Raw genomic sequence first — 55369 nt, forward strand, 5'->3', positions numbered from 1 at the left:
GTGCTCGAGAACGGCGATCCGGCCGGCGGTGAAGGCCTCGTCGGACAGGTGCCCGTACTCGGCGCGCACCGCCGAGGCGTAGGCGGCGTAGGCGTCCGGCGGCCCGGCCAGGACGGCGAGGTCGGCGTCGCAGAGCACCGCGCCGTCGGTGTCGCCGGGGGCGGGGTCGTGCCCGGCGGTCAGCAGCACCAGCCGGACCACCTCCTCCAGGCGCGGGCCGGGCACCAGGCCGCGCAGCCCGGCGCGCGCCCGCTCGGCGCTGACCTGCTCGTTGTCGTCGCGGCGGGGGTCGTAGACGACGTCGTGGTACCAGGCGGCCAGCGCGACGGCGGCCGGGTCGGCGGCGTGGGCGCCCGGCTCGCCCACCAGCCCCAGCACGGCGGCCAGGTGGTGCAGGTCGTGGTAGCGGCGGTGCGGCTCGCTCCAGGCGGCGACGACGGCGGCCCACTCGGTGCGCGCGGTGGGGGAGTCCTCGGTCAGCGCCGCGAACTCCTCGTACCCGATCACGCGACCCCGCAGCGGCGGAGGGTGAGCAGCGCCAGCGCGCGGGCGACGGCGGTCACCTCGGCGACGGGCACCCGCTCGGCCGGGCCGTGGGCCAGGTGCAGGTCACCGGGCCCGAGGTGCAGCGCCGGGACACCCGCGGCGGCGTAGAGGCGCAGGTCGGTGCCGGCGGACACCGCGCGCTCGGGCGGGAGCGGCCCGCCGGCGTCGACGACGGCGTCGCGCACCTGGCCGAGCAGCGCCGAACCGGGCGGCAGCTCGCCGCCGGCGAAGACGCCGCCGGTCCAGGTGACCTGCACCGGGTGCGCGGCCAGCCACGGGTGCCCGGCGCAGAAGGCGGCGACCCGCGCCTCGAACGCCGCTCGGGCGGCCTCGACCGGCTCGCCCAGCCGCACCCCGTAGCGGCCCTCGGCGACCAGCCGGTCGGGCACCGTGGAGGCCCAGTCGCCGGCGCGCACGGTGCCGACCGACAACCCGAACGGGTACCGCTCCCCGGCGAAGCGGGGGTCGGCGTCGCGCTGCCGGTCGGCCTCGAACGCGCGCAGGTCGGCGTGCAGCTCGGCGAACAGCTCCACGGCGCTGACCCCGCGGTCGCGCATCGCGGCGTGCGCGGCGGCACCGGTCACCTCCAGCCGGAAGGTCAGCGCCCCGGCCGCGGCGGTGACGACGGCGCCGTCGGTGGGCTCGGGGATGACGCACGCGTCGCCGCGGTGGCCGCGGGCCAGCGTCGCCCACGCGCCCAGGCCGCCGTCCTCCTCACCGACCACGCTGTGCACGGCGACCGGCCGGCGCAGCCGCACCCCCGCCGCCCGCACCGCCGCGAGGGCGGCCAGGGCCGCGGCGAGCCCGCCCTTCATGTCGCAGGAGCCCCGGCCGTGCACCGCGCCGCCGGCCAGCCGCGGGGTGAACGGGTCACCGGCCCACAGCGCCCGGTCGCCGGTCGGGACGACGTCGGAGTGCCCGCACAGCACCAGCGCCGGGTCGCCGTCCGCGGGGTCCGACGAGTGGCCGGGCAGCGTGCCGACCACGCCCCACGCCTCCTCCCGGTCGACCTCCTGGCCGGGCGCGTCGGGCGCGGTGGCGGCCGCGGCCAGGTCGATCGGCCAGCGGTCGACGTCGCAGCCGAGCAGCTCCAGCTCGCCGGCGACCAGGGACTGCACCTCGCTCTCGGCCGCGGTCCCGCCGACCGAGGGGACGGCCACCAGGCGGCACAGCAGGCCGACGGCCGCCGTCTCGTCGACGGCGTCCAGGACGGCGGCCTCGGCGCGGGTCAGGTCGGCCACGGCGGGAGTCTGGCACCCACGCGGTCCGGGTGTGGGGCGGCCGGGGGCGGGGTACGGTCGGTGTCGTCCGGACCGGGCGACTCTGTGTCCCCGGGTGCCAATTGGATACCGCCTTCACGGACCACCGCCCCGACCTCGGTCGGGGGCCTGGAGCCGCGTCGTGCAACTCGCCGCGAGGCGACCAGAGCCCGGTCCGGACCTCAGCTCCCCAGCGCCCACCCGCACGGGTCGGCCAGCTCCTGCGCCGCCTCGGGCCCCCACGAGCCGGGCGCGTAGGGCCGCACCTCCGGCGGGTCGTCGAGCACCGGCCGCACCGCCCGCCAGGTCTGCGCCAGCCCGGCGCTGGTGGTGAACAGCGACCGGTCGCCCACCAGCACGTCGTGGATCAGCGAGGCGTAGGCCGGCAGCGGCTCGCCGCCGGCCACCTTGCCCAGGTCCAGCGACGCCTTCGCCACCGCCAGCTCCAGGGCGGGGCCGGGCTGCTTGGTGACCAGCCCGAGGTCGAGCTCACCGGCGCCCGACAGCGACAGCGACACGGTGTTGCCCCCGCCGGGGACGGCGCCGACCGGACCGTCGGGCCGGCGCATCACCAGCGTCACCCGCTGCTGGCTCTCGGCCATCCGCTTGCCGGTGCGCAGCAGGAAGGGCACGTCGCGCCACCGGTCGGTGTCCACCCACAGCCGGGCCGCCACGAAGGTGTCGGTGGTGCTGTCGTCGGCGACGTCGTCGAGGTCGCGGTAGCCCTCGAACTGCCCCAGGACGACGTCCTCGCGCGCCAGCGGCCGGAACGCGGCCAGGACCGCCTCCCGGGCCTCCTGCAGGTCGCCCGGCGCCAGCGAGGCCGGCGGCTCCATCGCCACCTCCGCCGCCACCTGGAACAGGTGGGTGACCAGCATGTCGAGCACCGCGCCGGTGGCGTCGTAGAACTCCGCCCGGTCGGCGACGTCGAGGGTCTCGGGGACGTCGACCTGCACCTGCGCCACGTGCTCGCGGTCCCACACCGAGGAGAACAGGCCGTTGGCGAAGCGCAGGACGTGCAGGTCCTGGGTGCCCTCCTTGCCGAGGAAGTGGTCGATGCGGAAGACCTGCTCCTCGTCGAGCACCGAGTGCACCAGCTCGTCGAGCTCGCGGAAGCCGTCGGGGGAGGTGCCGTAGGGCTTCTCGTAGACGACGCGGGCGCCCTCGGTCAGGCCGTGGGTGTGCAGCGCCCGGGTGGTGCCCTCGAAGGCCTCGGGCGGGATGGCGAGGTAGTGCACGAGCGAGACGCCGTCGCCGAGCTCCCCGCGGGCCTGCGCGACGACGTCGACCAGCTGCCCGGGGTCCTCGGGCGTGTGGCCGCCGCCGGCGAAGCGCAGCCGGTCGAGCAGGCCGGGCGACGGCTCGCCGTCCCCGTGCTCGGCGAGCGCGTCGCGGACCAGTTGCCGGAAGTCGTCGTCGGACCGCTCGCCGCGGCCGCTGCCGACCAGCCGCCAGTCCCGGGGCAGCAGCCCGCGCCGGTCGAGCTGGTCGAAGGCCGGCAGCACCATGCGGGCGGCCAGGTCACCGGTGGAACCGAAGAGGACGAAGACGGTCGGGGGCAGGTCGGGCACGGGGGGCTCCTCTCGTCGTCCCCAGCCTCGTCCCCTCCCGGCCGTCGCGCTCACCGCGCCGACCGTGTCCGCGGTCACTAGCCTGCCGTCCATGGCGCAGACGGCTCGGCAGCAGGCGGCGGACGAACGGCACCGGCTGCCGGTGAAGACGCTGGTCTCGGCGAGCATCGGCAACGCCGTCGAGTGGTTCGACTGGACGGTCTACGCGACCTTCCTCGTCTACTTCGCCGGTCAGTTCTTCCCCTCGGAGAACCGGGCGCTGGCGCTGATCGGCACGACGTCGACCTACGCGCTGGCGTTCTTCTTCCGGCCGCTGGGCGGGGTCCTCATCGGCCGCTTCGCCGACCTGCGCGGCCGCAAGGCCGGCATGCTGCTGACCATCCTGCTCATGGCCGGCGGCTCGCTGGTGATCGCGATCCTGCCCACCTACGAGCAGGTCGGGTGGCTGGCGCCGGTGCTGCTGCTGGTGGCCCGCATCGCCCAGGGCCTCAGCCTCGGCGGCGAGGTCTCCGGCGCCTCGGCCTACCTGGCCGAGATCGCCCCGCCCGAGCGCCGCGGCCGGTACTCGGCGTTCTTCTACATCTCCACCGGGTCGGCGCTGCTGCTGGCCTCGCTGCTCGGCGTCCTGCTCACCGGGGTGCTCGACCAGGGGCAGCTGGAGTCCTACGGCTGGCGGATCGCCTTCGCCGTCGGCGGCCTGCTCGGGCTGGTCGGCCTGTGGCTGCGGCGGTCGCTGACCGAGAGCGAGAGCTTCGAGGAGAACGCCGAGAAGGCGCGGGCCACCACCCACCCGCTGCTGCGCACGATCCGCGAGCACCCCCGCTCGGTGCTGCAGCTGTGCGCGATCACCCTGCTCAACACGCTGTCGTACTACACGTTCTTCAGCGCCCTGACGCCGTTCGCGATCAACTTCCGCGACGCCGACGGCAACGACGTGTTCATCGCGCTGTCGATCGGCACCGCGCTGTTCATCGCGCTGTGCTACCCCTACGGCGCGCTGTCGGACCGGGTGGGCCGCAAGCCGGTGCTGCTCACCTGGGCGGCGGCGACGGCGGTGCTCGTCGTCCCGCTGTCCTACCTGGTGCGCGACGACCTGCTCTCGCTGATCGTCGTCTTCTGCGTGGGGCTGGCCCTGTACGCGGCGATGGCCTCCCTGGCGCCGGCGATCATGAGCGAGCTGTTCCCCACGGAGCTGCGGGCCACCGGCATCGGCGCCTGGTACAACCTCACCGTCGCCATCTTCGGCGGCACCGCGCCGCTGGTGATCACCGCCCTGTCCAACCGGGACGTGCCGACGGTCTTCTTCTGGTACGTCGCCGTCGCCGCGGTGATCACCTTCCTGGCCGTCCTCACCCTGCGCGAGACGAAGGGCACCGACCTGCGCTGAGGTGCGCCTGAGGCCCCTCAGACGGGCCGCGGCCTCCGAGGACCGCCCGGTCGCCCGATGTCCCGGGCACCTCCTCAGGCCGACCGTGGTCGCCGTCCACCCCGGGACGACGACACGAGGAGACGGCCGTGCACACCACCTACCCCAACCCCGGACTCGAGGCCGAGCTGGCCTACCGGCGGGACCTCCTGCGGGCGATCGGCCGCGGCACCCGCACCCGCCGCGGCCCGTGGCGGACGCGACGGGCCCGCTGAGCACGCTCACGGCGGTGTCGGCGGCCCGTGCCACGATCGGCGGCGTGCCGCGGTGGGACGAGCGACCCCTGGTGGGCCGGCCCGACGAGCTGGCCACCCTCCTCGCCGCCGTCGACCGTGCGCGGGCCGGCCGCGGCTGCGCCGTCCTGGTGGCCGGGGACGCCGGCGTCGGCAAGTCCCGGTTGCTCGACGAGCTGGCGGCCCGCGCCGCCGACCGCGGGCTGCGGGTGCTCACCGGTCACTGCGTCGACCTCGGGGAGGTCGGCCTGCCCTACCTGCCCTTCGTCGACCTGCTGCGCCCGGTCGCCGCCGACCTCGGCGACGGCGCGGCCGGGCCGTTCGCCGCCCGCGCGGCCGCGGCCGCGGGACCCGACGCCCCCGACCTCGCGAGCCCGGTCGGGGCGCTGCGGCCGCCGGTCGACGACGGCCGGCTGCAGCTGTTCGAGGCGGTCGCCGCCGCACTGGCCGGGCTCGCGGCCGACGCCCCGCTGCTGGTGGTGCTGGAGGACCTGCACTGGGCCGACCGCTCCAGCCGCGACCTGCTGCGCTACCTGCTCGCCCGGCTGGCCGACGAGCCGGTCGCCGTGGTGGCCTCCTACCGCTCCGACGACCTGCACCGCCGCCACCCGCTGCGGCCGCTGCTGGCCGAGCTGGTGCGGCTGCCCGGCGTCGAGCGGCTCGACCTCGGCCCGCTCCCCGACGCCGCCGTCGAGGAGCTGGTGCGCGGCCTGGCCGCCGGCGTGCCCGACCGCACGGTGGACGACGTGGTGGCCCGCGCCGAGGGCAACGCCTTCTACGCCGAGGAGCTGCTGGCCGCCGGCCTGGCGGGGGAGACCCTGCCGCTGGGCCTCACCGACGTGCTGCTGGCCCGGGTCGAGCAGCTCGGACCGGCCGCCCAGCAGGTGCTGCGGGTGGCTGCGGTCGCCGGCCGGCGGGTGCGGCACGAGCTGGTGGCCGCCGTCGGCGGCCTGGCCGCGGCCGAGCTGGAGCGGGCGCTGGCCGAGGCGGTGCACTCCCACCTGCTGGTGGTCTCGCCCGACGGCGCCTACCGCTTCCGGCACGCGCTGCTGCGCGAGGCGGTGCTGGCCGACCTGCTGCCCGGCGAGCGGGTGCGGCTGCACGCCGCCGTCGCCGCCCAGCTGGCCGCCGTCCCGGGCGCCGGCACCGCCGCCGAGCGGGCCCACCACCTGCGGGAGAGCAACGACCTGGCCGGCGCGCTGACCGCCTCGCTGGAGGCCGCCGACGAGGCCCGCCGGGTGGGCGCGCCGGCCGAGCAGCTGCAGCACCTGGAGACGGCGCTGGCGCTGTGGCCGGCCGTGCCCGACGCGGCCGACCGGACCGGCCGCGGGCAGGCCGAGCTGCTGCTCGACACCGCGGCCGCCGCCCGCCGCAGCGGGGAGCTGCACCGGGCGGTCGCACTGCTGCGTGCGGCGCTGGACGTGCTGGGCCCCGACGGCGACCGCGCGCTGCGGGCCCGCGTGCACTACACGCTGGCGCAGGCACTCGCCCGCGTCGAGGACCAGGCCTCCGCGCTGCGGGAGAGCACCGCGGCGATGGCGCTGGTACCCGCGGCGCCGCCGTCGCCGGTGCGCACCTGGGCGGCGGCCAGCCATGCCCGCACCTGCTTCGAGGTGGGCCGCCGTGCGGAGGCGGAGGCGGCGGCCGAGGAGGCGCTGGCCGCCGCCGACGTCCTCGGTCTGGACAGCGCGTGGGCCGACGTCGCGGTCTCGCTGGCCCGCTCGCGCGGCGGCGCGGAGTTGCCGGCCCGGCTGGAGGAGGCGCTGGCCCGCGCCCGCCGCTCGGGCGACACCGACGTCGAGATGCGGGTGCTGTTCAACCTGGCGATCGTCGCCCACGAGGACGGCGCCGCGGAGGAGACGCTGCGCTGGAGCGACACCGGGCTGGCGCGGGCCCACGAGCTCGGCGTCGAGTGGTCGTTCTACGCCGCGGAGCTGCGCCACCTCGGCGTCCTGTCCCGGTACGCCCTCGGCGACTGGGACGGCGCCCTGGCGCTGGCCGACCGGCTGGCCCGGGTGCCGGAGATGGCGGCGCACGTGCGGGCCGCGGGCCTGCTGGTGCGGGTAGGCCGCGGCGACCCGGAGGCCGCGGCGCGGATCGCGTGGGCGCGCGGGCTGGTGCGCCGGCTGGAGGCGCACGCGCTGCTGCTGGTGTCGACCGCCGGCGCGGAGATCGAGCTGGCCGCGTGGACGCCGGACCCGGCCGCCGCGCTGGCCACCGCCCGGGCCGCAGACGTGCGGCTGCGGGAGCTGTGGGGCGCCGAGCGCCTCGCCGTCGTCCGCCTGGCGGTCACCGCGCTCGCGGCCGTCGGCGACGCCGCCGCCGGCGCCCGGCTGACCGGTGACACCGCCGCCGGAGGCCGGTGGACCGCGGCGGGGGAGGAGCTCGTCGGGCTGGCCCGGGCGGCGGTCGCCGACCACCGGCGCGAGGTCGGCGGGTACGGCGTCGAGGCGGCGGCGTGGATCGCACGGCTGGAGGCGGAGGCCGCGCGGCTGGCCGGCCGGGCGGCCCCGGAGCTGTGGGCGGCGGCGGTGGCGGCGTTCGGCTACGGGCACGGGTACGAGCAGGCCCGCAGCCGGTGGCGGCTGGCCGAGGCACTGGTCGCCGCGGGGGACCGCTCGGGGGCGGCCGAGCCGCTGCGGGCGGCCGCCACCACCGCCCGCTCCCTCCGCGCGGCGCCGCTGCTGGCCGCGGTGACCGCGCTGGCCCGCCGGGCGCGCCTGGAGCTCCCCGGCAGCGGCCGCGTCGTCGAGACGGCGGCGGTGTTCACCCCGCGCGAGGCGGAGGTGCTCGCCCTGCTGGCCCGCGGCCGCACCAACCGGCAGATCGGCAGCGAGCTCCACATCAGCGAGAAGACCGCGAGCGTGCACGTGAGCAACATCCTGGCCAAGCTCGGCGCCGGCAGCCGCACCGAGGCCGTCGCCCTCGCCGCCGCCAAGGGCCTGCTGCCCACGGGGTAGGGCCGTCCGGTCCCGCGATCGAGCGACGCAGCGGCCCAGCGCAGGTCGGGGACGGCACGTGGCCGCGGTGCGGCGGTGGGACCGCAGTGTCAGAGCATGGTGCGCAGGCGCTCGCGGCGGGCGCGCAGCACGTCGACCGACGCCGAGGCCGACGGCGGACCGGGCACGGACTTGCGCAGCTCGGTGTGCACCACCCCGTGCGGCCGGGAGGTCTTGGCCGCGACCCGGGCGACCAGCCGGTTGATCTCGCGGCGCAGCTCGGCGGCGTCGCGCCACGAGCGGCCGGCAGCGTCATCGGCGAGGTCCTCGTCGGGGTGGTCCTCGACCAGCGGGAGCTCGCCGGTGTCGTCGTCGAGGTGGGCGCGCTGGGCGATCCGCAGTCGCAGCTCGTCGTCGCGGCGGGCCAGCAGCGACGCCGTCTGCTCGGCGGTGAGCAGGCCGGGGATGCCGAGGAAGTCCTCGTCCTCCGGCGCGACCGCGACCGGGCCGGCGCCCTCGCCGGTGTGCGCCGTCCCGCCGTGCAGCACGTGCGCGAACCGGGCGTCGGCCTCCAGCGCCTCCCACTGCTTGAGCCCGACCGGCTCGCGCTCCTTCGGCGGCAGCGGGTCGAGGTCGAGCGCCTCGGGGTCGGCCGCCTTGGGCGGCGGCATGACGTGGTTGCGCTCCTTCTCCAGGGAGGCGGCCAGCCCCAGCAGCGGCCGGACGGCGGGGAGGAACACCGTCGCCGTCTCGTGCGACGCCCGGGCGCGGACGACGCGGCCGACGGCCTGGGCGAAGAACAGCGGCGTCCGGTAGGAGGTCATCCAGGCGAGGACGGCGGCCCGCGGCACGTCGACCCCCTCGGAGATCATGCGGACGCAGACGGCGATCCGGGCCGACCCGGCGGCGAAGCGCTCGATCTTCTTCGACGCCTTGGGGTCGTCGGAGAGGATCAGCTCGGGCGCCTTGCCGGTCACCCGCCGGACGATCTTGGCGTAGGCGCGGGCGTCGTCCTGGTCGCTGGCGAGGATCAGCCCGGCGGCGTCGGGCATGCCGCCGTCCTCGCGCAGGTGGGTGATCCGGTCGTCCATGGCGGCGATGACGTGCGGCACCCACTGGCCCTTGGGGTCCAGCGCGGTGCGCCAGGCGGCCATCTCCACCGAGCGGGTGCCGGCCTCCGACAGCGAGGCCGCGACCACCTCGCCGGCGGAGTTCCGCCAGCGGGAGGTGCCGGTGTAGGCGGCGAACACGACCGGCCGGACGACGCTGTCGGCCAGCGCCTCCTTGTAGCCGTAGGTGTAGTCGGCGCGGCTGACCAGGCCCATCCCGCCCTCGCCGTCGTCGCCCTCGAAGCCGTCCTCCTCGTAGCGCACGAAGGGGATGCGCTCGTCGGCCTTGGTGCGGAACGGCGTCCCGGTCAGGCACAGCCGGCGCGCGGCGAAGCCGTAGGCCTCCTCGACCGCCTCGCCCCAGGACAGGCCGTCGCCGGCGTGGTGGACCTCGTCGAGGATGACCAGCGTCTTGACGGCGGTGGCGCGGGCGGCGTGCAGCATCGGCTTGCCGGCGACCTGCGCGTAGGTGGTCACGTAGCCCTGGGTGCCGGCGCGCACGGGGCCGACGGCGTTGGTCAGCCCCGGGTCGAGCACGATGCCCAGCCGGTCGGCGGCGTCGGCCCACTGCAGCCGCAGGTGGTCGGTGGGGCAGACGACGATCACGCGGGCGACCTCGCGCCGCTGCAGCAGCCGCGTGGCCAGCGTCAGCGCGAAGGTCGTCTTGCCCGCGCCGGGGGTCGCGGTGACCAGGAAGTCCTTGGGCGCCTGCTCCTCGTACCTGTCCAGAGCGGCCTGCTGCCACGCCCGGAGCGGTCGGCTGGTCGTCTGCGGGGCGACCGCCCCGGCCCGTGCTGCGCTCGCCATCTCGGGACCCATCCTGCCTGCGCCGCCGGAGACACGCCCAACCGGCCGCCTCCCGCGCGCCTCCCCCCGGACGACGTATACGGGCCCTGCAGCACGGCCCTGACCTGCGCGGACGGTCCGCGGGGCGGTCGGGGCGTGGCGTGCCTCACGCGGCGCGCGGACCGGTCCGCCCCGCCGGTCCCACCCGCCCCGCCGGACGGGGGGCCGCGGCCGGCCTCGCCGGACGGGGGCCGCGGCCGGCGGCGGGGTCCCGGGCGTACCGTGCTCGTCGGCTCCTCGACCAGGCAGCCCCCGGCCCGGCCCGCGCGGCACACCTCCCGCGTCCACCGCCCGCCGTCCGCGCCCGTCGAGCCCCGGAGCCGTCATGACCTCCCCCGCCGTCCCGCCGCCCGCGCCCGCCCGGCGGCTGCGCGGGGTGGGCAGCTCCCCGGTCCGCGAGCTGCTCGCGCTGCTCGACCGGCCGCAGGTGGTCTCCTTCGCCGGCGGGCTGCCCGCTCCCGAGCTGTTCGACGTCGAGGGCCTGCGGGCCGCGTTCGACGCCGTCCTCGCCGGCCCGGGCGCCCGCCGCGGCCTGCAGTACGCGCCCACCGAGGGCGACCCCGACCTGCGGGCCCGCGTCGCCGAGCGGATGACCGCCCGCGGGCTGCCCACGGCCGCTCCCGACCTGCTGGTCACCACCGGCTCCCAGCAGGCGCTCACCCTGGTCACCACCGCGCTGCTCGACCCCGGCGCGGTGGTCGCCGTCGAGGACCCCACCTACCTCGCGGCGCTGCAGGCCTTCGGGCTGGCCGGCGCCCGCGTCGTCGGCGTCGCCTCCGACGAGCACGGCATCGACCCCGACGCGCTGGCCGACGTCGTCGCCCGCGAGCGGCCCGCGCTGCTCTACCTGGTGCCCACCTTCGCCAACCCGACCGGCCGCACGCTGCCCGCGGAGCGCCGCGCCGCGGTGGCCGAGCTCGCCGCCCGGGCCGGCTTCTGGATCGTCGAGGACGACCCGTACGGCGAGCTGCGCTACCGCGGCGAGCCGGTCCCGCCGCTGGCCGCGCACCCGGCCGCCGCCGACCGCGTGCTGCACCTGGGCAGCTTCTCCAAGCTGGCCGCGCCCGGGCTGCGGCTGGGCTGGCTGCGCGCGCCGGCGGCCCTGCTGCCCCCGCTCACGGTGGCCAAGCAGGCCGCCGACCTGCACACCTCGACGATCGACCAGGCCGCCGCAGCCGTATGGCTGGCGCGCACCGACCTCGACGCGCACGTGCGGCGGCTGTGCGCGACCTACCGCGAGCGGCGTGACGCGATGGCCGCGGCGCTGCCCGCGACCCTGCCGGAGGGCAGCACGTGGTCGGACCCGGACGGCGGCATGTTCGTGTGGGCCCGCCTGCCCGGCGACGTCGACACCGCGGACCTGCTGCGCCGGGCGCTGGCCGCCGACGTCGCCTTCGTGCCCGGGGCGCCGTTCTCCTGCGCGGCGGCGCCGGACCGCGCCACGCTGCGCCTGTCGTTCACCACCAACACCCCGGCGACGATCACCGAGGGGCTGCGCCGCCTGGCCGGCGTCCTGCGGGGCTGACCCGGACGGGGCCGACCCGGTCGCGGCTCAGCCGTCGCTGGTGACCAGCCGCAGGTGCGGGCCGGTGGGCTCGTCCACCCGCGGGTCGTGCACCTCGGGCAGGTCCGCCGCGCGGCGGACCCGGTTCTCCGGCACGTCGAGCGCGCGGGCCAGGTGCCCGGCCAGCCGGGCACTGATGAAGGCCCGGCCGCCGGTGCGGCCCAGTCGTTCGATCACCTCGGGCGCGATGGCCCCCCGGGCACGCCGGGAGGCCTCGTACACCGTCAGCCGCGCCTCCCAGAGGCGGCGACGGACGAGGTCCTGCAGGTCCTTCACGGGCACTCCAGCACGGTAGATCGACCAGCGGACCGTGGCGACCGGGTGCCGCGCCGGTCAGGGCAGTCCGGGCAGCACGGCGTCCAGGGTGATCGGCAGCTGCCGCACCCGCACCCCGGTCGCGGAGAAGACGGCGTTGGAGACCGCCGCCGCCGTCCCGACGATGCCGATCTCCCCGATGCCCTTGGCGCCCATGGCGTTGACGTACGGGTCGTGCTCGTCGATCCAGTGCGCCCGCACGTCGCCGACGTCGGCGTTGACCGTCACGTGGTACTCGGCGAGGTCGTGGTTGGCGACCTGGCCGACCCGCGGGTCCCAGACGCTGTCCTCGTGCAGCGCCATGGACAGCCCCATGGTCATGCCGCCGATGAACTGCGAGCGGGCGGTGCGCGGGTTGACGATCCGGCCGCAGGCGAACACGCCCAGCAACCGCGGGACACGGACCTCGCCGGTGTCGGCGTGCACCCGCGCCTCGACGAACTGCGCGCCGAAGGCGGCGGCGACGTGCTCGTCGTCGCTCCCGGCCTGGTCCACCGCACCCTGCGCCTCGTCGCCGTCCTCCGGCCGCGGGCCGAACTTGCCGCGGAACTCCCGCGCGGCGACGACGATCGCCGAGCCCCACGTGTTGGTGCCCGACGAGCCGCCGGCCACCGAGGCGATGGGGTAGCGGGTGTCGCCGAGGCGGACCTCGACGTCGTCGACGTCGACCCCGAGGGCGTCGGCGGCGATCTGCGGCAGCACCGTCCACGCGCCGGTGCCGAGGTCGGCGGCGCCGATCTCGACGACGTAGCGGCCGGCCTCGTGGCGGATGGCCGCCGTCGACTGGGCCATCCGGTAGGTCGGGTAGACCGACGCCGCCACGCCGGTGCCCACCAGCCAGCCGTCCTCGAGCCGCGCGCCGGGCCGCGGGTCGCGGCCGGCCCAGCCGAACCGCTCGGCGCCCTCGCGCAGGCACTCGACGAGGTGCCGGCTCGACCACGGCTGGCCGGTCTCCGGGTCGACCTCCGGCTCGTTGCGGACCCGCAGCTCGACCGGGTCGACGTCGAGCGCGTACGCCAGCTCGTCCATGGCGACCTCGGGGCCGAACATGCCGGGGCACTCGCCGGGCGCGCGGAACCACGAGGGCACCGGGACGTCGAGGGCGGCCAGCCGGTGCGTCGTCCGCCGGGCCGCGGCGGTGTACATCATCCGGGCGGGGACGCCGGTCTGCTCCGCGAACTCCTTGATCCGCGAGGTCTGCTCGACGACGTCGAGCGCCAGCGCCCGGATCCGGCCGTCGCGGTCGGCGCCGAGCTGGATGCGCTGGATGGTGGGCGTCCGGTAGCCGGCGAGGGTGAACATCTGCTGGCGGGTGAGGGCCAGCTTGACCGCGCGGCCGGGCAGGGCGCGGGCGGCCATCGTCACCAGGACGACGTTGGCGTGCGGGGTGCCCTTGGAGCCGAAGCCGCCGCCGACGTAGGGGCACACGACCTGCACCTGCTCGAGGTCGAGGCCGAAGACCGTGCAGACGGTCTTGCGGTCGGGGTGCACGCCCTGCGTGGAGTCCCAGAGGGTGAGCTTCCCGCCGCCGGCGGCGTCCCACAGCGCCGTGGAGGCGTGCGGCTCCAGCGGGTTGTTGTGCACCATCGCCGTCGTGTAGGTCTGCTCGACCCGCACCGCGCTGGCGGCGAGCTCGGCGTCGACGTCGCCCTGGACGGTGTCGGTGTCGAAGGAGGGGTTGACCTTCTCCGGGGCGTAGAGGTCGTCGCGGCTCTCCGACAGCTCGGTGTCGTGCGGCTGCTCGTCGTAGCTGACGCGCACCAGGTCGGCGGCCTGCCGGGCGACCTCGGAGGTCTCGGCGACGACGACGCCCACGACCTGCCCGCGGAAGGCGACGTCGGGGGACTGGAGGACCGCGAGCTCGGCGTCGTCGGTCGAGGCCAGCCGCTCGGCGTTCTCGTGGGTGAGGACGGCGAGGACGCCGTCGAGCGCCTCGGCCTGCGTGCTGTCGACGGCGGTGATCGTCCCGCGGACGACGGTCGCGGTGACCGGGTGGCAGAAGGCCGGCGACTCGACCGGCGTCTCGTAGGCGTAGGTGGCCGTCCCGCGGACCTTCTCGACGCCGTCCCGGCGGACGAGGTCGCGGCCGATCGCGCGCGGCTCCAGCAGCTCGGTCACGGGTCAGCCCTCCCGGCCGGTGAGGATCCGCAGGGTCGCGGCGAGCGTGCGGGTGACCAGCGGGAGCTTGAAGGCGTTGCCGCCGTCGATGCCCGGCTGGGGGGTGGCGTCGGCGAGCTCCGCCTCGGCGGCGGCGCGGGCGACGTCGTCGGTGGGTCGCTGCCCGCGGAGCACCTCCTCGGCGCGGGTGGCCCGCCACGGCCGGTGCGCGACGCCGCCGAGGGCGATGCGGGCGTCGCGGACGGTGCCGTCGTCGGCGAGGTCGAGCGCGGCGGCGACGCTCACCAGGGCGAAGGCGTAGGAGGCCCGGTCGCGGACCTTGCGGTAGGTGGAGCGGTGCGCCATCGGCAGCGCGGGCAGCTCGATCGCGGTGATGAGCTCGCCGTGCTCGAGGACGGTGTCGCGGGTCGGGTCGTCGCCGGGCAGCCGGTGCAGCTCGCCGGAGGGGACCGTGCGCCCGCCGTCCGGGCCCTCGACGTGGACGACGGCGTCCAGCGCCGTCAGCGCCACCGCCATGTCGGAGGGGTGGGTGGCGATGCACTGCTCGCTCGCGCCGAGGACCGCGTGGTAGCGGGTGTAGCCGCCGATGGCCGAGCAGCCGCTGCCGGGCTCGCGCTTGTTGCAGGGGGTGGTGACGTCCTGGAAGTAGACGCAGCGGGTGCGCTGCAGCGGGTTGCCGCCGACGGTGGCGAGGTTCCGCAGCTGCCCGGTGGCGCCGGCCAGCAGCGACTGGGCGAGAGCGGGCCAGCGCTCGCGCACCCGCCGGTCGGCGGCCAGCTCGCTGTTGGTGACGGCCGCGCCGACGAGCAGGCCGCCGTCGTCGGTGTCGGTGATCTCGCGGGAGGTGAGCGTCCGGACGTCGACGACCAGGTCGGGGCGGGCGACGCCGAGCTTGAGGTGGTCGACCAGGTTGGTGCCACCGCCGAGGAAGACGGCGTTCGGCTCGGCGGCCACGTCGCGGACCGCCTCGGCGACGCTGCCCGGCCGGGCGAAGGCGAACGGCTTCACCGCGCGGCCCCGGCCTGCTGCACCGCGGGGGTGATGTGCGCGTAGGCGGCGCAGCGGCAGAGGTTGCCGCTCATGCGCTCGCTGACCTCGTCGGCGGTGAGCTGCGGATCGGCGGTGAGGTCGGCGGTGGCGTGACTCGGCCAGCCGCGGTCGACCTCCTGCAGCACGCCGACGGCCGAGCAGACCTGGCCGGGGGTGCAGTAGCCGCACTGGAAGGCGTCGTGGTCGAGGAAGGCCTGCTGCACCGGGTGCAGCTCGCCCTCGGGTGCCAGGCCGTTCGCGGTGGTGATCTCCGCGCCGTCGTGGGCGACGGCCAGCGCGAGGCAGATCAGCGCCCGCTCGCCGTCGAGCAGGACGGTGCACGCGCCGCACTGGCCGTGGTCGCACCCCTTCTTCGGGCTGGTGTTGCCCAGCCGCTCGCGCAGCAGGTCGAGCAGGGTGGTCCGGGTGTCGACGGTGAGCTCGTGCAGCTCGCCGTCCACCCGCAGCCTGATGTCGGCGTCCATGCCGCCGGTCGTGCCCGGAGCGCACGGCGTGGCAAACCGGACACGACCGGACTGCTCCGTTCCGACTGGTCCGGGGTCCGGGTCCGGCCCGCTCGTGGCCGGCCGTGCTGTGCCGGATCAGGGCCGGGCGGTTCGGCCCCCGAGGTCCCGCTCCCCGGTCGAGGCGCGCACGGACCGGGGCCCGTGGATCCCGGGTCCTCGTCCGTGTTCACCCTGCTCAGGCCGCGGTTTCTGTCAGGGGTCGCCCGTAGTGTCGGTGCCGTGGACGACGTGCGGACCCCGGTGCTCGAGCCGCCGGTCGCGTTGTCGTCGGGCCCGCTGGGGGCGGTGCAGGCCGCGGGGCGGGAGATCGGCCGGCAGACCGCGCTGCAGGCCCGGGCGGTGGCCGCGTTCGCCGCCACCCGCCCCGCCTCGGTCGACCGGGCGCCGGGTGAGCGCGGGGCGATGAGCCCGCAGCGGTGGGCGGGGCGGGCCGAGGTGCTGCGGCCGGTGAGCGAGTGGGCGGCCCAGGAGCTGGCGGTGGCGCTGGCGATCAGCGAGCAGGCCGCCGAGGCGCTGCTGCAACGCTCACTGACCCTGGTGCACCGGCTCCCGGCCACCCTGGCCGCGCTGCAGGCCGGGGCGCTGCACCCCGGGCAGCTGGGGCCGCTGCTGGACAAGGTCGCCCCGATCGGCGACGACGGCCTGCGCGCCGCGGTCGAGGCCGACCTGCTGGCCTGGACGGCCGGGCGGGCGGTGACCACGCCGGCGCAGCTGGGCGACAAGGCCCGCCGGCTGGTGCTGGCCCGCGACGCCCGCACCGCGGCCGATGAGCTGGCCCGCGCGGTGCGGCGGCGCGGCATCGACGTCCGCCCCGACCGCACCGACGGGATGAGCGTGGTGACCGCGCTGCTGACCTGCCCGCAGGCGTGCGCGCTGGTGGCGGCGTTGGGCGCCTGCGCCGACGCGCTGCCCACCGATCCCGCCGACGGGCGCTCCCGGGGGCAGAAGATGGCCGACTGCCTGCTGGACCTGGTGCTGCGGCCGGGTGAGTCCGGGCTGCCGCCGGTGCAGGTGGTCCTCACCGTGATCGCCCCGGTGGCCGCGCTGCTCGGCGGGGACGCGGCGTGTGAGATCGACGGGCAGGTGGTGCCCGCCGAGGTGGTCCGCGCCCTGCTGACCGCCCTCACCGGCCAGCCACTCGACACCACCGACGCCACACCCACCGACGCAGCGCCTGATGCGGCGCCTGATGCGGCGGCTCCTGCCGCCACGACGCCCGAGCCTTCTGCAGCCGACGCCACGCCCGCCGACGCCACGTCTGCCGACGCCACCGGAGCCGTGGCTGCGCGCAGCCTGGCGGCCGAGGAGGAGGACTTCCGGCGCTGGTCGGAGGAGTTCGAACGCCGCCTCCTGGCCGGCGAGATCGATCCCGACCCCGACGACGCGGTGCCCGAGGAGGAACTGCTGCGCCGGCTGGCCCGCACCGGCCCACCACCAGACCAGCAGACCCCCGGCGACGCCGCGGACCTCGACCCACCGCCCGACCCGGAGCCTGATCAGCTGCTGCACGCCGACCCCTCCGGTGCCGATCGAGGCGCCTCCGGCGCCGACCCGCCGCCTATCGGTGAGGGCTGGTGGGCGCGCGCCGACCGCGCCGTGGAGCACGCCGGTGCCGCGCTGCTGGCCGCCCAGCAGGCGATCGGGCACGCCCGCCGCCTGGTGCACACCGCCGCCCGCGCCGACGCCGCCGACGAGGCCGCCTGGGCGCGCAGCCCCGCCGGGCGGGTCACCGCCGCCACCGACGCCCTCGGCGCGCTGTCCGCCGCCGGCGACACCCACCGCCACGCACTGGCCGCGCTGCTCGACCGCACCACCGGCGGCGGCCTGGCCGACCGGCCCCGCATCGCCCTGGTCGACGCCCTCACCGGCGCGCTGCTGGCGCTCACCGACCTGCCCGAACTACGCCGCACCGCACACTGCGGCGCGCCCACCTGCCGCCGCCGACCCGGCACCTGCGATCACCAGCTCACCGCCCCCGCCGGCCTGCACGCCCCCGCCCCCACCGACGGCTACCGGCCCGCCGCCGCCCTCGACCGGCACGTCCGCGCCCGCGACCGCCGCTGCCGCTTCCCCGGCTGCCGGAACCGGGTGCCCCGCGGCGGCGAACTCGACCACACCGTCCCCTGGCCGGCCGGTCCGACCTCGGCGGCCAACCTCACCGGCTACTGCACCCGCCACCACCGCGGCAAGCACCAGGCGCCGGGCTGGACCCACCACCAGGCACCCGACGGCACCCTCACCGTCACCACACCCACCGGCCTCACCGCTGTCACGACGCCGCCGCCGTACTGACGGCGAGCCCACGCACCGTGAGGAGGTGCACGGGCCGCAGACGTCCGGGATCAGGCCTCGTCCGGGGTCACGGCCAGCCGCCGCGCCGTGACCCCGGCATCGTGAGGCACCGGGTGGTCAGTGCGTGAGCTTCAGGCCGATGACGCAGCCGACGATGCCCAGCAGCAGCAGGACCCGCACCGCTGACACCGGCTCCTCGCCGGACCACATCGCGTAGCCGGCGGTCAGCGCGGCACCGATGCCCACCCACACGGCGTAGGCCGTCCCGATCGGCAGGCTCCGCATCGCGAAGGCCAGCCCGAGCATGCTGCCGACGATCCCGACCAGGAACACGAGGGTGGGCGCCAGGCGCGTGAACCCCTCCGTGCGGCCGAGGGCGGTGGCCCACACGGCCTCGAGCGCGCCGGAGAGGACGAGGACGAACCAGGACACGAGGACTCCCGTGGTCGCCGTCTTGTCGCTGTCCGGGTACGGCGCCGCTCGTCCGGGGGCCCTCGACCGGGTCCCGTCCCCACCATGGCACACGGGGGACGGCCCGGGCGGTGAGGTCGGCCACCGCCCGGGACCCTCCTCAGTCGGCGGGCTCGTCCACCCAGTCGGGGCCGTTGACCTCACCGGGCCCGGCGATGTCGGCGGCGTCGACGATCGTGTACGCGTAGCCCTGCTCGGCGAGGAAGCGCTGCCGGTGGGCGGCGTACTCGGCGTCGAGGGTGTCGCGGCTGACCACCGTGTAGAAGTGCGCCTGCCGGCCGTCGGCCTTCGGCCGCAGCACCCGGCCCAGCCGCTGGGCCTCCTCCTGCCGCGACCCGAACGTCCCCGACACCTGGACGGCGACGGCGGCCTCGGGCAGGTCGATGGAGAAGTTGGCCACCTTGGACACGACCAGCGTGTCGACCTCGCCGCGCCGGAAGGCGTCGAAGAGCTTCTCCCGCTCCCGGTTGGTCGTCGAGCCCTGGATGACCGGGGCGTCGAGCGCCCGGCCGAGCTCCTCGAGCTGGTCGAGGTAGGCGCCGATCACCAGCTTCTGCTCGCCGGGGTGGCGCTCCAGCACCCGCCGGATCACCGGCAGCTTCGACGTCGCCGTCGCGGCGATGCGGTACCGCTCCTCGGGCTCGGCGACCGCGTAGGTCATCCGCTCCTCGTCGTCGAGGGCCACCCGCACCTCGGTGCACTCGGCCGGCGCGATGTAGCCCTGGGACTCGATGTCCTTCCACGGCGCGTCGTAGCGCTTGGGCCCGATGAGGGAGAAGACGTCGTCCTCGCGCCCGTCCTCGCGCACCAGCGTCGCGGTCAGCCCGAGCCGCCGGCGCGACTGCAGGTCGGCGGTCAGCCGGAAGATCGGCGCGGGCAGCAGGTGCACCTCGTCGTAGACGATCAGGCCCCAGTCCTGCGCGTCGAAGAGGTCCAGGTGCCGGTACTCGCCCTTCCGGCGGGTCGTCATCACCTGGTAGGTCGCGATGGTGACCGGGCGGATCTCCTTGCGCTCCCCGGAGTACTCGCCGATCTCCTCCTCGGTCAGCGACGTCCGCGCGATCAGCTCGCGCTTCCACTGCCGCCCCGAGACGGTGTTGGTCACCAGGATCAGCGTGGTCGCCTTGGCCTCGGCCATCGCCGCGGCACCGACCAGCGTCTTGCCCGCGCCGCACGGCAGGACGACGACGCCCGAGCCGCCGGCCCAGAAGCCCTCGACGGCCTCCTGCTGGTAGTCGCGCAGGTGCCAGCCCTCCTGCGCCAGCTCGATCGGGTGCGCCTGCCCGTCGACGTAGCCGGCGAGGTCCTCGGCCGGCCAGCCGACCTTGAGCAGCGCCTGCTTGAGCCGGCCGCGCTCGGAGGGGTGGACGACGACGGTGTCGGGGTCGATCCGCGCACCGAGCATCGGGGCGACCCGCTTGGCGCGGACGACCTCCTCGAGCACCGCGCGGTCGCTGGTGGTCAGCACCAGCCCGTGCACCGGGTCGTTCTGCAGGGTCAGCCGGCCGAAGCGGTCCATCGTGTCGGCGACGTCGACCAGCAGCGCGTGCGGGACGGGGTAGCGGGAGTAGCGGACCAGCGCGTCGACGACCTGCTCGGCGTCGTGCCCGGCGGCGCGCGCGTTCCACAGCGCCAGCGGGGTCACCCGGTAGGTGTGCACGTGCTCGGGGGAGCGCTCGAGCTCGGCGAACGGCGCGATGGCCGCGCGGCACTCGCGGGCGGCCGGGTGGTCGACCTCGAGCAGCAGCGTCTTGTCCGACTGGACGATGAGGGGTCCGTCGTTCACGGGGACCTTTCGGCAGGCGGGAGGGGACGGCGGCCACGCGGGGCCTCCGACACGGTAACCACGGGGGCCGACAGCCCCTTCCCGCTGAGCGTGTGACCTGGGCTCACCGCCAGTCGCGCAGGCGCAGCGGCGGCTCCTCACCGCCGGGACGCCGGGCCAGGACCTGGTTCACCCCCAGCCGCCCGGTCTCGAACGCCAGGGAGCTGGCCGCCATGTAGAGCCGCCACACCCGCGCCCGCCCCTCGTCGCTGGCGGCCACCGCGGCGTCCCAGTTCTTCTCCAGGCGCTCCAGCCAGGCCCGCAGGGTGAGCGCGTAGTGCCGGCGCAGCGCCTCGACGTCGAGCACCTCCAGACCGCCGGCCTCCAGCGCGGCGACCGTGTCGCCCAGCCGGAGCAGCTCGCCGTCGGGGAAGACGAACCGGGTGATGAAGGTGCGGCGGGAGCGGGGGTCCCCCTCGTTCTGGGCGATGGCGTGGTTGAGCAGCCGGCCGCCGGGGCGGAGCAGGTCGTGCAGGGTGGCGACGTACGCCGGCATCCCGCCCGCGCCGACGTGCTCGGCCATGCCGATCGAGCTGATGGCGTCGAACGGGCCGTCGGGGACGTCGCGGTAGTCCTGGACCCGGATCTCCACCCGGTCGGCGAGCCCGGCGGCGGCGACCCGATCGCGGGCCAGCGCCGCCTGCTCGGTGGAGATGGTCACCCCGACGACGTCGGCTCCGTACCGCTGGGCGGCGTGCAGCGCCAGGCTGCCCCAGCCGCAGCCGACGTCCAGCAGCCGGACGCCCGGGCGCAGGGCGAGCTTGCGGCAGACCAGGTCGAGCTTGGCCTCCTGCGCGGCGTCCAGGCCGGTGCCCGGGGAGTCCCAGACGGCGCACGAGTAGACCAGCGTCGGGCCGAGGACGAGGCGGTAGAAGTCGTTGCCCACGTCGTAGTGGTGGGCGATGGCGGCGGCGTCCCGGGTCCGGGTGTGCCGGCGCGCGGACCGGCGGAGCCGCACCTCCTGCGGCGGCCGCGGAGGAGGCGGCCCCAGGGCCCCGAGCCGGGCGGCGGTGCCGAGGAGGCCGGCGCGCTGCCGCACCGTCGGGGCCTGCGGGCGCTCGCCGGTGGCGGCCCACCCGGCCGTCGTCAGCGCCGCCAGGGTGGCGACGACGTCGTCCTCCACGTCGAGCTCCCCGACGACGTAGGCCCGGCCCAGGCCCACCTGGCCCGGTGACCAGACCAGGCGCCGCAGCGCCCGCGGGTCGCGGACGGTGACCACCGGAGCGCCCGGCGGGCCGGCCACGGAGCCGTCCCAGGCCCGCAGCCGGACGGGCACGTCGTCGATCCCCAGCACCGTTCCCAGCGCCGTGGCCAGCCGCTCGGCGGTGCTCTCGTCAGTCCCCATGCGGCAGCAGCTTCGCGCCGACCGTTGCGGAGTGCAAGCGATTCACGCGCGCGAGACGTCAGGACGACGCGGCCTGCGCCTCGTCGTCCTCGACCAGCGCCACCGAGGTGATCCGGTGCACGGCGAAGGTGCGGTTCTCCCGCCGCCGCTCGTCCCAGCCCTGCAGGAAGCCACCGGCCAGGGACACCGGCTGCACGATGCGCTGGCTGCCGCTGCCCTGCGCGTCGACGTAGCCCAGCCACACCGGCACGCCGTCGCGGATGGCGCGCGACAGCACCTCGAGCGTCCCCGCGGTGGTCACGCCCGGGACCTGCCGCACCGGCGCCGCCGGGCGGGCGGCCAGCGCGGCGTCTCCGGCCCGGATCTCGCGCACGGTGGCGTCGGCCTCGGCCGGCGTGAGCGGGCGCCCGGCCGCCGACGGCGGGGGGCCGGGACGCCGTCCGGCCGCACGGGGCCGGGCCGGCGGCCGGGTGAGGACGGCGCCGCCCGGCGACTCCCCGGCCGGCGCGTACCCCGCCTGCCGCAGCACGGTGAGCACCTCGTCGGCGCCCAGCCCGCTGACCAGCACGCCCGGGGCCAGCCGGCGCAGCTCGGCCGACGCCGTCCGCCGGTCCCTGAGCACCTGCGAGAGCAGCCCGTGGTCGTCGGAGCGGACGTAGCACTCGATGGCGCCCACCCGCAGCCGGCCGTGCTGGCGGGCGACGTCGTCGACCAGGTAGTCCAGCGCCTGCGGCACCGGCGTCCGCGAGGCGCGGCCGAAGAACTCGTGCAGGTCGGTGGCCGACCACCCGGCGTCCAGCGCCCGCCGGACCGAGGACTCCGACACCCGGAACACCGTCGCGCCGCCGGAGGACTCGACGTCGGCCACGACCGAGAGCGTGTCGGCGAGCCCGGCGACCAGCGGACCGGGTGCCACCAGCGTCAGGTCGGGCTGGGCGAGCACGTGGTCGACCGGCTCCGGCAGCAGCCCCTGCACGCCGTCGGCGGCGCCCTCCTCACCGCGGGTGAGCAGCCCGCGGCCGCCCGAGGACAGCACCCCGCCCACCAGGACGCCGATCCGCGCGGCCTCGGCGAGCACGTCGGGCACCGGTGCGAGCCGGTCGGCCCGCCGCGGGGTGCGCCAGCGCAGCAGGGTGACCAGGTCGTCGGGGGCCAGGCCGCGGCCGGGTGGGGGATCGAGCAGCACGGTCAGCGCCGAGCGGCGGACGGCCGGGGCGGTGTGCCGCACCAGGTCGGGGGAGAGGGCGTTCACCGCCTTGCCGGCGACGTCGCGCTGCCCCACCAGCGAGGGCAGCCGGGTGCTCTCCAGCCAGCCGGCCGCCAGGGCCGCCCAGCGGTCGGGCAGCGGCTGCTCCCGCCACAGGTCGTAGCCGCGGGTGGGCAGCCACTCGTCGCGGTGCGGGCCGCCGACGTCGAGCAGGCCGGCGGCGAAGGCCAGCTCCAGCAGCCAGCCGGCGTCGGCCTCCGACACCGACAGCGCCCGGGCCAGCCGCTTGCGGTCGCGGACGGAGACCCCGCCGCTGCGCAGCAGCCCGGCCGGCTCCTCCTCGAGCTCGGCGAGCAGCTCGCCGACCCGCCCGACGACCTCCAGCGCGGCGCCGGCGGCCTGCCGGTCGACGGTGGCCGGGTCCCGCTCGACCACGTCCGGCTCGGGCCGCAGCCGGGGCGGGCCGTAGGGCGCCTCGCCGCGCAGCAGCAGCCCGACCTCGCGGGGCAGCTCGACGTTGAGCGCGTCGATGCGCGCGAGCAGCCCGGCCTGCAGCAGCCGCCGCGCGGGCGAGGCCGCGCCGCCGCCGGTCTCGGGCAGGTGGCCCACCGGACGGTCGCCGGCCAGCCGCTCGAGGACCTCCCGCTCGGGGTGCTCCAGCGCGCCGACGGCCGCGGGCAGGTCGGCGGGCAGGGTCACCCGCAGCTCGGCGGCGCGGCGGCCCAGCCCGGCCGGGTACCGGACGGCGCGGCGCACCTGGTCGGGGGCGTGCAGGACGTCGTCGCCCCACAGCAGCGCCCGGGTGGTCAGCTGCCCGACCGCGGCGGCGACGGCGACCTCCGGCAGGCCGGGCAGCGCCGCGGCGACGTCCCCGCCGTCGATGCCGTCGGTGGGGGCCAGCAGCACGACGTCGAGCACCTGCAGGGTGGCCGCGTCGAGCTCGTCGAGCGCCCGGTCCACCGACACGGGGACGGCCAGCCGGCTGGCCAGCGCGACGACGTCCGAGGGCGCGGGCCGGGCCACGTCGGGCCGGGCGGCGAGCAGCGCCGCGAGCTGGGCGTCGCTGCGGGTGCGCAGCCACGCGGCGAGCGTGGCGGGGCGGTCGGCAGGCATCCGGTCAACGCTACGACGCGGCGGGCCGGGCTGCCGCCGCCGTCCCGGGGGCCTGCCAGCATGGCGGCGTGCAGCCGGCCGCCGACGACCCGCACACCCGGGCCGCGCTGGAGGGCTACCGCGCCGGGGCGCTGCGCTGGCTGGCCGGTGGGGTCATCGCCGTCGTCCTGGCCGTGCTGCTCGGCGCGGTCGCCGTCAGCGTCGCGCAGGACCGCGGCCGCCCCTTGCCGCTCGTCGGCATGGTCGTCGTCGTCCTGGTCGTCGGCGGCTTCGTCGCCGCGGTCGCCGGCCTCGGGGGGCTGCTGCGGGCGCTGCGCTGGCGGCGGGGGCTGTCGGCCGTCCCGTGGCAGCGCGGGCTGCTGCGCATCGCCGGCCCGGCGATCGTGGCCTTCGAGCCCGAGGGCTACGACGAGTGGGACCCCGACGACGAGCCGGTGCGGCTGCGGCTGGTCAGCACCTCGGTGTGGCGCACCCGCCAGGTGCAGGGCCTCGACGGCGGCGAGGTGCGCGCGGCGCCGGTCGGCGGGGGACGGTGGGTGCTCACCGCCGAGGGCCTGCCCACCCTCTACGGCGCCCGCACCGCCGGCCGGTCCCGCCGCGGTCCCCGCGAACGGGGGTGATGCGGGCGCGGCTGGTGCGGGTAGGACACGGGGCACGCGAGAATGGCGTCGACGCGCACCAGGGGTGCGCCCGAGGCACGGAGGCGAGATGGCCAAGCGCAAGGAGAAGCACGCCCACCTGGTGGAACCCACCTGGGGGCAGTCGGAGAACGAGGGGCCGCCGGTGACCGAGCTGGTCAGCGAGCTGGCCGGCGGGCTCTCGCCCTTCGGTGAGGACCACAGCTTCCCGCTGCCGCCCGAGCGGCTGCGCTACGCGCACCCCACCGACAAGCCCAACCGGGCAGGTGTCCAGCTCCCCGAGAACCGCCGGCGATGAGCGCGCCCGCGCTGCCGTCCTACGCGAGCGGCACCTCGACCGTCCCCCTCCTCGGGGACACGATCGGTGCGGACCTGGACCGGACGGCGGCGCGGGTGGGTGACCACGAGGCGCTCGTCGAGTGCGCGACCGGTCGCCGCTGGACCTATCCGGAGCTGGTCGCCGACGTCGACGCCTGCGCCCTCGGCCTGGACGCCCTCGGTGTGCAGAAGGGCGACCGGGTCGGCATCTGGGCGCCCAACTGCGCCGAGTGGGTCTTCGTCCAGTACGGCACCGCGAAGCTCGGCGCCGTCCTGGTCAACATCAACCCCGCCTACCGCACGCACGAGCTGGCCTACGTGCTGCAGCAGGCCGGGATCTCGGTGCTGGTGGCCGCGACGGCCTTCAGGACCAGCGACTACCGGGCGATGGTGGCCGAGGTCCGCGGGCAGTGCCCCGAGCTGCGCGAGGTCGTGTTCCTGGGCGACCCGGAGTGGGAGCGGCTGATGGCGACCGGCCGGGCCGCCGACCGGGGCCTGCTGGCCGAGCGGGCAGGCGAGCTCTCGGCCGACGACCCGATCAACATCCAGTACACGTCGGGCACCACCGGCTTCCCCAAGGGCGCCACGCTCAGCCACCACAACCTGCTCAACAACGGCTTCTTCGTGGGCGAGGGCTGCGGCTACACCGAGGCCGACCGGGTCTGCATCCCGGTGCCCTACTACCACTGCTTCGGCATGGGGATGGGCAACCTCGGCGCCACCAGCCACGGCGCCACGATGGTCATCCCCGCGCCCGCGTTCGACCCCGCCGCCACCCTGCAGGCGGTGCAGGACGAGCGGTGCACCTCCCTCTACGGCGTCCCCACGATGTTCATCGCCGAGCTCGCGCTGCCCGACTTCGGCACCTACGACCTCTCGAGCCTGCGCACCGGGATCATGGCCGGCTCGCCGTGCCCGGTGGAGGTGATGAAGCGGGTGGTCGCCGAGATGGGCATGACCGAGGTGACCATCTGCTACGGCATGACCGAGACCTCCCCGGTCTCCACCCAGACCGGTGCCGACGACGACCTCGACCGCCGCACCTCCACCGTCGGGCGGGTGCACCCGCACCTGGAGGTCAAGGTGGTCGACCCCGAGACCGGCCGCACCGTGCCCCGCGGCACCCCGGGGGAGTTCTGCACCCGCGGCTACTCGGTGATGCTCGGGTACTGGCAGCAGCCGGACAAGACCGCCGAGGTCATCGACGCCGCCCGGTGGATGCACACCGGCGACCTCGCGGTGATGGACGGCGAGGGCTACCTCAACATCGTCGGCCGGATCAAGGACATGGTGATCCGCGGCGGGGAGAACGTGTACCCGCGCGAGGTCGAGGAGTTCCTCTACACCCACCCCGACGTCGTCGACGCGCAGGTCATCGGCGTCCCCGACGAGCGGTTCGGCGAGGAGCTCATGGTCTGGGTGCGGCTGCGCGAGGGCGCCGAGCCGCTCACCGCCGAGGCGCTGCGGGAGTTCTGCGCCGGCAAGCTCGCCCACTACAAGGTCCCGCGCTACGTCAAGATCGTCGACGGGTTCCCGATGACGGTCACCGGCAAGGTGCGCAAGGTCGAGATGCGGGAGGTCTCGATCGAGGAGCTGGGCCTGCAGTCGGCCGCCGCCGTCCGCAACGCCTGAGGGCGGCCTCCCCCTCAGGCAGGGCCGCAGGGCACCACGAGCGCGCGGTGGTCCGACAGCGGCAGCCGGGGCGCCTCGGCCTGCCCGGTCGCCACCAGCCGGCCGCGGGCCAGCACGTGGTCGAGCTGCCGGGTCGGCGCGTGCGCGGGGAAGGTGGCGCCCGCGGCCAGGGGCCGCAGCCCGCTGACCCGGGTGGCCTGCCGCGGCTCCATGTTGAGGTCGCCGAGGAGCACCAGCGGCTCGCGGGTGCCGGTCAGCGCGCGCACCAGCCGGCGCAGCTGGAGGGAGTTCCAGCCGGGGATGAACGACAGGTGGGTGGCCGCGACGGTGAACTGGCCGTGCGGCCCGTCGAGGACGGCGGCCACGGCCACCCGCGGCTCGTCGCCGACCAGCTTGGGCGCCCGGGCGCCGCGGAACCACACCGGCACGCGCCGGTTCAGCGCCGGGAGCCGCACCACCCGCCAGGACACGACCGGGAACCGCGACAGCAGCGCGATGCCGTAGCTGGCCGAGCCCGGCTGCTCGTCACCGGTGGCGGCCATCCAGGTGCCGCCGGGCGTGCCCGCCAGCGCGGCGACGAACTGCGAGTCGACGGCGCCCATCGCCTCGGCGGCCACCGCGGTGAGGTCGGCGTTCATCGAGCGGGGCTGGTCGCGGTCGACCTCCTGCAGCCCCAGGACGTCGGCGTCCAGGGTCTTCACCGCGGCGGCCAGCCGGTCGACGTCGACCCGGTCGTCGACCGTCGAACGCCCGTGCAGGATGTTGAAGGTGGCGATGCGCACGCCGTGCTGCGTGCCCCGGCCGGCCCGTCCCCACGCGTGCGTGGCGCGCCCGGTCGCGGGTAGCAGCCGGAGCGTGATGCCCGACGACCGCGACGAGATCCGCGACCTGCTCAAGCGCACCGCCGTGGCCCTCAAGGAGGGCGGCGTCCCGTTCGCCCTGTGCGGGGGGTACGCCGCGTGGGTGCGCGGCGCCCCCGAGCCCGACCACGACGCCGACTTCCTCGTCCCCTCCGCCGAGGCCGAGCGGGCGGTCAAGGTCCTCCACGACGCCGGCCTGCAGGTCGAGGACCCGGCCGAGGACTGGCTGACCAAGGTCGTCCAGGGCAGCTCGTTCGTCGACGTGCTGTGGCGCACCTGCGGCCACCCGGTGGAGAGCGACCTCATCGAGCGCGCCGAGGTCAAGCCGGTGCTGTCGGTGCACATGCCCGTCCTCGCGGCCACCGACATCCTGACCACCAAGCTCATGGCGCTCGACGAGCACTACTGCGACTTCTCCCGGCTGCTGCCGGTGGCGCGGGCGCTGCGCGAGCAGGTCGACTGGGCCACCGTCCGGCGCGAGGTCACCGACAACGACTTCGCCGTCGTCTTCCTCGACCTGCTCGGCCGCCTCGGCGTCGTCGAGCCGCCGGTCAGCGACTGACCACCACCACCGCCGCGGCGGCCGCGGCGGTGAGCACCACGGCCGCGGTGGCCAGCGCGGCCGCGCGCGGTGCCGCCGCCGGCGCGCAGGTCAGCGCGCGGGTCAGCGCGCGGGCCCGCTGCGGTGCGAGCAGGCCGAGGACGGCCAGCCCGGCCAGCGCCACGACGGCCGCCAGCGCGAGTGGCAGCACCCGGCCCGACAGCGCCGCCCGGTGGGCCAGCAGCGCGGCCACGCCCAGCAGTCCCAGGCCGGTGCGCTGCCAGGACAGCGCGGTGCGCTCCGGCTGGGTCTCGGCCCCGCTCACCGGCCGGCTCCGCTCACCGATCGGCCCCCCTCACCGGCCGGTCACGTCGAGGACGAGCAGCACGGCCACCAGCAGCACGACCACGGTGAGCGCCGCCACCAGCCCGGTCACCGTCCGGGCGGCGGGCAGCGGCCGGTCGGCGGCGATCGCCCGCTCGTTGCGCCGCCACCGGGCGTGACCGGCCAGCGCGGTCCCCAGGCCGGTCGCCACGAGCGCCAGGCCCACCGCGCCGCCGCCCCAGGGGACGCCCAGCCGCGGCACGTAGGAGGCCACCGCCACCCCGCCGGCGACCAGCGCCAGGCCGGTGCGCAGCCAGGCGAGCAGGGTCCGCTCGTTGGCGAGGGTGAACCGGTAGTCCGGGTGCCCGGGCCGGTCGCTCACGGGACCGATCCTCCCCGAAAGCGCTCCACCGGGATCCCGGCGGTGACTAACCTGGGCCCGGACAGCGGCCGAGGCTGCCGCACCCGTCCCCTGGCCCAGCGCCGGGGCCACCCACGGACGACGACTGAGGGATCAACGTGCCCAGCGGCAAGGTCAAGTGGTTCAACCCCGAGAAGGGCTTCGGCTTCCTCTCGCGCGAGGACGGCCCCGACGTCTTCGTGCACAAGGACGCCCTGCCGTCGGGCACCACCGAGCTCAAGCCGGGTCAGCGGGTGGAGTTCGGCATCGTGGCCGGCCGCCGCGGTGACCAGGCGCTGCAGGTGCGCGTCCTGGACCCGCTGCCGTCGGTGGCGGCCAAGGTCGCCGCGCAGCACCGCAAGAAGCCCGACGAGCTGGTCCCCATCATCGAGGACCTCATCCGGCTGCTGGACGACGTCTCGAACACGCTGCACCGGGGCCGGCACCCCGACCGCGCCGAGTCGCGCAAGGTCGCGGCGGTGCTGCGGGCGGTGGCGGCCGACCTCGAGGCCTGAGGGGCTCAGCCGGCCGGGGTGACCGGGGCCGGTGACGGGGCCGGCGTCGGTGTCGGGGTCGGTGTCGGGCCGAGGTCGCCGCCGGCCCGCAGGAAGCCGATCGGCCAGGCGCCGGAGAGCACGCAGTCGTCGTGCTCGTCCTCGACCACCACCAGGTAGAAGGCCGGCGGGACGACGTCGGAGCTGTTGATCCCGTCGAACCGGGCCTGCCCGTCCTCGACGTCGACCTCGCCGAGCCGCTCCTCGAGCCCCTGGTCGTAGACCTGCACGCCCCAGCCGTTGTCGGCGACCTCCTGCGGCACGGTGAGGACGATCGCGGTGTCGGGGGAGACCTCGACCACCGGGGGCTCGACCTCGTAGCGCTGGCCCTCGCCGTCGCCGCAGTACTGGGTGGGCCGGGCGGCGACCTCCTGCGGCCCGGCCGTCACCGTCACCTCCGGCGGCCCGGACGACGCGGCCGACCCGCCGCAGCCGGCCAGCGCCGCCGTCAGCACGCCGGCCAGCAGGGCGCCGGTGCGCCTCGTCCTCACGGCCGGCCCTCCGGGACGGTGGGCGGGTCGGCCACGCGCACGGCGTCGGGCACGGTCGGGGCCGCCGGGTCGACCGGCGCCCAGCGCCGCCGGCGGGGCGTCCAGAGCGCGAGGCCGACGGCGAGCACGAGCAGCGCGGCGGCGACGGTGAAGCCCAGCCAGCCGACCGGCGGCAGCGTGATGCCGAGAGCCCCGCCGACGACCCAGGCCAGCTGCAGCGCCGTCTCGGAGCGGGCGAACGCCGACGCGCGCAGCCCCTCGGGCACCTCGCGCTGGATGATGGCGTCGAGGGCCACCTTGCCCAGCGCGTTGGCGACCGCCGCGACACCGGCGACCGCGGCCGCCGTCGCCAGGCCGAAGAACACCGCCGCCAGCACGGTGACCGCCGCGGCGGCCCCGGCCGACCAGACGACCACCCGGTCGGGATCGGCGGCGTGCAGCCGCGAGCCGATGCCGGTGCCCAGGATGCTGCCGGCCCCCGCCGCCCCGGCGATCGCGCCGAGGGCCAGCGTGGCCTCCCAGCCGTCGGCGACGGTGGCCTGCACGAGGAACGCCGAGAAGATCGTCAGGAACCCGCCGAGCCCGCGCAGGGCCGCGTTGGCCCGCAGCGCCAGGACGACGTGCGGGTCGACCAGGCGGCGCCGGCGGCCCGACCGCGGCAGCGGGACCGTGCCGAGCACGTCGGCCGGCAGCTCGCCGGTGGGGACGTCGACGTGCCGGGGGAGCCGGACGGCCATGACCCCGGTGGCGGCGAAGACGGCGGCGGTGACCCACAGCAGGGGCCCGAACCCGGCCAGCGCGGCCAGCCCGGCGCCGACGCCGCCGGCGACCGCCGCGGTGACCAGCCCGAACACCGACAGGCGGGCGTTGGCGGAGGTCAGCGACATGGCACGCGGCAGCACCCGCGGGACCACCGCGGCGCGCAGCACGGTGTGCGCCTTGGACAGCACGAGGACGCCGAGCGCGGCCGGGTAGAGGACGACGTCGCCGACATGGGCGGCCATCACCAGCGCCAGGGCCGCCCGGCCGAGCGAGGCGGCGGCCAGCGCCCACCGCCGGCCGCGCTGCAGCCGGTCGAGCAGCGGGCCGAGGACCGGCGCCAGCACCGCGAACGGCGCCATCGTGACCAGCAGGTAGAGCGCCACGTTGCCGCGCTGGGCGTCGGTGGTGGCGGTGAAGAACAGGGTGCCGGCCAGGGAGACGGCGATCATCGCGTCCCCGGCCATGTGCAGGGCGTTGACCCACAGCAGGTGGGTCAGGCCGCTCTCCGCGGCCCCGTCGGCCCGGCCGGCCGCCCGCACGCGGGCGACGGCGGCGCCGGTGAGCTCGCGGGTGCGCGCGACGGCGACCCGGGTGACCGTCGTCCTGGGCGCCGGGTGCGCGGGCGGCTCCTGGTGCGGCGGGTGCGGCGGCGGGGCCGGGGGAGCCGCGGCCATCGGCCGGGTGCCGGGCCCCGGCTCGGCGGTGGGCAGCTCCAGCGGGGTGGTGTCCACACGGTCGGGGGAGACGTGGTCGGGGGAGAGGCGGTCCGACGGCGCCGGCGCGGGGCGGCGGCGCAGCACTCCCCGGGAGGGCCCGGGCGGACGCGAGGACGGCACGGGCCCCATGGTGCCGCACCTCCCTGAGCAGGGGCCGGGACCGCGACGGGGGTCACGGAGGCGGTGGGGGACCCCGGGACCTCGGCACGGGAGCGGGCATCGGCGACAATGGCGGCGTGCACCCCGACCCCGCCGACCGCGACGTGCTGACCGCGGCGGTCGACCTGGCCCGCGCAGCGGCCGAGGAGACCGCCGGTGACCCCGCCCTCGTCGGCGAGCACCTGGGCGCCACCCCCGAGCCCCTCGGCGACCCCGCCGAGGGCGTGCCGGCCGGCGCGCTCGGCCAGGTCCTCACCCACTCCTTCGCCAGCCGCCAGCCCGGCTACGTCGGGTGGCACTGGGCGGTCACCCTCGCCCGCGTCCCGGACGCCGACGAGGTCACCGTCGACGAGGTCGTGCTGCTGCCCGGCGACGCCGCGCTGCTGGCCCCGGCCTGGGTGCCCTGGCACGAGCGGCTGCGCCCCGGCGACCTGTCCGTCGGCGACGTCCTGCCCGCCACCGAGGACGACCCCCGCCTGGTGCCGTCCTACACCGCCGCCGACGACGCCGCGGCCGACCCGGAGGTGCAGGCGCTGGCCACCGAGCTCGGGCTGGGCCGCGAGCGGGTGATGTCACGCGAGGGGCGCAGCACCGCGGCCGCGCGCTGGCTGGCCGGTGAGTTCGGCCCGCGCGCGCCGATGGCCCGCCAGGCGCCCGGCCCGTGCGGCGCGTGCGGCTTCTTCCTGCCGCTGGCCGGCTCGCTGCGCGGCCTGCTCGGCGCCTGCGGCAACGAGTACTCCCCGGCGGACGGCCGCGTCGTCGCCGTCGACTACGGCTGCGGCGCGCACAGCCAGGCGACCCTCGCCGTCGGCGAGCCCGCCGAGGTCGTGACGTCGGCCCGCTACGACACCGCGGACTTCGACGTCCTCTAGCGGCCGCCCTCCTTCTGCCAGCGCATCAGGGCCAGTCCCAGCACGGCGAGGACGATCCCGGCCACGCAGGTCCAGGTCCACGTCCGGTCCACCCGGTCCCCGAGCAGCAGCAGGACGACGAGCGCGACGGCCCACAGCCCGGTCCCGACGAGCACGACGCGGACGGTGTCGACGCGCAGCGGTGGAGGGGCCGGCTTGGCGGGGGCGGGCACGGACCGACCCTATGCGCCCGGGCCGGTGACGCGCGCAGGGCCACGACCGGCGTGTGGCACGCTGTCGCCGCTCACCGCCCGGCAGCCGAGGTCAGCAGGAGCCCCCATGCCCGAGAAGTCCCGCCCCTCCGGTGGCGCCGGCGCGGCCGGTGGCGTCCGCGCGGCCGGCCGCACCGGCGACACCCCCGCCGACGTCACGGCCGGGTCGCCGCGTCCCCGTCGCAGCGAGGGCCCGAGGATCAGGCCGCGCAACGGCCTGGACCGGTACTTCTCCATCAGCGCGCGGCGCAGCACCGTCGGCCGCGAGGTGCGCGGCGGGGTGACCACCTTCTTCACGATGGCCTACATCGTGGTGCTCAACCCGATCATCCTGTCCGGCGCGGACATCACCGGGGCGAGCCTGCCCTTCGGCGCCGTCGCCGCGGTCACCGCGCTGGTCGCCGGGGCCCTGACCATCCTCATGGGGGTCGTCGGCCGCTACCCGTTCGCGCTGGCCACGGGCCTGGGCATCAACGCCATCGTCGCCGTCTTCGCCGCGACCCAGCTGGCCTGGCCGGAGGTCATGGGCCTGATCGTGCTCGAGGGCCTGCTGATCACCGTGCTGGTGCTCACCGGGTTCCGGCGGGCGGTGTTCGAGGCCATCCCCCCGCAGCTGAAGACGGCGATCGCGGTCGGCATCGGCTTCTTCCTCACGATCATCGGCCTGGCCGACGCCGGCGTCATCCGCCCCGGGAACCCGCTGATCACCTTCGGCGTGGGTGGCCAGCTGGCCGGGTGGCCGCTGCTGGTCTTCGTCGTCGGGCTGCTGCTGACCGCCGTCCTCGTCGTCCGCCGGGTGCGGGGGGCGCTGCTCATCGGCATCGTCGTCTCGACCGTGCTGGCGATCGTGGTGGAGGCGATCGCCTCGGTCGGGCCGCGCACCGGCGCCGACGGCACCGAGGTCGACCCGCGCGGGTGGGCGCTGCAGGTGCCCGGCCTGCCCGGCGACGTCGTCAGCGCCCCGGACCTCTCGCTGGTCGGGAGGTTCTCGCTCTTCGGCGGGTTCGAGCGGATCGGCGTCGTGGCCGCGCTGCTGATCGTCTTCTCCATCATGATCGCCGACTTCTTCGACACGGTGGGCACGGTCACCGCCGTCGGCGCCGAGGGCGACCTGCTCGACGAGCGCCGCAACCTGCCCGGCTCCCAGCCGGTGCTGCTGGTCGACTCGGTGGCCGCCGCCGCGGGTGGCGCGGCGAGCGTCTCGTCGAGCACGACCTACATCGAGAGCGCGGCCGGCGTGGCCGACGGCGCCCGCACCGGCCTGGCCAGCGTCGTCACCGGTGTGCTGTTCCTGCTGGCGATGTTCTTCACCCCGCTGGTGCAGATCGTGCCCTCGGAGGCGGCGGCGCCGGCGCTGGTGGTGGTCGGCGCGCTGATGATCAGCCAGATCCGCACCCTCGAGTGGGACGACATGTCCCTCGTCATCCCGGCGTTCCTCACCATCGCGCTCATGCCGTTCACCTACTCGATCACCAACGGCATCGGCGCCGGCGTGGTCAGCTACGTCCTGCTGCGGACGGCGGTCGGCCGCCGGCGCGAGGTGCACCCGCTGATGTGGGTGATCGCGGTCGCCTTCGTCGTCTACTTCGCCCTGGACCCGCTCCAGCAGCTGTTCTGAGCCCGGCTAAGGGTCGCGGTAGGGTCGGGGCCGTGACCCGGTCCACGCTGGACTCAGCGGCGCTCGCCCACGACCTGCGCCTGGCCGTCATGCGGTTCAGCCGGAGGCTGCGCAACCAGCGGGTCGACACCACGGTCACCCTCACCCACCTGGCCGCGCTCTCGACGCTGCAGCGGCACGGCGCGATGAGCCCGGGGGAGCTCGCGGCCCACGAACGGGTGCAGCCGCCGTCGATGACCCGCGTCGTCATCGCGCTCGAGCGGATGGGCCTGGTCACGCGCGACCCGCACCCGACCGACGGCCGTCAGGTGGTCATCGCCCTGACGCCGGCCGCGGAGAGCCTGCTCAGAGAGGAGGCGCGGGCCCGCGAGGCCTGGCTGTCGGGGCAGCTGCACCGGCTGCGCCCCGAGCAGCGGGCGACCCTGCGGGAGGCCGCGGCGATCATGGAGGAACTCGTCGGTGGGTGACCCCGACGGCCGCTGAGACCACCCCCGGGACGAGTCCCGGCACGACCGCGCCCGCGCCGTCCGCCGGCCGGGGGTCCTTCCGCTCGCTGCGGGTGCACAACTTCCGGCTCTACGCCTCGGCCAACCTGGTCAGCCTGACCGGCACGTGGATGCAGCGCATCGGCCAGGACTGGCTGGTGCTGCAGCTCTCCGGTGACAGCGGCGTGGCCATCGGCCTGGTCACCGCGCTGCAGTTCGGCCCGACCCTGCTGCTGAGCATGTACGGCGGGGTGCTCGCCGACCGCTACGACAAGCGGCGCGTCCTCGTCGTCACCCAGGTGCTCATGGGCCTGCTCGCCCTGCTCCTCGGCACCCTGGTGGCCACCGGCGCCATCGCGCTGTGGCACGTGTTCGTCCTGGCCGGGGCCCTGGGGTCGGTCACCGCGATCGACGCGCCGGTGCGCCAGGCCTTCGTCTCGGAGATGGTCGGCGGCGACCTGCTCGCCAACGCCGTCGGGCTGAACTCGACGATCTTCAACGGCGCCCGGCTGGTCGGCCCGTCGCTGGCCGGGCTGCTCATCGGCGCCTCCGGCGGCGACACCGCGCCGGCCTTCTTCGTCAACGCGGCGAGCTTCGTCGTCACCATCGGGGCGCTGTCGCTCATGCGGCCGGGGGAGCTGCGGCGCAGCGCGCCGGTGGCGCGCGGCCGCGGCCAGCTGCGGGCGGGACTGGCCTACACCTGGTCGCACCCGGACCTGGTGCTGGCGATGGTGCTGGCCTTCGTCATCGGCACCTTCGGGTTCAACTACCAGGTCACCATCGCGCTCATGGCCCGCGAGCTCTTCCACCTGGGCGCCGAGGCCTTCGGGCTGCTGTCGACGACGTTCGCGGTCGGCTCGCTCACCGGCGCGTTCCTGTCCACCCGGCGCAGCGTCCGGCCGCGGCAGCGCTTCCTCGTCGGGTCCGCCGTCGTCTTCGGGCTGCTGACCGTCGCCTGCGGGCTGGCGCCCGGGTACGCGGCCTTCGCCGTCCTGCTGGTCCCCGCCGGCGCGGCCGCGCTGGTGTTCAGCGTGGCCAACAACAGCTTCGTGCAGCTGGGCGCCGACCCGCAGATGCGCGGGCGGGTGATGGCGCTGTACTTCATGTGCTTCATGGGCGGCACGCCGCTCGGGGCGCCGCTCATCGGCTGGGTGTCCGAGCACCTCGGGGCGCCGTGGGGCCTCATCCTCGGCGGGCTGGTCGTGGTGGTGGCCGGCCTGGGCGCCGGGCTGGTCCTGGCCCGCCGTCGCCGCGCGCCGGTGGCGGCCTGAGCAGGCCACCTGGCGGGCGGCGACCGCCCGACGTACCGTCGCGGCCACCGTCCCCCATGGCTCGACGGAGCGCCATGACCGAGGCCCTGCTGTCCCTCGCCGCCGTCACCGGCATGCTGGTCGGCAGCTTCGCCGCGCTCGGCGCGGCCTTCAAGCTGTTCTCCGGCCAGCTGCGGCTGGACCTGCGCGCCCGCCGCACCGCCCGCCGCCGGGCGCTGGGCCTCGAGCAGCCGCCCGCGCCGGTGCACCGCCCGGTGGAGCGGGTCGCCGCCGACCTGCGCCGGCTGGCCCGCCAGGTCGACCGGGTGCCGGCCGGCTCCCCGGCGCAGCGCCGGCGCGGCTTCCAGGCGGCCTACGACGACGTGCTCACCGAGGCGGCCGGGCAGTTCGACGTCCCGCACGCGCTGGCCACCCTGCCGCCGGGGCTGGCCCGCGACGTCGAACGGCTGCGGCTGGAGACCGCGCTGGCCGAGGCCGGCCTCGTGGTGCGCTGAGCGGGCCCGCGGCACCGCTGCGGCTGTTCGTGTCCGTGGCGCCCCCCGCGCCGGCGCGGGCGCACCTCGCCGCGGCCCTCGCCCCGCTGCGGGACGCCCCGGGCGCGCCGCGCTGGGGCGACCCCGCCCGCTGGCACCTGACCCTGCTGTTCCTCGGTGCCGCCCCGCCGGCCCGGCTGTCCGACCTCACCGCCGCCGTCGGGGCCGCGGTCGCCGGCACGCCCGCGGCGACGCTGCGGCTGGCCGGCGCCGGCCGGTTCGGGCCTCGGCGCCGGCCCGCCGTCTGCTGGGCCGGCCTCGACGGCGACGTCGCCGTCCTGACCGCGCTGGCGGGCCGGCTGGCCGCCGCCGCCCGCGGACTCGGCCTGCCGGTCGAGGACCGCCCGTTCCGCCCGCACCTGACGGTGGGCCGCTGGCTCCCGCGCCGGCCCGCCGACGGCGACCTGCCCGACCGGCTGGCCGGCTACCGCGGGCCGGACTGGCCGCTCACCGGGGTCGCGCTGGTGCGCAGCACCGCCGGCCGGCACGAGACCCTCACGACGTGGTCACTCACGGAGTGAGTCGCACCGAGGAGTGGGGGCCGGAGGCCTCCGCGAGCGAGGGGCGGGGTGGGCTCAGCGCAGGTCGGGAGGGCACCTGGCCGCGGTGTCGCCCGGTAGGGCGACGATGTGGTCGTCACCACGCGTACTCCTCGGGCGCGGTGCGGTAGCCGGGGAAGACCTCGTCGAGGCGGTCGAGCTGGGCCTGCTCGAGCCGCACGTCCAGGGCCCGCAGCGAGCCCTCGAACTGCTCCACGGTGCGCGGGCCGACGATCGGCGCGGTGACGCCCGGCCGGTGCAGCAGCCAGGCGAGGCCCACGTCGGCCGGGGCCAGGCCCCACTCGCGGCAGGCGTCCTCGTAGGCCTGCAGGGCCGGGCGGTGCCGCTCGATGCGCTCCCGGTTGCGCTCGGCGTGCCGCCGGTCGCCCTCCTGGTCGCCCAGGACGCCGGCCAGCAGGCCCTGGGCCAGCGGGCTCCACGGGATGACCCCGATGCCGTAGTGCCGGGCGGCCGGCAGCACCTCGAGCTCCACGTGCCGGGTGAGCAGGTTGTAGTGCGACTGCTCGCTGACCAGCCCGAGGAACCGGCGGCGGGCGGCGGCCTCGTTGGCCGCGGCGAGCTGCCAGGCCGCGTGGTTCGACGACCCGACGTAGAGCACCTTGCCCTGGGCGACGAGCGTCTCGCAGGCCTGCCAGATCTCGTCCCACGGAGTGGCGAGGTCGACGTGGTGGAACTGGTAGAGGTCGATCCAGTCGGTCTGCATCCGGCGCAGCGACGCCTCGGCCGAGCGCACGAGGTTGCGGGCGGACAGGAACGTGTCGTTGGGCCAGTCGGACATGCCGCCGTAGACCTTGGTGGCCAGCACCGTGCGCTCGCGGCGGCCCCCGCCCTGGGCGAACCAGGTGCCGAGCACCTCCTCGGTGCGCCCCCTGCCGGCCTCGAAGCCGTAGACGTTGGCGGTGTCGAAGAAGTTGACGCCCGCGGCGTGCGCCCGGTCCATGACCGCGTGCGCCTCGGGCTCCTCCGTCCGCCACCCGAAGTTCATCGTGCCGAGGCAGAGCCGGGAGACCGACAGGCCGCTGCGTCCGAGGTGCGTGTACTCCACGTCCAGTCACCCTGGCACCCTGTCGGCCGTGCCGCAGACCGACGCCGAGCTCTCCGCCTTCGACCGGGCCACCGCCGTCTCCCGCACCGAGGGCGGCGGGTTCCGCGCCGAGCTGGACCCGGGCTGGGACGTCGGCGGCGCGGTGCTCAACGGGGGCTACCTGCTCGGGGTCGTCGCGCGTGCGGCGCTGCTCGACAGCCCGCACCCGCACCCGGTGGCGCTCTCGGCGAGCTACCTGCGGGCCACGCCCGGCGGGCCGGCCGACCTCACCGTGACCCCCGGGCCGGCCGGGCGCACCCTCGCGCACGCCTCGGTCCTGCTGGCCGGCGCGGCCGGCCCCTCGCTCGCCGTCCAGGTGACGACGGCGACCCTCGGCAGCGCCCCCGCCGACTACTCGGTCAACCCGGTGCCGACGCTGCCCGGGCCCGACGAGTGCGTGGCCACGCGGACCAGCGAGGGCGGCCCCGCGGTCGGGCTGGCCCGGCAGATCGACACCCGGCTGGACCCGGCGACGGCCGGCTGGGTGGTCGGCCGCCCGTCGGACCGGCGGGTGCTGCGGGCCTGGATCCGGCTGGCCGACGGCCGCGAGCCCGACCCGCTGGCGCTGCTGCTGTTCGCCGACGCGCTGCCCCCGACCGCCTTCGCCGTGGGGAAGCCCGGCTGGGCGCCCACCGTGCAGCTGCAGGTGCTCGTGCGCGCGCTGCCGGCGCCGGGCTGGTGCCTGGTCGAGTCGCGCTCGACGGAGGTGACCGGCGGCTGGTCGGACGAGGAGTGCCGGATCTGGGACTCCGCCGGCCGGCTGGTCGCGCAGGCCCGCCAGCTGGCCCGGGTGGCGCGCTAACGGCTCCCGGGCAGGACGACGTCGCCGGTGAGGTAGCGCTGCACGGTGGGCCCGAGCGCCGCGACCAGCTCGGCCGGCGGCGCGGAGGCGATGGGCTCCAGCCGCAGCACGTAGCGGGTCATGACCACGCCGATGAGCTGGGAGGCCACCAGGGCGCCGCGGGCCTGCGCCTCGGCCGGCGGCAGGTCCAGCGTGCCGACCACCCGCCGCAGCACCTGGGAGACGAGGAACTCGCGCAGCAGCCGCGCCGTCCACTCGTTGCCCACCGCCGAGCGGACCAGCGCGAGGCCGGCCGGGCGCACCGGGCCGTCCCACACCCGCAGGAGCAGCCGGACGACGTTCTCCCCGAGCTGCTCCCGGCCGCCGGCCAGCGCCTCCGACAGGAACTCCGCGGGGTCGGCCGGCGCCTCGATCGCGGCGAGGAACAGCTTGTCCTTGGTGCCGAAGTAGTGGTGCACCAGGGCCGGGTCGACACCCGCCGCGGTGGCGATGGCCCGGATGGTGGCCCCGTCGAAGCCGCGCTCGGCGAAGGCGGTGCGGGCCGCGGCCAGCACCGCCTCGCGGGTGTCGGGGTTGCCGGGCCGCCGTCCCGGGCGCCGTGCTGCCGTCAGCTGGTCCTCCTCCGCAGGGTCGCCGCCGCCAGGGCGAGGGCGAGGACGGCCGCGCCGGCCACGATGCCGACGTCGGCCCACATCGTGCCCGTCTCGGCGGCCGACCGCCCGACCTCCCGCAGGGCCTCCACGGCGTAGGTCGGCGGCAGCACGTCGCTGATCGCCTGCAGCCAGCCGGCCATCTGCCCGCGGGGCACCAGCAGCCCGCACAGGAAGAACTGCGGCAGCACGACCACCGGCATGAACTGCACCGCCTGGAACTCGCTGCGGGCGAAGGCGCTGGCCAGCAGCCCGAGCGCCACCCCCAGGACGGCGTCGACGACGGCGATGAGCACGACCAGCCACACCGACCCGGCGATCTGCAGGTCGTAGACCGTCGTCGCCACGGTCACCGTCACGACGGCCTGCACCGCCGCGGCCACCCCGAACGCGGCGCCGTAGCCGAGCAGCAGGTCCAGCCGGGACAGCGGCGTGGTGAGCAGCCGCTCGAGCGTGCCGGAGGTGCGCTCGCGCAGCATCGCGATGCTGGTCACCAGGAACATCACCACGAACGGGAAGACCCCCAGCATCGTCAGCCCGACCCGGTCGAAGACACCGGGCTGCCCGGGCGGGGTCGGCACGTCCTCCCAGACCAGGTACAGCAGGCCCAGCAGCAGGCTGGGCAGCAGCACCATCATCGCGATGGTGCGGCGGTCGTGCCGCAGCTGGCGCAACACCCGCGCGGTGGTCGCCGTGGTCAGCCGGGGGCTCAGGACGGCGGTCGGAGCGCTCATGCCGCCACCTCCTGCTGGGCCCGCACCAGGCGGAGGAAGGACTCCTCGAGGTCGTCGGTGCCCGACTCGGCGCGCAGCCGCGCGGGCGTGGAGTCGGCCAGCAGGCGGCCCTCCCGCAGCAGCAGCAACCGGTCGCAGCGGCCGGCCTCGTCCATCACGTGGCTGGAGACGACCAGGGTGAGCCGGTCGCGGCGAGGGCGTGGAACCGCTCCCACAGCTCGACCCGCAGCACCGGGTCCAGGCCGACGGTGGGCTCGTCGAGGACCAGCAGCTCGGGCTCGCCCACCAGCGCGCAGGCCAGGGACGCCCGGCCGCGCTGGCCGCCGGAGAGGTCGGCGACCAGCTGCCCGGCGGCGTCGGTCAGGCCGACGGCGGCCAGCGCGTCGTCGGCCGCGCGGGCGTCGCGCCCGTACAGCGCGGCGAAGTGCCGGGCGTTCTCCCGCACGGTGAGGTCGGGGTAGACGCTGGGCGCCTGGGTCACGTATCCGACCCGGCTGCGCAGGCCGGGGCTGCCGGCCGGCTCGCCGAGCACGGTGACCGTGCCGGAGCGGATCCGCTGCACGCCGACCAGGGCGCGCAGCAGCGTGGTCTTCCCGCTGCCGCTGGGGCCGAGCAGGCCGGTGACCCGGCCCGCGGGCACGGCGCAGGACAGCCCGGGGAGCACTCGTCGGCGCCCGCGGTCGACGACCAGGTCGGTGACGGTGACGGCGTCGGTCATGACGACCTCCCGGAGACGGAACTCAACGCCTGATGAACTCAACGCTAGATGAGTTCTTGTGGGCAGGTCAACACCCCCGGCCGTGCCGGGAGGAGGTCAGCGCGCGCGGCGGCGGGCGGCGGCGTCGAGGAGCGCGATGAGCAGCGCGGGGACCACGCACCACAGGCCGAGGACGACGAGGGCGCGGGCCACGCCGTCGCCCTCGAAGTAGGTGACCCCGCGCAGCGCCCGGACGGCGACGCCCGGCGGCAGGATCCCGGCCAGCGGCTCCAGCCACCCCGGCAGGTACTCGGCCGGGAGGTTGCCGGTGCTGGTCGCGTTGCCGAGGATCAGCAGCCCCACCGAGGTGACGAAGGTGCCGGCCGCGCCCAGCAGCCGCAGGACCAGCGCCGCCGTCGCGGCCACCGAGAGGGCCAGCAGCGCGACCAGGCCGGCCACGGTCCAGAACCCGGCCGGCACCGATGCGAAGGCGACCTCGCCGAGCAGCGAGGCGCTGATCCCGGAGGCGCCGGCGAACAGCAGCGCGCTGAGCGTCCGTTTGCCCAGTCCGAGCTGCGGCGCGGCCTGGTAGGTGGTGATGCCGAACAGGAAGCCGCCGAGCACCACGCCGAAGGCGGTGTAGAAGATCGCCAGGCCGCGGGTGTCGCCGGCGGCCAGCGGGACCAGGTCGCGCACCTGCAGCTGCCCGCCGGCCTGCTGCGCCACCGGGCCGAACGCCTGGGTGAGCGTCTGGGTCACGCCCTGGCCGTGCGCGCCGGCCACGAGCAGCTGCGGCGCCTGGCCGCCGAGGACGAGCGCGCCGTGGACGTCGGTGCGCCGGACGGCCTCCTCCGCCTCCGCGGCGCCGGCCAGCGGGACGACGGTGAACGCGCCCGGCTGCGCCCGGTCGAGCGCGTCGCGGACCTGCTGCACCTGCGGCCCGGGCGCGGCGACGCCGACGGCCAGCCCGTGCGGCTCGGGCGTGGAGAAGGCGACGAGGAACACCGCGACGAAGGCCGTGCCGACGGCGACGGCGATGAACGCCGGCAGCAGGATGGTGCGCAGCCCGGCCTTCGGCCGCGAGCCGTCGGACCGCTCGGTCTCGGCCGCCTCGTCCGGCGGGCCCGGGGGAGGCGCGAGGCCACCGGGCATCAGCGGCTCCCCGGCCGCGCGCCGAGCCGTGCGGCCAGTGCCGTGCCGAGCAGGTGGCCGGAGGTCCAGGCGCTCTCCACCTTCGACGGCGCCCGCCACCCGTCGCCGCACACCCCGATGCCCCCGGCCAGGGCGAAGGGCTCCTCGCGCGGCTCCGCCGGCCGGGCGTAGGTCCAGCGGTGCACGTGCGTCCAGGCCGGCGGGACGTCGACGCCGAGCACCCGCCGCACCGCCGCGGCCACGACCGGAGCCGCGGTGTCGGGGTCCTGGAGGTGCGCGGCGGCCGTCGCGCCGGTGGTGTGCGCGACGAGGACGGGCGCGCCGTCGCCACGCCGGTCGCCGTCGTCGGCGATCCACTCGACCACCGGGTCGTCGTGCACGAACGCGCCGTGCAGGTCGGCCGGCCACCGGCGCTCGTCCCAGCCGAGGACGACCGCCAGGCTGGGCTGCCACTCCCGCTCGCCGAGCAGCCGCCCGGCGAGGTCGCCGGGCAGCAGGCGGCGCGCCTGCGGGTCGGGGAGGGCCAGGACGGCGGCGGGCACCTCCTCGCCGTCGACGCGGGGACCGGGCTCCACCCGCTCGACGGCGTGCTCCTGCGTCAGGTCCAGGCCGGTGGCGAGGTCGGCGACCAGCGAGCGGAGACCGCCGGGGGCGGCGTAGCGCACCGGCCCGCTGGTGGTGCGCTCGACGCCGTCCGGGCCGGCGACGGCGAAGGTGTCGGTCCAGGGGCGGGCCAGCCCGCGGGCCACCCAGTCCGCCACGACGCCGGCGAACGGCGAGCCGTCGGCGGCGGTCAGGTAGGAGGCGCCGGTGTCGGTGACCCGGCCGGACAGGGTGCGGGAGGCCATCCGGCCCCCGGGACGACGGCCGCGGTCGAGGACGCGCACCGCCACCCCGGCCGCGGCCAGGGTCCGGGCGCAGGCGACGCCGGCGATCCCGGCGCCGACGACAGTCGTGTTGGGCACCACTGGATCCTGCGGGCAGACCGCCGACGGCGCTCGGGGAGGATCGGGGCGTGCCCGCCGTCCCCGTCCCGATCGCCGACCCGGCCGACGAGCGCGTGGCCGACTTCCGCGACCTGCACGCCGGCGACCGGCCGGCCGGCCGGTCGCGGGGGACCGGTCCGGTGGTCGTCGAGGGCGTGCCGGCGGTGCAGCGGCTGCTCGCCTCGCCGTACCGCGTGCGGGCGGTGCTCGGCGTCCCCGGCCGGCTGGCGGAGCTGGACCTGCCCGAGGGCGTGGCCGCCTACGAGATGGACAAGTGGGCGCTGTCGGAGCTCATCGGCTTCCGGCTCACCCGCGGGGTGCTCGCGTCGGCCGACCGCCGCCCGCCGGCCGACGTCGACGCGCTGCTGGCCGGCCCCGACCCGGCCGCCCCCCGGCGGCTGGCGGTCCTCGAGGCGCTCAACGACGCGGAGAACCTCGGCTCGATCGCCCGCTCGGCGGTGGCGCTCGGGGTCGACGGGCTGCTGCTGGACCCGCGCTGCGCCGACCCGCTCTACCGGCGGGCGGTGCGGGTCTCCATGGGGCACGTGCTGGCGCTGCCCTTCGCCGTCCTGCCCGACTGGCCGGGCGGGCTGGTGCGGCTGCACGACGCCGGGTACCTCACGGTGGCGCTCACGCCAGCACCCGACGCCGTCGACCTGGCCGCGGTGGACCCGCGGGTGCACCCGCGGACCGCGGTCCTGCTGGGCGCCGAGGGGCCGGGCCTCACGCCCGAGGCGCAGGCGGCGGCGCGGGTGCGGGCCCGGATCCCCATGCGGGACGGCGTCGACTCCCTCGGGGTGGCCGCCGCCGCGGCCGTCGCCTTCGCCACCATCCGGTGAGCGAACGGCTCCTGTCGCGCTGGACGGCCCCCGTGCAGGGCCCCGCGGCGGGCGTGCGAGCCGTGGGGGCACGGGTGTCCTTCTGCTACTGGGTGCGCAGCGACCAGCGGGCGAGGATGGCGCGGGCCTCCTCGGCGCGGGTGGGGTCGCACATCACGTCGTAGCGGCTCGCGGTGATCTGCGAGGTGCTGGTGAAGTCGCGCTGCCCGCGGGTGGCGGCGTACCCCATCGCCCCGAACAGCGCCCCGAACAGCAGACCGATCAGCAGGCCGGTCAGCACCGAGCTGATCCAGCTGGTGCCGCTCGGAGCGAAGATCCCCAGCAGCAGGCCGACGAACAGACCCCACCAGGCACCGCTGGCGGCGCCCGCGGCGATCGCCCGGCCCCAGGTCAGCCGGCCGAGGACCCGCTCGACCATCTTGAGGTCCGAGCCGATGATCGTCACGTTCTCGACCGGGAACTTCTCGTCGGAGAGGTGGTCCACCGCCGCCTGCGCCTGCTGGTAGCTGTCGTAGGACCCGACCTGGACGCCGCCCAGCGGCATCGACACCGACATCGACATGTCTCGTTCTCCTCTCACGCGTGCTGCTGCCCTGTGCTGGGCGTTCGCGGGGAGGGGTACCCGGGCCGATCGGTCGGACACGTCCGGTCGGTCACACCGGGCGGTCAGTGGTTGCGGCGGACCCCGAAGACGATGTCCTCCCACGCCGGGACGCGGGCGCGCGGGTCCTCGTCCTCGCCGTCGGTCTCACCGGTGCGCAGGACGACGGTGTCGTGCTCGGAGACGTCCTCGTCGTCCGGGGCGTCGGTGCGGCGGTCGGCGGGGCCGCCGCGCGGCGGCTCGGCGGCCGGCGGGGTCCGCTCGGGGGTCCGGTCCTGGGGAGACGCGCTGCGGTGCACCGGCAGGGCCGGCCGCTCGGGCGGGACCCCGGGGACGACGCGCACCAGCCGGGTGCCCTCGGCGAAGTCACGGGTGGCGGCGTCCAGCGGGCTGACCGCGCGGGCCCCGAGGTCGTAGACCCACTGCGTGGTGCCCTCCTTGGCGCCGGCCTGCCACGCGGCGGTGACCACCCAGGTGCCGTCGTCGGAGCGGGCTGCGTCCCAGCGGACGGCGTCGAGGTCGGCGCCCAGCAGCCGCAGCCGCTCGGAGAGGAACTGCTGCAGCGGGATGCTCGGGGCGCCCTCGGAGAGCCGCACCCGCGCCTCCCGGGCCTGGTCGGCGATGCGCTCGCGCTCCTGCAGCACCGGGTGGGCGAAGCGCATGATCCGCTCGACCCGGGTGCCGGAGGCCTGGGCCACCTGCTCGGGCGTCTCGCCGGCGCGGATGCGCTGCTGGATCACCCGCGGCGACAGCGCGCTGTCGACCTCGATCTGGCCGAGCCGCCGGGTGTCGCCGCGGGCGGCGGCGCGGAGCCGGTCGTCGATCCGCAGCTCGAAGCGCTCCTCGTCGCCGTCGGCACCGTCGAGGGCGAGGACGAGGCTGCGGCCGTCCTCGGACAGGGCCACGAGGCGCAACGGGCGCACGGTGACCTCCTCGGACGCAGGGCGGCGGACGGGACGGCCCGGGGGACACCGGACCACGCGTGAGGCTATCCGCGCGCAGGGGGGCCGCGCCGCAGGTTCGCGGCGTGGCGTGCGCGGAGATCGCCGCCGCGGGGCCCGGAGCGGCACCCCCGGCCGGCCGGCGGCCCCGTCCTAGACTCGGCGTCCATGCTGACCGGTCCCCGGGACGACGCCGGCCTCGTCCGCGACGACACCCGCGACGACGTCGAGCCCAACGAGCGCTTCCTGCCCTCCCCGGTCGACGCGGGCCAGAAGCGCCTGCCCATCGACATGGACTACGTGCAGCGTGTGATGGTGGAGCTGCTCACCATCCCGAGCCCCTCGGGCCGCACCGACCACGTCATGCAGCTCATCGGCGGCGAGCTGCGCGACCTCGGCCTGGACTTCGAGGTCACCCGCCGGGGGGCGCTGATCGCCGAGCTGCCCAGCGGCGCGCCGGGCGCCGACCGGACCGTGGTCGTGCACGCCGACACGATCGGCTGCATGGTCAGCCAGCTCAAGGACAACGGCCGGCTGGCGATCGTCCCGGTGGGCACGCACAGCGCCCGCTTCGCCGAGGGCGCCCGGGTGACGGTCTTCAGCGACGACGTCTCCGGCGACTACTGGCACACCGGCACGATCCTGCCCATCAAGGCCAGCGGGCACCGCTTCGGCGACGAGGTCGACGAGCAGGGCGTGGGCTGGGACCACGTCGAGGTGCGCGTCGACGAGGTCGTGCACGACCGCGCCGACCTCGAGCGCCGGGGCATCCAGGTGGGCGACTTCGTCGCGATCGACGCGCAGCCGGTGATCACCGCCAGCGGGTTCGTCAACTCCCGGCACCTCGACGACAAGGCCGGCATCGCGGCCGCGCTGGGGGCGTTCAAGGCGATCGTCGACCACGGCGTCGAGGTGCCGGTGACCGCGCACCTGCTGGTGACCATCGCCGAGGAGGTGGGCCTGGGCGCCAGCCACGGCCTGGACGCCGACGTCGCCGAGCTGGTCTCCATCGACACCTCGGTGGTGGCGCCGGGGCAGGCGTCCTCGGAGCAGTGCGTCAACATCGCGATGCAGGACTCGACCGGGCCGTTCGACTACCACCTGACCCGGCACCTGATCGACCTGTGCCGGGTGCACGAGGTGCCGCACCGCCGCGACGTCTACAAGTACTACCGGTCCGACGCCGCCTCGGCGCTGGAGGCGGGCGCGAACACCCGCGCGGCGCTGGTCGGCTTCGGCATCGACGGCAGCCACGGCAACGAGCGGACCCACCTCGACGGCATCCGCAGCACCGCCGAGCTGATCGCGCTCTACCTGCAGACCGACCTCACGTTCCGCAGCTGGGACCGCCGCCCTACCGGTGACCTGAGCGACTTCCCCAGCCTGGCCGTCCAGCCGGCCGACGGCGAGCAGGCCCGATGAAGGGCCCCGCTGCCCCCCACGCCTCGCCGGCGCTCGCCGCGGGCCCCTGCAGTGGGGCCGTCAAAGGCGCTCGACGACGTGGTCGATGCAGGCGGTCAGCGCGCTGACGTCGTCGGGGTCGACGGCGGGGAACATGCCCACCCGCAGCTGGTTGCGGCCGAGCTTGCGGTAGGGCTCGACGTCGACGACGCCGTTGGCCCGCAACGTCGCCGCCAGCGCCGCGGCGTCGACGGAGGCGTCGAAGTCGACGGTGCCCACCACGAGGCTGCGCTGCGCCGGGTCGGTCACGAACGGCGTCGCGTACGTCGACTTCTCCGCCCACCCGTAGAGCCGGCGGGCGGAGTCGGAGCTGCGCGCCACCGCGCCGGACAGGCCGCCCAGACCGAGCATCCAGCGGACCTGGTCGGCCAGCAAGAACAGCGTCGCGACGGCGGGGGTGTTGTAGGTCTGGTCCTTCGTGGAGTTGTCGATCGCGATGGAGAGGTCGAGGAAGCCGGGGACCCACCGCCCGGAGGCCTTGATCTCGGCCACCCGCTCCAGCGCAGCGGGGCTCATCAGCGCGATCCAGAGGCCGCCGTCGGCGGCGAAGGACTTCTGCGGCGCGAAGTAGTACGCGTCGGCCTGAGCGACGTCGACCGGCAGGCCGCCGGCGCCGCTGGTCGCGTCGATCAGCACCAGCGCGTCGTCGTCGGCGTGCCGGGGGCGGACGACGGGCGCCATGACGCCGGTCGAGGTCTCGTTGTGCGCCCAGGCGTAGGCGTCGACGCCGGCCTGCCCGTGGGGCAGCGCGAGCGACCCCGGCTCGGCCCTGGCGACCACCGGCTCCTCGAGGAAGGGCGCCTCGGCCACGCCGGAGGCGAACTTGGCGGAGAACTCGCCGTAGGTGCCGTGGGCGCTGCGCCGCCGGATGAGGCCGAACGCCGCCGCGTCCCAGAACGCGGTGCTGCCACCGTTGCCGAGCACCACCTCGTAGCCCTCGGGCAGGTCGAAGAGCTGGGCCAGGCCCTCGCGCACCTGCCGGACCAGCCCCTTGACCGGCGCCTGGCGGTGGGACGTCCCCATGATCCCGGCGCCGTCGGAGGCCAGCGCCTGCAGCGCCTCGGGGCGGACCTTCGACGGGCCGCACCCGAACCGGCCGTCGGCGGGCAGGAGGTCGGCGGGGATCTGGATGGTCATGGCGCGGGAGTGCCTTCCGGTGCGGATCGTTCGGGGGAGCCGGCCGACGACGAACGGCCCGGGCCCGCGGCGGTCGCGGTCCCGGGCCGTCGTGCGGCCCCCTTCCAGGGTCCCGCCCCGAGCTGGCGGAGGGTGGGGAGGAAGGGGGTCCTCCGTCAGGCCGGGGCGGGCTCGTTGATGGCCTTGACCTGGATGGTGTCGAAGCCCTCGACCTCGTCGGGCTTGCGCGGGCTGGGGCCGATGTAGCGGGCCGACGGGCGCACGAGGCGGCCGGTCTCCTTCTGCTCCAGGATGTGCGCGCACCACCCGGCGGTGCGGGCGCAGGTGAACATCGACGTGAACATGTGGCTCGGGACCTCGGCGAAGTCGAGCACGATCGCGGCCCAGAACTCGACGTTGGTCTCGATCGGGCGGTCGGGACGCCGCTCGCGCAGCTCCTGGAGCGCGGCCTGCTCCAGCGCCAGCGCGGCCTCGAAGCGCGGCGCGGCCAGCTCCTTGGCGGCCTTGCGCAGCACGCGGGCGCGCGGGTCCTCGGCCCGGTAGACCCGGTGGCCGAAGCCCATCAGCCGGTCGCCGCGGTCGAGCAGGTCCTTGACGTACCGCTCGGCGTCGCCGGACTGCTCGACGCCGTCGAGCATGTGGAGCACGCGGGAGGGGGCGCCGCCGTGCAGCGGGCCGGACATGGCGCCGATCGCGCCGGACAGCGAGGCGGCGACGTCGGCGCCGGTGGAGGCGATGACGCGGGCGGTGAACGTCGAGGCGTTCATGCCGTGCTCGGCGGCCGAGGTCCAGTAGGCGTCGACGGCGGCGACGTGCCGCGGGTCGGGCTCTCCGCGCCAGCGCACCATGAACCGCTCGACGATCGTGGCGGCCTCGTCGATGCGCCGCTGCGGCACGGCCGGGATCCCGATGCCGCGCGCGGACTGCGCCACGTAGGACAGGGCCATGACGGCCGCCCGGGCGAGCTCCTCGCGGGCCTCGGCGGCGTCGATGTCCAGCAGCGGCCGGTAGCCCCAGATGGGGGTCAGCATCGCCAGCGCGGCCTGCACGTCGACGCGGACGTCGCCGGTGTGCACCGGGATGGGGAACGGCTCGGCCGGCGGCAGGCCCGGCCCGAACTTGCCGTCGACCAGCAGCGCCCAGACGTTGCCGAATGTGATCTTGCCGACCAGGTCCTCGATGTCGACCCCGCGGTACCGGAGCGACCCGCCGTCCTTGTCGGGCTCCGCGATCGTGGTCTCGAAGGCGATGACGCCCTCCAGGCCGGGTACGAAGTCGTCGGCCATGTCGCATGCTCCTCTGCGCGCGTTCTCCGTGCGCGCACAGGCCATGGCGCACGACTGCAGGGCGAATCTAGGCCGTCCGCCCGACCTCGGAACAGGCGGGGCCGCCCGGCGCGCGGTGGCCGCCCCGGCCCGCCGCGCGCCGCGGTGTCAGCATGGTCAGGTGCCCGACCTCTCCCGCATGCGCAGGGACTACGACCGCCCGGGCCTGCGCGAGGAGGACCTCGCGGCCTCGTGGCTCGAGCAGTTCGACCGCTGGTTCCGCGACGTCGTCGCCGCCGAGGTGCCTGACCCCAACGCGGTCGTCGTCGCCACCGCCGACGCCGACGGCGCCCCCGACGCGCGGATCGTCCTGCTCAAGGGCTACGACGAGGCCGGGTTCGTCTTCGGCACCAGCTACGCCTCGACCAAGGGCGCGCAGCTGGCGGCCAACCCCCGCGCGGCGCTGGTCTTCCCCTGGCACGCGCTGCAGCGCCAGGTGCGGGTGACCGGCCGGGTCGAGCGGGTCGGCGACGCCGCCTCCGACGACCTGTGGGACCCTCGCCCGCGCGAGGCCCAGCTGGCCGCCGTCGCCTCGCTGCAGTCGACCGTCGTCGACTCGCGGGAGGAACTGGAGTCGCGGGTGCGCCTGCTCGACGAGGAGACGGCGACCGAGAAGGTGCCGCGGCCCCCGACCTGGGGCGGCTACCGGGTGGTGCCCGGGAGCATCGAGTTCTGGCAGGGCGGCCCGGGCCGGCTGCACGACCGGCTGCGCTTCGTCCGGGACGACGAGGAGGGCGGCGGCTGGGTCCTGCAGCGGCTGGCCCCGTGACGGAGGACCCCGCCGCCCCCCACACCCCGCGGGCCCGGCGCGGGCCCCTGCGCCGGGCCCGCACCCGCCGCGGCTGGGCGATCGACACCAGCCCGCTGCGCGACCCCGGGTACCGCCGCCTCTTCTGGGGCGTGACCGCCACGATGATCGGCCAGCAGATGACGCTGGTCGCCGTTCCGTTCCAGGTCTACGCGATCACCCGCGACTCGTTGCTCGTCGGCGTCACCTCGGTCGTGGCGCTGGTGCCCCTGGTCGTCTTCGGCCTGCTCGGCGGGTCGATCGCCGACGCCATGGACCGGCGCCGGCTGATGATCGTGACCGGCCTCGGGTCGGCGGTGACCAGCGCGCTGCTGGCCGCCCAGGCCCTGCTGCCCGGCGGCGGGAACCTGCCGCTGCTGTGGCTGCTGACCGCGGCCGTCTCCGGGTTCACCGCCGTCAACCAGCCCGCCCGCAGCGCCGTCATCCCCGCGCTGGTCGGTCCGGAGGAGGTGCCGGCGGCCAACGCGCTGGCGATGACCGTCCGGCAGGCCGGCGTGATCGTCGGGCCGCTGCTGGCCGGCGTCCTCATCGGCGCCGGCGACCTGTTCCTCGCCTACGCCGTCGACGCCGTCACCCTCGCCTTCGCCGTCCTGATGGTGCGCGGCCTGCCGCCGCTGCCGCCCGGCGGGCACACCGGGCCGCTGCGGCTGGGCGCGGCGCTGCGCGGGGTGGGGGAGGGCTTCGGCTTCCTGCGCACCCAGCCGGTGCTGCTGATGACCTTCGTCGTCGACGTGATCGCGATGCTCTTCGCCTGGCCGCAGGCGGTCTTCCCCGAGCTCGCCGAGGGCCGCTACGCCGGCTCGCCCAACAGCCTGGGGTGGCTCTACGCCGGCATCTCCATCGGCTCGCTGCTCATGGGCCTGACCTCGGGCTGGGTGTCGCGGGTCGACCGGCAGGGCGCCGTGGTGCTGGCCGCCATCGTCGTGTGGGGGGTGGCGATCATCGGCTTCGGGCTGGCGCCGAGCCTGTGGCTGGCCGTGGCCTGCCTGGCCGTGGCCGGCGCCGGCGACATGGTCAGCGCCGTCCTGCGCTCGTCGATGCTGCAGACGGCGGCGCCCGACGAGATGCGCGGGCGGATGCAGGGCGTCTTCCTCGTCGTGGTCGCCGGCGGGCCGCGGCTGGGCGACCTGCGCGCCGGCGCGGTCGCCAGCGCCGCCGGAGTCGGCGCCGCGATGGTCTCCGGCGGCGTCGTCATCGTGGTGGCGATGGTGGCGGTCGCGCTGCTGGTGCCCTCGTTCCGCGACTTCCGGGCCTCGCGCGTCGTCAGCTGACCGGGGCCACGTGCAGGCCGACCCGCACGTTGCCCGCCGTCGCGCGCGAGTAGGGGCAGACGGTGTGCGTGCGCTCCATCAGCGCCCGCACCTGCTCCTCGTCGAGCTGCGGCAGGTGGCCGGTGAGGTCGACGGCGAGGCCGAAGTCGCCGGGCTCGCCGCGCAGGAAGTGCACCTGCGCGGTGACCGAGGACCCCTCCAGCGCCTTCGGGGACAGGCCCAGCGGCGTGAGCGAGAAGCGCATCGCGCTGTGGAAGCAGGCCGCGAACCCGGCGGCGAACAGCTGCTCGGGGTTGGTGCCCGGCCCGCCGTCGCCGCCCATCTCCGCGGGGCGCGACAGCTGCAGGTCCAGCCGGCCGTCGGAGGAGGCGACCTGCCCGGTGCGCGCTCCGGTCGCGGTGGCCTCGGCGGTGTAGATCGCGTCCACGGTTCTCTCCTCAGGCCAGCGCGCCGGCGACGACGCGCAGGTCGGCGACCAGGGCGTCGTAGGCCTTGGGTCGGTCCTCGTCGGGCACCCGCAGCACCGCCGAGGGGTGCGCGGTGGCCAGCATCCAGGTCTGGGCGGGGGCGTCCTCGTCCGGCTCGTCGTCGCCGTCCTCCGCGCGGGCGACGCCCGGCGGCGTCCAGGGCATGAGCTTGCCGCGCTCCTTGGTGATCCGGAACGACGGTGAGATGAGCGCCTTGGCCGCCGTCGCCCCCAGGCAGACGACGACCTCGGGCTTGAGCACCTCGAACTCCGCCTCCAGCCACGGCCGGCAGGCGCGGATGTGCTCGGCGCCGGGTGACTGGTGCAGCCGCCGCTTGGGCGTCGGGGTGAAGCGGAAGTGCTTGACGGCGTTGGTGACGTAGGCGTCGCGGCGTTCGATGCCCGCCTCCTCGAGGGCCCGGTCGAGCAGCCGGCCGGCCGGCCCGACGAACGGCTCGCCCCTGCGGTCCTCCTGGTCGCCGGGCTGCTCGCCGACGAACACGATCCGCGCCGTCTCCGGGCCCTCGCCGAACACCGTCTGGGTGGCCGGCTCCCACAGCTCGCAGGCCCGGCAGCCGGCCGCGGCGGCGCGCAGCCCGTCGAGCCCGACGCCCGAGGGCGGGCTGGCGGGGGAGTTCTCCTGGCTCATGGACCGATGACACCCCAGGTCGGCCCCGGGCGCGAGGCGGGGGAGCAGGTCGGCGCTCGGCGAGGGCCGGTAGCCGCGGCCCCCGACGGATTACGGATCCGGCGCGGCTCGGTTCGCACCGGACCGTCGTCCCGGTCGCTAGCGTCGGCCGCGCACGGGGACCAGCGGACGGAGGGGCAGTGCTCGAGTTCGACGGGCTCCACAAGAGCTACGGCGACCACCACGTGCTGGAGGGCGTCGGCTTCACCGTCGCTCCCGGCTCGATGTTCGGCTTCTGCGGCGCGAACGGCGCCGGGAAGACGACGACCATGCGCATCGCGATGGGCCTGGCCCGCGCCGACGCCGGCGAGGTCCGGTGGCGCGGCCGGCCGCTGGACGAGGAGGCGCGGCGCCGGGTCGGCTACATGCCGGAGGAGCGCGGGCTGTACCCGAAGATGCGGGTCGGCGAGCAGCTGACGTACTTCGCCCGGCTGCACGGCCTCGACGCCGCGGCGGCCGCGCGCGCCGCCGAGGAGTGGGCCGGCCGGCTGGGCCTGGGCGAGCGCCGGCGCTCCCGCGTCGAGGAGCTGTCGCTCGGCAACCAGCAGCGGGTCCAGCTCGCCGCCGCGCTGGTCAGCCGGCCCGAGGTGCTCATCCTCGACGAGCCGTTCTCCGGCCTGGACCCGGTCGGGGTCGACTCGCTGGCCGAGGCGCTGCTCGAGCAGTGCCGTGCCGGGGTGCCGGTCGTGTTCTCCAGCCATCAGCTCGACCTGGTCGAGCGGCTGTGCGACGCCGTCGGCATCCTCGCCCGCGGCCGCATCGTGGCCAGCGGCACCGTCGAGGAGCTGCGCCGCCGCGAGTCCGGCCGGGTGCTGCGCGTCGTCGCCCCCGACGCCGCCCCGGGCTGGGCCGGTGCCGTCCCCGGCGTCCGGGTGGTCTCCGAGCGGGCCGGCGACACGGTGCTCGAGCTCGCCGAGGGCGCCGACGACCAGGCCGTCCTGGCCGCCGCGCTGCGCACCGGCCGGGTGACGCACTTCGCCTGGCGGGAGGCCACCCTGGTCGAGCTGTTCCGCGAGGCGGTCGCCGACCCCGCGGTGCAGCCGGCCCCACGGGCGGAGGTGGCCGCGTGAGCGCGCTCGGCCGCCCGCTCGGCAGCGGCGCCCTGATCCGGCTGGTGGCCAGGCGCGAGATCTCCACGCGGCTGCGCGACAAGACCTTCCTCGTCGGCTCGGCCGTGATGCTGCTGATCATCCTCGGCGTCCTGGTGTTCCAGGTCGTCGTCAACTCCGGCAGCGACGAGAGCCGCATCGGCGTGGTCGGCGACGCGGGGCGGCTGGGTCCGGCGCTGCAGGCCCAGGGGCAGGCGCTGGACCTCGACGTCACCGTCGTCGAGTTCGGGGACGACGCCGCCGCGCGCACCGCGGTCGAGGACGAGGACGTCGACGCCGCCGTGCTCGGCGGGACCGGTGCCGACCCCGAGCTGGTGGTGCGCGAGTCCGACTCGACCCTCGAGGCGCTGGTCTCCGGCGCCGTCGGCGCGGTGGCGCTGGACGGGGTGCTGGCCGACGCCGGCATCGACCCCGGCGACCTGCCGCAGGTGTCGGTCACGGCGCTGGACGAGACGTCCCCGGCCGCCGGGCAGCGCACCGTCGTGGCGATCGTCGGCGTGGTGCTGCTCTACAGCCTGATCATCCTGTTCGGCCAGTTCGTGGCCCAGGGCGTCGTGGAGGAGAAGTCCAGCCGGGTCGTGGAGCTGCTGCTGGCCACCATGCGTCCCTGGCACCTGCTCGCGGGCAAGATCCTCGGCCTCGGCGCGCTCGGGCTGGCGCAGATCGCCCTCATCGCGGTCATCGGCGTGGGCGGGGCGCTGGTGTTCGACGTCGTCGACGTGCCCGGCGACCTCTTCGGCACGGTCGGCTGGGTGCTGTTCTGGTACCTCCTCGGCTACGCGCTGTTCGCGTCGCTGTTCGCCGTCGCCGCGTCGCTGGTCAGCCGGCAGGAGGACCTGGGCAGCGTGCTCGCGCCGGCGTCGCTGGTGCTCTTCGTCGGCTTCATCGTGGCGATCCAGGCGGCCGGCGACCCCGGCGGGACCCTGGCCACGGTCACGTCGTTCGTCCCCGGGGTCTCCCCGATGGTCATGCCGGTGCGGCAGGCGGCCGGTGAGGTGGCCGCGTGGGAGGTCGTCGTCGCCGTCGTCCTCATGCTCGTGGCCATCGCGCTGGTGGTCCGGCTGGGCGGGCGGGTCTACTCCGGGGCGCTGCTGCGCACCAGCGGGAAGACCAAGCTCAGGGAGGCGCTGCGGGCCGGTCGGGCCTGAGCCCGCGCGGGGGACACCCGCGCGGAGCAGCACCGGACACGTTGGGGTGACCTCACCCCGACGGAGGGCGTGCGTGCAGGTCAGGGCCGACATCATCGGCGTCATGACCGAGGACCTGGACGCGCGCCTCTGGCGGCTGCAGGCCTCCGAGGACGCCGACGAGCTGCATCGAGCTGGGCTGCGACCTGGCCGACGCCGACCGGCACACCGACGCCGAATGGTGCTTCCGCCGGGCGGCCGCGCTCGGCGACGCCACCGGGTACTACGACCTGGGCAACAGCCTCGCCGCGCAGCAGCGCTGGTCGGAGGCCGTGGACGCCTACACGGTCGCGCTGGCCGGCGGCGAGCCCGACGCCTGGCGCAACCTCGGGCTGGCGCTCGAGCAGCTCGGCGACCTCGCGGGGGCCATGGCCGCCTACCGGGGCGCCGCCGACGCCGGCGACACCGAGGGCGGGCTGCAGCTGGCGTTCCTGCTGCGGGAGCAGGGGGAGCGCGAGGAGGCCCTGCGCGTCGCGCAGGAACTCGCCGCCGCCGGGGACGACGAGGCCGACGCCGTCGCCGCCTGCTGGGAGTGGTGCGCCACCCTCGACCCGGCGCTGGAGCCGCGGCTGCGGGCCGGTGCGGGCCACTTCGCGGCCGCCCGCGCCGACCTGGCCGCGCTGCTGCTGGGCACCGACCGTCCCGTCGAGGCCCGCGCGGTGCTCGAGCGCGGCGCCAAGCTGGGCGAGCAGGTGGCCTGGCTGCCGCTGG

Annotated in this window: 55 protein-coding genes, 1 pseudogene and 1 riboswitch (2 of these 57 only partly in view); of the genes and pseudogenes, 25 read left to right on the forward strand and 31 right to left on the reverse strand. The window is 76.4% G+C overall.

Annotated elements, in window-relative coordinates; translation table 11 throughout:
* From ACWIZO_RS10440 to ACWIZO_RS10450, 3 genes are all read right to left on the reverse strand, one after another.
* A protein-coding gene (locus ACWIZO_RS10440; RefSeq protein WP_448642389.1) for an HD domain-containing protein crosses the window boundary here: on the reverse strand, window positions 1-507 show its 5' portion. The gene continues 144 nt to the left of window position 1, outside the view; 507 of the gene's 651 nt are visible here — the first part of the coding sequence; it begins with the start codon at window positions 505-507; its stop codon lies beyond the left edge, outside the window.
* On the reverse strand, window positions 504-1787 hold the full coding sequence (locus ACWIZO_RS10445; protein ID WP_448642390.1) for an ArgE/DapE family deacylase: 1284 nt from the start codon (window positions 1785-1787) through the stop codon (window positions 504-506). The genes ACWIZO_RS10440 and ACWIZO_RS10445 overlap by 4 nt, the downstream gene beginning before the upstream one ends.
* Window positions 1788-1987: 200 nt before the next feature.
* On the reverse strand, window positions 1988-3376 hold the full coding sequence (locus ACWIZO_RS10450) for a glucose-6-phosphate dehydrogenase (RefSeq protein ID WP_448642391.1): 1389 nt from the start codon (window positions 3374-3376) through the stop codon (window positions 1988-1990).
* Between the two features lie 91 nt (window positions 3377-3467).
* Between ACWIZO_RS10450 and ACWIZO_RS10455 the strand changes: the two genes are divergently transcribed.
* The 3 genes from ACWIZO_RS10455 to ACWIZO_RS10465 all read left to right on the forward strand — a co-directional run bounded on the left by ACWIZO_RS10455 (window position 3468) and on the right by ACWIZO_RS10465 (window position 7995).
* Entirely contained in the window at window positions 3468-4763 is a 1296-nt protein-coding gene (locus ACWIZO_RS10455; protein WP_448642392.1) for an MFS transporter, read from the forward strand.
* A 128-nt stretch (window positions 4764-4891) separates the two neighbouring features.
* Window positions 4892-5017 (forward strand): hypothetical protein, encoded by a 126-nt coding sequence (locus ACWIZO_RS10460; RefSeq protein ID WP_448642393.1) that lies wholly within the window; start codon window positions 4892-4894, stop codon window positions 5015-5017.
* Window positions 5018-5031: 14 nt separating this feature from the next.
* Window positions 5032-7995: a helix-turn-helix transcriptional regulator gene (locus ACWIZO_RS10465; RefSeq protein ID WP_448642394.1), complete on the forward strand. Its 2964-nt coding sequence runs from the start codon at window positions 5032-5034 to the stop codon at window positions 7993-7995.
* Window positions 7996-8084: 89 nt separating this feature from the next.
* Here the strand turns inward: ACWIZO_RS10465 and ACWIZO_RS10470 are convergent, their stop codons facing one another.
* Window positions 8085-9890, reverse strand: coding sequence for a DEAD/DEAH box helicase (locus ACWIZO_RS10470; RefSeq protein WP_448642395.1), 1806 nt, complete (start codon window positions 9888-9890; stop codon window positions 8085-8087).
* Window positions 9891-10254: 364 nt separating this feature from the next.
* Between ACWIZO_RS10470 and ACWIZO_RS10475 the strand changes: the two genes are divergently transcribed.
* Window positions 10255-11454: an aminotransferase-like domain-containing protein gene (locus ACWIZO_RS10475; protein WP_448642396.1), complete on the forward strand. Its 1200-nt coding sequence runs from the start codon at window positions 10255-10257 to the stop codon at window positions 11452-11454.
* Window positions 11455-11481: 27 nt separating this feature from the next.
* On the opposite strand, the gene ACWIZO_RS10480 is transcribed toward ACWIZO_RS10475, so the two are convergent.
* The 4 genes from ACWIZO_RS10480 to ACWIZO_RS10495 are packed head-to-tail and all read right to left on the reverse strand — an operon-like array spanning window position 11482 to window position 15440.
* Entirely contained in the window at window positions 11482-11775 is a 294-nt protein-coding gene (locus ACWIZO_RS10480; RefSeq protein WP_448642397.1) for a hypothetical protein, read from the reverse strand.
* Between the two features lie 51 nt (window positions 11776-11826).
* Window positions 11827-13926 (reverse strand): xanthine dehydrogenase family protein molybdopterin-binding subunit, encoded by a 2100-nt coding sequence (locus tag ACWIZO_RS10485; RefSeq protein WP_448642398.1) that lies wholly within the window; start codon window positions 13924-13926, stop codon window positions 11827-11829.
* Between the two features lie 3 nt (window positions 13927-13929).
* Entirely contained in the window at window positions 13930-14934 is a 1005-nt protein-coding gene (locus tag ACWIZO_RS10490) for an FAD binding domain-containing protein (RefSeq protein WP_448642399.1), read from the reverse strand.
* A complete protein-coding gene (locus ACWIZO_RS10495; protein ID WP_448642400.1) occupies window positions 14931-15440 on the reverse strand; it encodes a 2Fe-2S iron-sulfur cluster-binding protein in 510 nt (169 codons plus the stop codon). Before ACWIZO_RS10495 ends, ACWIZO_RS10490 begins: the two co-directional genes overlap by 4 nt.
* Window positions 15441-15701: 261 nt before the next feature.
* On the opposite strand from ACWIZO_RS10495, the gene ACWIZO_RS10500 reads away from it, so the two are divergent.
* Complete coding sequence (locus tag ACWIZO_RS10500; RefSeq protein WP_448642401.1) at window positions 15702-17774, forward strand: DUF222 domain-containing protein; 2073 nt, start codon at window positions 15702-15704, stop codon at window positions 17772-17774.
* 117 nt (window positions 17775-17891) lie between these two features.
* On the opposite strand, the gene ACWIZO_RS10505 is transcribed toward ACWIZO_RS10500, so the two are convergent.
* From ACWIZO_RS10505 to ACWIZO_RS10520, 4 genes are all read right to left on the reverse strand, one after another.
* The gene (locus ACWIZO_RS10505; RefSeq protein WP_448642402.1) at window positions 17892-18206 is read right to left on the reverse strand and encodes a DMT family transporter; all 315 of its coding nucleotides are present in this window, start codon (window positions 18204-18206) and stop codon (window positions 17892-17894) included.
* An 11-nt stretch (window positions 18207-18217) separates the two neighbouring features.
* Window positions 18218-18284, reverse strand: a riboswitch (guanidine-III (ykkC-III) riboswitch).
* A 61-nt stretch (window positions 18285-18345) separates the two neighbouring features.
* A complete protein-coding gene (locus ACWIZO_RS10510) occupies window positions 18346-20031 on the reverse strand; it encodes a DNA repair helicase XPB (RefSeq protein ID WP_448642403.1) in 1686 nt (561 codons plus the stop codon).
* A 103-nt stretch (window positions 20032-20134) separates the two neighbouring features.
* Window positions 20135-21415 carry a class I SAM-dependent methyltransferase gene (locus ACWIZO_RS10515; RefSeq protein WP_448642404.1) on the reverse strand — a complete coding sequence of 427 codons (1281 nt, stop codon included), beginning with the start codon at window positions 21413-21415 and terminating at the stop codon, window positions 20135-20137.
* A 58-nt stretch (window positions 21416-21473) separates the two neighbouring features.
* Entirely contained in the window at window positions 21474-23735 is a 2262-nt protein-coding gene (locus tag ACWIZO_RS10520) for a helicase-associated domain-containing protein (protein WP_448642405.1), read from the reverse strand.
* Between the two features lie 68 nt (window positions 23736-23803).
* Between ACWIZO_RS10520 and ACWIZO_RS10525 the strand changes: the two genes are divergently transcribed.
* From ACWIZO_RS10525 to ACWIZO_RS10535, 3 genes are all read left to right on the forward strand, one after another.
* Window positions 23804-24355 carry a hypothetical protein gene (locus tag ACWIZO_RS10525; RefSeq protein ID WP_448642406.1) on the forward strand — a complete coding sequence of 184 codons (552 nt, stop codon included), beginning with the start codon at window positions 23804-23806 and terminating at the stop codon, window positions 24353-24355.
* Between the two features lie 88 nt (window positions 24356-24443).
* On the forward strand, window positions 24444-24671 hold the full coding sequence (locus ACWIZO_RS10530; protein WP_446758616.1) for a hypothetical protein: 228 nt from the start codon (window positions 24444-24446) through the stop codon (window positions 24669-24671).
* Window positions 24668-26323, forward strand: coding sequence for an AMP-binding protein (locus ACWIZO_RS10535; RefSeq protein ID WP_448642407.1), 1656 nt, complete (start codon window positions 24668-24670; stop codon window positions 26321-26323). The genes ACWIZO_RS10530 and ACWIZO_RS10535 overlap by 4 nt, the downstream gene beginning before the upstream one ends.
* A 14-nt stretch (window positions 26324-26337) precedes the next feature.
* On the opposite strand, the gene ACWIZO_RS10540 is transcribed toward ACWIZO_RS10535, so the two are convergent.
* Window positions 26338-27105, reverse strand: coding sequence for an endonuclease/exonuclease/phosphatase family protein (locus ACWIZO_RS10540; RefSeq protein WP_448642408.1), 768 nt, complete (start codon window positions 27103-27105; stop codon window positions 26338-26340).
* A 76-nt stretch (window positions 27106-27181) separates the two neighbouring features.
* Between ACWIZO_RS10540 and ACWIZO_RS10545 the strand changes: the two genes are divergently transcribed.
* Entirely contained in the window at window positions 27182-27745 is a 564-nt protein-coding gene (locus ACWIZO_RS10545) for a hypothetical protein (RefSeq protein WP_448642409.1), read from the forward strand.
* On the opposite strand, the gene ACWIZO_RS10550 is transcribed toward ACWIZO_RS10545, so the two are convergent.
* Window positions 27735-28049: a DUF202 domain-containing protein gene (locus ACWIZO_RS10550; protein WP_448642410.1), complete on the reverse strand. Its 315-nt coding sequence runs from the start codon at window positions 28047-28049 to the stop codon at window positions 27735-27737. The two genes, ACWIZO_RS10545 and ACWIZO_RS10550, sit on opposite strands and share 11 nt — an antisense overlap.
* A gap of 30 nt (window positions 28050-28079) precedes the next feature.
* Entirely contained in the window at window positions 28080-28430 is a 351-nt protein-coding gene (locus ACWIZO_RS10555; RefSeq protein WP_448642411.1) for a YidH family protein, read from the reverse strand.
* A gap of 137 nt (window positions 28431-28567) precedes the next feature.
* Between ACWIZO_RS10555 and ACWIZO_RS10560 the strand changes: the two genes are divergently transcribed.
* Window positions 28568-28963 (forward strand): cold-shock protein, encoded by a 396-nt coding sequence (locus ACWIZO_RS10560; RefSeq protein WP_446758621.1) that lies wholly within the window; start codon window positions 28568-28570, stop codon window positions 28961-28963.
* Between the two features lie 5 nt (window positions 28964-28968).
* On the opposite strand, the gene ACWIZO_RS10565 is transcribed toward ACWIZO_RS10560, so the two are convergent.
* Both ACWIZO_RS10565 and ACWIZO_RS10570 read right to left on the reverse strand, forming a co-directional pair.
* On the reverse strand, window positions 28969-29493 hold the full coding sequence (locus ACWIZO_RS10565) for a DUF2771 family protein (RefSeq protein ID WP_448642412.1): 525 nt from the start codon (window positions 29491-29493) through the stop codon (window positions 28969-28971).
* Complete coding sequence (locus ACWIZO_RS10570) at window positions 29490-31091, reverse strand: MFS transporter (RefSeq protein WP_448642413.1); 1602 nt, start codon at window positions 31089-31091, stop codon at window positions 29490-29492. Before ACWIZO_RS10570 ends, ACWIZO_RS10565 begins: the two co-directional genes overlap by 4 nt.
* A gap of 116 nt (window positions 31092-31207) precedes the next feature.
* Here ACWIZO_RS10570 and ACWIZO_RS10575 point away from each other — a divergent pair, with 116 nt between their 5' ends.
* A complete protein-coding gene (locus ACWIZO_RS10575) occupies window positions 31208-32002 on the forward strand; it encodes a DUF3027 domain-containing protein (protein ID WP_448642414.1) in 795 nt (264 codons plus the stop codon).
* Here the strand turns inward: ACWIZO_RS10575 and ACWIZO_RS10580 are convergent.
* On the reverse strand, window positions 31999-32214 hold the full coding sequence (locus ACWIZO_RS10580; protein WP_448642415.1) for a DUF2530 domain-containing protein: 216 nt from the start codon (window positions 32212-32214) through the stop codon (window positions 31999-32001). The genes ACWIZO_RS10575 and ACWIZO_RS10580 overlap by 4 nt on opposite strands.
* 106 nt (window positions 32215-32320) lie before the next feature.
* Between ACWIZO_RS10580 and ACWIZO_RS10585 the strand changes: the two genes are divergently transcribed.
* From ACWIZO_RS10585 to thpR, 5 genes are all read left to right on the forward strand, one after another.
* Complete coding sequence (locus ACWIZO_RS10585; protein ID WP_448642416.1) at window positions 32321-33871, forward strand: NCS2 family permease; 1551 nt, start codon at window positions 32321-32323, stop codon at window positions 33869-33871.
* Between the two features lie 32 nt (window positions 33872-33903).
* Window positions 33904-34338, forward strand: a complete 435-nt coding sequence (locus ACWIZO_RS10590) for a MarR family winged helix-turn-helix transcriptional regulator (protein WP_448642417.1) — start codon at window positions 33904-33906, stop codon at window positions 34336-34338.
* Complete coding sequence (locus tag ACWIZO_RS10595; RefSeq protein ID WP_448642418.1) at window positions 34335-35627, forward strand: MFS transporter; 1293 nt, start codon at window positions 34335-34337, stop codon at window positions 35625-35627. Before ACWIZO_RS10590 ends, ACWIZO_RS10595 begins: the two co-directional genes overlap by 4 nt.
* A gap of 74 nt (window positions 35628-35701) precedes the next feature.
* On the forward strand, window positions 35702-36121 hold the full coding sequence (locus ACWIZO_RS10600; RefSeq protein ID WP_448642419.1) for a hypothetical protein: 420 nt from the start codon (window positions 35702-35704) through the stop codon (window positions 36119-36121).
* A 29-nt stretch (window positions 36122-36150) separates the two neighbouring features.
* Entirely contained in the window at window positions 36151-36681 is a 531-nt protein-coding gene (gene thpR / locus ACWIZO_RS10605; protein ID WP_448642420.1) for an RNA 2',3'-cyclic phosphodiesterase, read from the forward strand.
* A gap of 115 nt (window positions 36682-36796) precedes the next feature.
* On the opposite strand, the gene ACWIZO_RS10610 is transcribed toward thpR, so the two are convergent.
* Entirely contained in the window at window positions 36797-37765 is a 969-nt protein-coding gene (locus ACWIZO_RS10610; protein WP_446758631.1) for an aldo/keto reductase, read from the reverse strand.
* A gap of 28 nt (window positions 37766-37793) precedes the next feature.
* Between ACWIZO_RS10610 and ACWIZO_RS10615 the strand changes: the two genes are divergently transcribed.
* A complete protein-coding gene (locus ACWIZO_RS10615) occupies window positions 37794-38606 on the forward strand; it encodes a thioesterase family protein (protein WP_448642421.1) in 813 nt (270 codons plus the stop codon).
* On the opposite strand, the gene ACWIZO_RS10620 is transcribed toward ACWIZO_RS10615, so the two are convergent.
* The 6 genes from ACWIZO_RS10620 to ACWIZO_RS10645 form a co-directional block, all read right to left on the reverse strand.
* Window positions 38603-39160, reverse strand: a complete 558-nt coding sequence (locus ACWIZO_RS10620) for a TetR/AcrR family transcriptional regulator (RefSeq protein ID WP_446758633.1) — start codon at window positions 39158-39160, stop codon at window positions 38603-38605. The genes ACWIZO_RS10615 and ACWIZO_RS10620 overlap by 4 nt on opposite strands.
* A 53-nt stretch (window positions 39161-39213) precedes the next feature.
* Entirely contained in the window at window positions 39214-39990 is a 777-nt protein-coding gene (locus tag ACWIZO_RS10625; RefSeq protein ID WP_448642422.1) for an ABC transporter permease, read from the reverse strand.
* Complete coding sequence (locus ACWIZO_RS10630; RefSeq protein WP_448642423.1) at window positions 39987-40145, reverse strand: hypothetical protein; 159 nt, start codon at window positions 40143-40145, stop codon at window positions 39987-39989. Before ACWIZO_RS10630 ends, ACWIZO_RS10625 begins: the two co-directional genes overlap by 4 nt.
* Window positions 40145-40708: an ABC transporter ATP-binding protein gene (locus ACWIZO_RS10635; RefSeq protein ID WP_448642424.1), complete on the reverse strand. Its 564-nt coding sequence runs from the start codon at window positions 40706-40708 to the stop codon at window positions 40145-40147. The genes ACWIZO_RS10630 and ACWIZO_RS10635 overlap by 1 nt, the downstream gene beginning before the upstream one ends.
* 96 nt (window positions 40709-40804) lie before the next feature.
* Window positions 40805-41839 (reverse strand): hypothetical protein, encoded by a 1035-nt coding sequence (locus ACWIZO_RS10640; RefSeq protein ID WP_448642425.1) that lies wholly within the window; start codon window positions 41837-41839, stop codon window positions 40805-40807.
* Window positions 41839-42804, reverse strand: coding sequence for an NAD(P)/FAD-dependent oxidoreductase (locus ACWIZO_RS10645; RefSeq protein WP_448642426.1), 966 nt, complete (start codon window positions 42802-42804; stop codon window positions 41839-41841). The genes ACWIZO_RS10640 and ACWIZO_RS10645 overlap by 1 nt, the downstream gene beginning before the upstream one ends.
* Before the next feature lie 50 nt (window positions 42805-42854).
* Here ACWIZO_RS10645 and ACWIZO_RS10650 point away from each other — a divergent pair, with 50 nt between their 5' ends.
* Window positions 42855-43664 carry a TrmH family RNA methyltransferase gene (locus ACWIZO_RS10650; RefSeq protein ID WP_448642427.1) on the forward strand — a complete coding sequence of 270 codons (810 nt, stop codon included), beginning with the start codon at window positions 42855-42857 and terminating at the stop codon, window positions 43662-43664.
* 85 nt (window positions 43665-43749) lie between these two features.
* Here ACWIZO_RS10650 and ACWIZO_RS10655 read toward each other — a convergent pair whose 3' ends face one another.
* A complete protein-coding gene (locus tag ACWIZO_RS10655) occupies window positions 43750-44226 on the reverse strand; it encodes a general stress protein (RefSeq protein ID WP_448642428.1) in 477 nt (158 codons plus the stop codon).
* Window positions 44227-44330: 104 nt separating this feature from the next.
* Window positions 44331-45188, reverse strand: a complete 858-nt coding sequence (gene sepH, locus ACWIZO_RS10660; RefSeq protein ID WP_448642429.1) for a septation protein SepH — start codon at window positions 45186-45188, stop codon at window positions 44331-44333.
* A 186-nt stretch (window positions 45189-45374) separates the two neighbouring features.
* Between sepH and ACWIZO_RS10665 the strand changes: the two genes are divergently transcribed.
* The gene (locus ACWIZO_RS10665; protein WP_448642430.1) at window positions 45375-46628 is read left to right on the forward strand and encodes an osmoprotectant NAGGN system M42 family peptidase; all 1254 of its coding nucleotides are present in this window, start codon (window positions 45375-45377) and stop codon (window positions 46626-46628) included.
* 60 nt (window positions 46629-46688) lie between these two features.
* On the opposite strand, the gene serC is transcribed toward ACWIZO_RS10665, so the two are convergent.
* Both serC and ACWIZO_RS10675 read right to left on the reverse strand, forming a co-directional pair.
* Window positions 46689-47804 (reverse strand): phosphoserine transaminase, encoded by a 1116-nt coding sequence (gene serC / locus ACWIZO_RS10670; protein ID WP_448642431.1) that lies wholly within the window; start codon window positions 47802-47804, stop codon window positions 46689-46691.
* Window positions 47805-47959: 155 nt separating this feature from the next.
* The gene (locus ACWIZO_RS10675) at window positions 47960-49090 is read right to left on the reverse strand and encodes a citrate synthase 2 (protein WP_448642432.1); all 1131 of its coding nucleotides are present in this window, start codon (window positions 49088-49090) and stop codon (window positions 47960-47962) included.
* A 160-nt stretch (window positions 49091-49250) separates the two neighbouring features.
* On the opposite strand from ACWIZO_RS10675, the gene pdxH reads away from it, so the two are divergent.
* Both pdxH and ACWIZO_RS10685 read left to right on the forward strand, forming a co-directional pair.
* Entirely contained in the window at window positions 49251-49898 is a 648-nt protein-coding gene (gene pdxH / locus ACWIZO_RS10680; protein WP_448642433.1) for a pyridoxamine 5'-phosphate oxidase, read from the forward strand.
* Window positions 49895-51208 carry an MFS transporter gene (locus ACWIZO_RS10685; protein ID WP_448642434.1) on the forward strand — a complete coding sequence of 438 codons (1314 nt, stop codon included), beginning with the start codon at window positions 49895-49897 and terminating at the stop codon, window positions 51206-51208. The genes pdxH and ACWIZO_RS10685 overlap by 4 nt, the downstream gene beginning before the upstream one ends.
* On the opposite strand, the gene ACWIZO_RS10690 is transcribed toward ACWIZO_RS10685, so the two are convergent.
* Both ACWIZO_RS10690 and ACWIZO_RS10695 read right to left on the reverse strand, forming a co-directional pair.
* Entirely contained in the window at window positions 51201-51635 is a 435-nt protein-coding gene (locus ACWIZO_RS10690) for an organic hydroperoxide resistance protein (RefSeq protein WP_448642435.1), read from the reverse strand. The two genes, ACWIZO_RS10685 and ACWIZO_RS10690, sit on opposite strands and share 8 nt — an antisense overlap.
* A 10-nt stretch (window positions 51636-51645) precedes the next feature.
* Window positions 51646-52323: a UdgX family uracil-DNA binding protein gene (locus ACWIZO_RS10695; protein ID WP_448642436.1), complete on the reverse strand. Its 678-nt coding sequence runs from the start codon at window positions 52321-52323 to the stop codon at window positions 51646-51648.
* Window positions 52324-52502: 179 nt separating this feature from the next.
* On the opposite strand from ACWIZO_RS10695, the gene ACWIZO_RS10700 reads away from it, so the two are divergent.
* The 4 genes and pseudogenes from ACWIZO_RS10700 to ACWIZO_RS10715 form a co-directional block, all read left to right on the forward strand.
* Window positions 52503-53432, forward strand: coding sequence for an ABC transporter ATP-binding protein (locus ACWIZO_RS10700; RefSeq protein ID WP_448642437.1), 930 nt, complete (start codon window positions 52503-52505; stop codon window positions 53430-53432).
* A complete protein-coding gene (locus ACWIZO_RS10705) occupies window positions 53429-54619 on the forward strand; it encodes an ABC transporter permease (protein WP_448642438.1) in 1191 nt (396 codons plus the stop codon). Before ACWIZO_RS10700 ends, ACWIZO_RS10705 begins: the two co-directional genes overlap by 4 nt.
* Window positions 54620-54804: 185 nt before the next feature.
* Window positions 54805-54900, forward strand: a pseudogene (locus tag ACWIZO_RS10710) (tetratricopeptide repeat protein); the annotation flags it as partial.
* A gap of 30 nt (window positions 54901-54930) precedes the next feature.
* Window positions 54931-55369: the 5' portion of a tetratricopeptide repeat protein gene (locus ACWIZO_RS10715; protein WP_448642439.1), read on the forward strand. The gene runs 215 nt beyond the window's last position; 439 of the gene's 654 nt are visible here — the first part of the coding sequence; the start codon lies at window positions 54931-54933; its stop codon lies beyond the right edge, outside the window.

It is taken from the genome of Geodermatophilus sp. URMC 63 (assembly GCF_053502565.1).

Excerpts from the sequence above, each read along its gene's own strand:
- ACWIZO_RS10495 (WP_448642400.1), bottom strand. The coding sequence starts at position 15,440 with ATGGACGCCGACATCAGGCTGCGGGTGGACGGCGAGCTGCACGAGCTC.
- ACWIZO_RS10695 (WP_448642436.1), bottom strand. The coding sequence starts at position 52,323 with ATGAGCCAGGAGAACTCCCCCGCCAGCCCGCCCTCGGGCGTCGGGCTC.
- ACWIZO_RS10600 (WP_448642419.1), top strand. The coding sequence starts at position 35,702 with ATGACCGAGGCCCTGCTGTCCCTCGCCGCCGTCACCGGCATGCTGGTC.
- ACWIZO_RS10535 (WP_448642407.1), top strand. The coding sequence starts at position 24,668 with ATGAGCGCGCCCGCGCTGCCGTCCTACGCGAGCGGCACCTCGACCGTC.
- serC (WP_448642431.1), bottom strand. The coding sequence starts at position 47,804 with ATGACCATCCAGATCCCCGCCGACCTCCTGCCCGCCGACGGCCGGTTC.
- ACWIZO_RS10665 (WP_448642430.1), top strand. The coding sequence starts at position 45,375 with ATGCTGACCGGTCCCCGGGACGACGCCGGCCTCGTCCGCGACGACACC.
- ACWIZO_RS10655 (WP_448642428.1), bottom strand. The coding sequence starts at position 44,226 with ATGTCGATGTCGGTGTCGATGCCGCTGGGCGGCGTCCAGGTCGGGTCC.
- ACWIZO_RS10530 (WP_446758616.1), top strand. The coding sequence starts at position 24,444 with ATGGCCAAGCGCAAGGAGAAGCACGCCCACCTGGTGGAACCCACCTGG.
- ACWIZO_RS10640 (WP_448642425.1), bottom strand. The coding sequence starts at position 41,839 with ATGCCCGGTGGCCTCGCGCCTCCCCCGGGCCCGCCGGACGAGGCGGCC.
- ACWIZO_RS10585 (WP_448642416.1), top strand. The coding sequence starts at position 32,321 with ATGCCCGAGAAGTCCCGCCCCTCCGGTGGCGCCGGCGCGGCCGGTGGC.
- ACWIZO_RS10675 (WP_448642432.1), bottom strand. The coding sequence starts at position 49,090 with ATGGCCGACGACTTCGTACCCGGCCTGGAGGGCGTCATCGCCTTCGAG.
- ACWIZO_RS10515 (WP_448642404.1), bottom strand. The coding sequence starts at position 21,415 with ATGGGGACTGACGAGAGCACCGCCGAGCGGCTGGCCACGGCGCTGGGA.
- ACWIZO_RS10545 (WP_448642409.1), top strand. The coding sequence starts at position 27,182 with ATGCCCGACGACCGCGACGAGATCCGCGACCTGCTCAAGCGCACCGCC.
- ACWIZO_RS10475 (WP_448642396.1), top strand. The coding sequence starts at position 10,255 with ATGACCTCCCCCGCCGTCCCGCCGCCCGCGCCCGCCCGGCGGCTGCGC.
- ACWIZO_RS10630 (WP_448642423.1), bottom strand. The coding sequence starts at position 40,145 with ATGGACGAGGCCGGCCGCTGCGACCGGTTGCTGCTGCTGCGGGAGGGC.
- ACWIZO_RS10625 (WP_448642422.1), bottom strand. The coding sequence starts at position 39,990 with ATGAGCGCTCCGACCGCCGTCCTGAGCCCCCGGCTGACCACGGCGACC.
- ACWIZO_RS10520 (WP_448642405.1), bottom strand. The coding sequence starts at position 23,735 with ATGCCTGCCGACCGCCCCGCCACGCTCGCCGCGTGGCTGCGCACCCGC.
- ACWIZO_RS10470 (WP_448642395.1), bottom strand. The coding sequence starts at position 9,890 with ATGGCGAGCGCAGCACGGGCCGGGGCGGTCGCCCCGCAGACGACCAGC.
- ACWIZO_RS10635 (WP_448642424.1), bottom strand. The coding sequence starts at position 40,708 with ATGACCGACGCCGTCACCGTCACCGACCTGGTCGTCGACCGCGGGCGC.
- ACWIZO_RS10455 (WP_448642392.1), top strand. The coding sequence starts at position 3,468 with ATGGCGCAGACGGCTCGGCAGCAGGCGGCGGACGAACGGCACCGGCTG.